Origin of the sequence: Dendronalium sp. ChiSLP03b, assembly GCF_034531165.2 — a bacterium.
In the GTDB taxonomy this organism is placed as follows: Bacteria; Cyanobacteriota; Cyanobacteriia; order Cyanobacteriales; family Nostocaceae; genus Dendronalium; species Dendronalium minutum.
In genome coordinates, this window is the sequence record NZ_JAVRBR020000039.1 from 1 (window position 1) to 47911 (window position 47911).

The 47911-nt window shown below is 42.1% G+C and carries 45 protein-coding genes, 1 pseudogene and 1 riboswitch; of the genes and pseudogenes, 31 read left to right on the forward strand and 15 right to left on the reverse strand.

The genetic code is table 11. The annotated features are described in order from the left end of the window. Positions 1–289, forward strand: a pseudogene (locus RMY31_RS09185) (photosystem II q(b) protein); the annotation flags it as partial. Between the two features lie 221 nt (positions 290–510). On the opposite strand, the gene aroH reads toward RMY31_RS09185, so the two are convergent. From aroH to RMY31_RS09200, 3 genes are all read right to left on the reverse strand, one after another. Beyond that, entirely contained in the window at positions 511–948 is a 438-nt protein-coding gene (aroH, locus tag RMY31_RS09190; protein WP_409877811.1) for a chorismate mutase, read from the reverse strand. A gap of 275 nt (positions 949–1223) precedes the next feature. Further along, positions 1224–2045, reverse strand: coding sequence for a signal peptide peptidase SppA (sppA, locus tag RMY31_RS09195; RefSeq protein WP_322660545.1), 822 nt, complete (start codon positions 2043–2045; stop codon positions 1224–1226). 651 nt (positions 2046–2696) lie between these two features. Further along, the gene (locus tag RMY31_RS09200) at positions 2697–2993 is read right to left on the reverse strand and encodes a hypothetical protein (protein ID WP_322660543.1); all 297 of its coding nucleotides are present in this window, start codon (positions 2991–2993) and stop codon (positions 2697–2699) included. Positions 2994–3463: 470 nt separating this feature from the next. Here RMY31_RS09200 and RMY31_RS09205 point away from each other — a divergent pair, with 470 nt between their 5' ends. The 5 genes from RMY31_RS09205 to RMY31_RS09225 all read left to right on the forward strand — a co-directional run bounded on the left by RMY31_RS09205 (position 3464) and on the right by RMY31_RS09225 (position 7486). Continuing rightward, positions 3464–4261 carry an MlaE family lipid ABC transporter permease subunit gene (locus RMY31_RS09205; protein WP_322660541.1) on the forward strand — a complete coding sequence of 266 codons (798 nt, stop codon included), beginning with the start codon at positions 3464–3466 and terminating at the stop codon, positions 4259–4261. 198 nt (positions 4262–4459) lie between these two features. Continuing rightward, positions 4460–4876 (forward strand): DUF3119 family protein, encoded by a 417-nt coding sequence (locus tag RMY31_RS09210; protein WP_322660539.1) that lies wholly within the window; start codon positions 4460–4462, stop codon positions 4874–4876. Positions 4877–4984: 108 nt separating this feature from the next. Next, entirely contained in the window at positions 4985–6238 is a 1254-nt protein-coding gene (locus RMY31_RS09215; protein WP_322660537.1) for a DUF3086 domain-containing protein, read from the forward strand. Positions 6239–6280: 42 nt separating this feature from the next. Beyond that, complete coding sequence (plsY, locus tag RMY31_RS09220) at positions 6281–6961, forward strand: glycerol-3-phosphate 1-O-acyltransferase PlsY (RefSeq protein WP_322660535.1); 681 nt, start codon at positions 6281–6283, stop codon at positions 6959–6961. A 57-nt stretch (positions 6962–7018) separates the two neighbouring features. Continuing rightward, positions 7019–7486, forward strand: coding sequence for a DUF4189 domain-containing protein (locus RMY31_RS09225; RefSeq protein ID WP_322660533.1), 468 nt, complete (start codon positions 7019–7021; stop codon positions 7484–7486). 149 nt (positions 7487–7635) lie between these two features. On the opposite strand, the gene RMY31_RS09230 is transcribed toward RMY31_RS09225, so the two are convergent. Both RMY31_RS09230 and RMY31_RS09235 read right to left on the reverse strand, forming a co-directional pair. Then, a complete protein-coding gene (locus RMY31_RS09230) occupies positions 7636–7926 on the reverse strand; it encodes a GUN4 domain-containing protein (protein WP_322660531.1) in 291 nt (96 codons plus the stop codon). Between the two features lie 124 nt (positions 7927–8050). Further along, positions 8051–8911, reverse strand: a complete 861-nt coding sequence (locus tag RMY31_RS09235) for a metallophosphoesterase (RefSeq protein WP_322660529.1) — start codon at positions 8909–8911, stop codon at positions 8051–8053. Positions 8912–9068: 157 nt separating this feature from the next. Between RMY31_RS09235 and der the strand changes: the two genes are divergently transcribed. From der to RMY31_RS09275, 8 genes are all read left to right on the forward strand, one after another. Beyond that, the gene (gene der, locus RMY31_RS09240) at positions 9069–10433 is read left to right on the forward strand and encodes a ribosome biogenesis GTPase Der (RefSeq protein WP_322660528.1); all 1365 of its coding nucleotides are present in this window, start codon (positions 9069–9071) and stop codon (positions 10431–10433) included. 205 nt (positions 10434–10638) lie between these two features. Continuing rightward, positions 10639–11565 (forward strand): energy-coupling factor transporter transmembrane protein EcfT, encoded by a 927-nt coding sequence (locus RMY31_RS09245; protein ID WP_322660526.1) that lies wholly within the window; start codon positions 10639–10641, stop codon positions 11563–11565. Between the two features lie 100 nt (positions 11566–11665). Then, positions 11666–11941, forward strand: a complete 276-nt coding sequence (locus RMY31_RS09250; RefSeq protein WP_322660524.1) for a hypothetical protein — start codon at positions 11666–11668, stop codon at positions 11939–11941. Between the two features lie 287 nt (positions 11942–12228). Continuing rightward, the gene (gene pipX, locus RMY31_RS09255) at positions 12229–12507 is read left to right on the forward strand and encodes a transcriptional coactivator PipX (protein WP_096556082.1); all 279 of its coding nucleotides are present in this window, start codon (positions 12229–12231) and stop codon (positions 12505–12507) included. Continuing rightward, positions 12504–13172, forward strand: a complete 669-nt coding sequence (locus tag RMY31_RS09260) for a YggS family pyridoxal phosphate-dependent enzyme (protein ID WP_322660522.1) — start codon at positions 12504–12506, stop codon at positions 13170–13172. The genes pipX and RMY31_RS09260 overlap by 4 nt, the downstream gene beginning before the upstream one ends. Before the next feature lie 364 nt (positions 13173–13536). After that, positions 13537–14136, forward strand: coding sequence for a cell division protein SepF (locus RMY31_RS09265; RefSeq protein WP_322660520.1), 600 nt, complete (start codon positions 13537–13539; stop codon positions 14134–14136). A gap of 143 nt (positions 14137–14279) precedes the next feature. Beyond that, the gene (gene proC / locus RMY31_RS09270; RefSeq protein ID WP_322660518.1) at positions 14280–15092 is read left to right on the forward strand and encodes a pyrroline-5-carboxylate reductase; all 813 of its coding nucleotides are present in this window, start codon (positions 14280–14282) and stop codon (positions 15090–15092) included. Positions 15093–15228: 136 nt separating this feature from the next. Further along, positions 15229–17910, forward strand: a complete 2682-nt coding sequence (locus RMY31_RS09275) for an RNA helicase (RefSeq protein WP_322660515.1) — start codon at positions 15229–15231, stop codon at positions 17908–17910. Positions 17911–18119: 209 nt separating this feature from the next. Here the strand turns inward: RMY31_RS09275 and RMY31_RS09280 are convergent, their stop codons facing one another. Together RMY31_RS09280 and RMY31_RS09285 are read right to left on the reverse strand one after the other, a co-directional pair. Then, positions 18120–18500, reverse strand: a complete 381-nt coding sequence (locus RMY31_RS09280) for a hypothetical protein (RefSeq protein ID WP_322660514.1) — start codon at positions 18498–18500, stop codon at positions 18120–18122. A gap of 516 nt (positions 18501–19016) precedes the next feature. After that, complete coding sequence (locus RMY31_RS09285; protein ID WP_322660512.1) at positions 19017–19694, reverse strand: tetratricopeptide repeat protein; 678 nt, start codon at positions 19692–19694, stop codon at positions 19017–19019. A gap of 339 nt (positions 19695–20033) precedes the next feature. Here RMY31_RS09285 and RMY31_RS09290 point away from each other — a divergent pair, with 339 nt between their 5' ends. After that, entirely contained in the window at positions 20034–20738 is a 705-nt protein-coding gene (locus RMY31_RS09290; protein ID WP_322660510.1) for a hypothetical protein, read from the forward strand. Positions 20739–20800: 62 nt separating this feature from the next. Beyond that, positions 20801–21127 carry a hypothetical protein gene (locus RMY31_RS09295; protein WP_322660508.1) on the forward strand — a complete coding sequence of 109 codons (327 nt, stop codon included), beginning with the start codon at positions 20801–20803 and terminating at the stop codon, positions 21125–21127. 51 nt (positions 21128–21178) lie between these two features. Here the strand turns inward: RMY31_RS09295 and RMY31_RS09300 are convergent, their stop codons facing one another. After that, positions 21179–23860, reverse strand: coding sequence for an amino acid adenylation domain-containing protein (locus RMY31_RS09300; RefSeq protein WP_322660506.1), 2682 nt, complete (start codon positions 23858–23860; stop codon positions 21179–21181). Positions 23861–23873: 13 nt separating this feature from the next. Next, entirely contained in the window at positions 23874–24551 is a 678-nt protein-coding gene (locus RMY31_RS09305) for a DUF6875 domain-containing protein (protein ID WP_322660502.1), read from the reverse strand. A gap of 1096 nt (positions 24552–25647) precedes the next feature. Here RMY31_RS09305 and RMY31_RS09310 point away from each other — a divergent pair. The 5 genes from RMY31_RS09310 (at position 25648) to RMY31_RS09330 (ending at position 31789) form a co-directional block, all read left to right on the forward strand. Then, entirely contained in the window at positions 25648–27267 is a 1620-nt protein-coding gene (locus RMY31_RS09310; RefSeq protein WP_322660500.1) for a serine/threonine-protein kinase, read from the forward strand. Between the two features lie 475 nt (positions 27268–27742). Continuing rightward, entirely contained in the window at positions 27743–28525 is a 783-nt protein-coding gene (locus tag RMY31_RS09315) for an FHA domain-containing protein (RefSeq protein WP_322660498.1), read from the forward strand. Between the two features lie 228 nt (positions 28526–28753). Continuing rightward, complete coding sequence (locus tag RMY31_RS09320; protein WP_322660497.1) at positions 28754–30298, forward strand: FAD-binding oxidoreductase; 1545 nt, start codon at positions 28754–28756, stop codon at positions 30296–30298. A gap of 22 nt (positions 30299–30320) precedes the next feature. Next, complete coding sequence (locus RMY31_RS09325) at positions 30321–31028, forward strand: actin-binding WH2 domain-containing protein (RefSeq protein ID WP_322660495.1); 708 nt, start codon at positions 30321–30323, stop codon at positions 31026–31028. Between the two features lie 53 nt (positions 31029–31081). Next, a complete protein-coding gene (locus RMY31_RS09330; RefSeq protein WP_322660493.1) occupies positions 31082–31789 on the forward strand; it encodes an actin-binding WH2 domain-containing protein in 708 nt (235 codons plus the stop codon). A 64-nt stretch (positions 31790–31853) separates the two neighbouring features. Here RMY31_RS09330 and RMY31_RS09335 read toward each other — a convergent pair whose 3' ends face one another. Both RMY31_RS09335 and RMY31_RS09340 read right to left on the reverse strand, forming a co-directional pair. Beyond that, positions 31854–32207, reverse strand: a complete 354-nt coding sequence (locus RMY31_RS09335; RefSeq protein WP_322660492.1) for a Rieske (2Fe-2S) protein — start codon at positions 32205–32207, stop codon at positions 31854–31856. Positions 32208–32460: 253 nt separating this feature from the next. Next, positions 32461–33063 carry a Uma2 family endonuclease gene (locus RMY31_RS09340; protein WP_322660490.1) on the reverse strand — a complete coding sequence of 201 codons (603 nt, stop codon included), beginning with the start codon at positions 33061–33063 and terminating at the stop codon, positions 32461–32463. Between the two features lie 22 nt (positions 33064–33085). Here RMY31_RS09340 and RMY31_RS09345 point away from each other — a divergent pair, with 22 nt between their 5' ends. The 3 genes from RMY31_RS09345 to RMY31_RS09355 all read left to right on the forward strand — a co-directional run bounded on the left by RMY31_RS09345 (position 33086) and on the right by RMY31_RS09355 (position 36939). Continuing rightward, positions 33086–33208, forward strand: coding sequence for a hypothetical protein (locus RMY31_RS09345; protein ID WP_322660489.1), 123 nt, complete (start codon positions 33086–33088; stop codon positions 33206–33208). A gap of 177 nt (positions 33209–33385) precedes the next feature. Beyond that, positions 33386–35506 carry a caspase family protein gene (locus RMY31_RS09350; RefSeq protein WP_322660487.1) on the forward strand — a complete coding sequence of 707 codons (2121 nt, stop codon included), beginning with the start codon at positions 33386–33388 and terminating at the stop codon, positions 35504–35506. Between the two features lie 74 nt (positions 35507–35580). Continuing rightward, the gene (locus RMY31_RS09355) at positions 35581–36939 is read left to right on the forward strand and encodes a hypothetical protein (protein WP_322660485.1); all 1359 of its coding nucleotides are present in this window, start codon (positions 35581–35583) and stop codon (positions 36937–36939) included. Here the strand turns inward: RMY31_RS09355 and RMY31_RS09360 are convergent. Next, positions 36884–37144, reverse strand: a complete 261-nt coding sequence (locus tag RMY31_RS09360; protein WP_409877812.1) for a hypothetical protein — start codon at positions 37142–37144, stop codon at positions 36884–36886. The genes RMY31_RS09355 and RMY31_RS09360 overlap by 56 nt on opposite strands. Before the next feature lie 296 nt (positions 37145–37440). Here RMY31_RS09360 and RMY31_RS09365 point away from each other — a divergent pair, with 296 nt between their 5' ends. Together RMY31_RS09365 and holB are read left to right on the forward strand one after the other, a co-directional pair. Next, positions 37441–38106, forward strand: a complete 666-nt coding sequence (locus RMY31_RS09365) for a SnoaL-like polyketide cyclase (protein WP_322660481.1) — start codon at positions 37441–37443, stop codon at positions 38104–38106. A 22-nt stretch (positions 38107–38128) separates the two neighbouring features. Then, on the forward strand, positions 38129–39094 hold the full coding sequence (gene holB, locus RMY31_RS09370) for a DNA polymerase III subunit delta' (protein ID WP_322660479.1): 966 nt from the start codon (positions 38129–38131) through the stop codon (positions 39092–39094). On the opposite strand, the gene RMY31_RS09375 is transcribed toward holB, so the two are convergent. Beyond that, positions 39062–40975 (reverse strand): heavy metal translocating P-type ATPase, encoded by a 1914-nt coding sequence (locus RMY31_RS09375; RefSeq protein WP_322660553.1) that lies wholly within the window; start codon positions 40973–40975, stop codon positions 39062–39064. The genes holB and RMY31_RS09375 overlap by 33 nt on opposite strands. 150 nt (positions 40976–41125) lie before the next feature. On the opposite strand from RMY31_RS09375, the gene RMY31_RS09380 reads away from it, so the two are divergent. From RMY31_RS09380 to RMY31_RS09400, 5 genes are read left to right on the forward strand one after another with little or no spacing between them, the layout of a single operon-like run. After that, positions 41126–42244, forward strand: a complete 1119-nt coding sequence (locus tag RMY31_RS09380; RefSeq protein WP_322660476.1) for an AAA family ATPase — start codon at positions 41126–41128, stop codon at positions 42242–42244. After that, the gene (locus RMY31_RS09385; protein ID WP_322660474.1) at positions 42231–42782 is read left to right on the forward strand and encodes a hypothetical protein; all 552 of its coding nucleotides are present in this window, start codon (positions 42231–42233) and stop codon (positions 42780–42782) included. The genes RMY31_RS09380 and RMY31_RS09385 overlap by 14 nt, the downstream gene beginning before the upstream one ends. Before the next feature lie 3 nt (positions 42783–42785). Further along, complete coding sequence (locus RMY31_RS09390; RefSeq protein ID WP_322660472.1) at positions 42786–43898, forward strand: precorrin-8X methylmutase; 1113 nt, start codon at positions 42786–42788, stop codon at positions 43896–43898. Positions 43899–43950: 52 nt separating this feature from the next. Continuing rightward, entirely contained in the window at positions 43951–44898 is a 948-nt protein-coding gene (locus tag RMY31_RS09395; RefSeq protein ID WP_322660470.1) for a DNA adenine methylase, read from the forward strand. A 22-nt stretch (positions 44899–44920) separates the two neighbouring features. Next, positions 44921–45604, forward strand: a complete 684-nt coding sequence (locus tag RMY31_RS09400) for an HNH endonuclease (protein ID WP_409877813.1) — start codon at positions 44921–44923, stop codon at positions 45602–45604. Between the two features lie 122 nt (positions 45605–45726). Here RMY31_RS09400 and RMY31_RS09405 read toward each other — a convergent pair whose 3' ends face one another. After that, positions 45727–45924 carry a hypothetical protein gene (locus RMY31_RS09405; RefSeq protein WP_322660467.1) on the reverse strand — a complete coding sequence of 66 codons (198 nt, stop codon included), beginning with the start codon at positions 45922–45924 and terminating at the stop codon, positions 45727–45729. 28 nt (positions 45925–45952) lie between these two features. Beyond that, positions 45953–47230: a glycosyltransferase family 1 protein gene (locus RMY31_RS09410; RefSeq protein WP_322660465.1), complete on the reverse strand. Its 1278-nt coding sequence runs from the start codon at positions 47228–47230 to the stop codon at positions 45953–45955. 160 nt (positions 47231–47390) lie between these two features. Then, positions 47391–47620: riboswitch (cyclic di-AMP (ydaO/yuaA leader) on the reverse strand. Positions 47621–47911: the final 291 nt, after the last annotated feature.

Below are 47911 nucleotides of genomic sequence, written 5' to 3' on the forward strand. Positions count from 1 at the left end.
CAACAACAGCCGCAGTTTGCACTTCTTCTTGGCTGCTTGGCCTGTGATTGGTATCTGGTTCACCGCTTTGGGTGTCAGCACCATGGCGTTCAACTTGAACGGTTTCAACTTCAACCAGTCTGTGATTGATTCTCAGGGTCGTGTGATTAACACTTGGGCTGATATCATCAACCGCGCTAACCTGGGTATGGAAGTAATGCACGAGCGCAATGCTCACAACTTCCCTCTCGATTTGGCAGCAGGTGATGTTGCTCCTGTGGCTCTTACTGCTCCTGCGATTAACGCTTAATCATAATTCGTTTTAGCTGAAATCGAAAGCGCCCTCTTAGTGAGGGCGCTTTTTGCATGGGGAATTAGAAGGTGTAGGCTGAAAAATGCTTTGGTTTAATGCGATCGCACTTTCTATCCTAATTAAACGTGAGTTCTTATACTTTACGAGTTTCACGCTCAGTAAATATGCTTTTGCCAATAGCAATGTTACTACTGTAATAGCTTGTTTTGTAATGATTTTTACAGAAAATTGACGTGAGTATTTTCCACTTTGGACTTAACTGCTGGCTGTGATGCTTGTAAAGATTGGGGCAAACTCCAGTCTGGACGCAAATCGGCAGCGTTACGTAGATATATATGTTGTATTGGGGTGGAAGCTGGCAAGTAGGCGTGAATTAAAAATCGAATGCAACGTTGTAAACTGCCCTCGACGTGCATTTGCTGCACATCTAACATAGCCACATTATCCCAACCTGGACGCGCTCTAGCGATCGCAGCTGGAAAAATCGCATCCAAATCTCGTGTCACAGAGAAAGTCACACTAATCATCTCCTCTGGCTGGAGTTGATTTCGCCTTTCCAGTTCGTCTAGCAGTTCCGTCACCGCTTCTTGGATTGCTTCTTTGGTATTTTCTGAAACAGTTGTTGCTCCACGAATAGCCCGCATTTGCCACTCCACGACAAAATCCTCCTTAAATTATCAGTTGTCAGTTGTCAGTTGTCAGTTGTCAGTAGCTCTTCGGGTGGGAAAAGGGAAGAACTTTGTTTAGTTCCTTTTCCCTTTGCCCTAGCGAAGCCTTCCCCCGCCTTCCCTACTCACTGCCTCCCAACAACTGACTATTGACCGTTGACTAAGCTGATGTGCTTTTAAGTTGCATAACCTTAGCCTCAGAAAGACGCGGGGAAGAGGTGACGCGGGGATTCAATTTAAATGACGATTAGCTTACTGACTATTTACGGTCGATATAACCACAGTGGTAGACCACTGGTTGACATTTCAAATTCGAGCCAGTCAACACCTGCCGCAAGTCGCGATGAAATCTGACGACTCCCTGGCAGAACACGGCTCAACAAAGGTTTTCGTTCTTCTAGCGTATAACAAGGTGTTTTCTCAGGATCGAGGCCAACTAATTCTGCCGTCCAGCGACGCGCATCTTCTTCTGTTCCCAGGCGGTCTACAACACCCAATTCTAAAGCTTGCTGCCCGGTGAAAATCCGACCATCAGCGAAACTTTTCACAGTGTCTACTGCCAAAGAACGCCCCTCAGCTACTGTTTGCACAAATTGCTGATAACTAGTATCAATCAACTCTTGCAAAATGTTTTGTTCGGGTTCGGTCAGTTCTCGGTCGAAGGCCAAAATGTCTTTGTAAGGGCCAGACTTAATGACTTTAAAAGAAACACCGACTTTTTCCAGCAAGCGTTCTAAGTTATTACCACGCAGAATTACACCAATGCTACCCGTAATTGTACCGGGGTTAGCCATGATGTGTTCGGCTCCCATACCGATGTAGACACCACCAGAAGCTGAAATATTGCCAAAGCTGGCAACGATTTTGGTTTTTTCGCGTAAACGCTTGAGGGCACTGTAGATTTCTTGAGAATCTCCGACTGTGCCTCCAGGACTATCAATGCGTAGTAGTAAAGCTGGAAACTTTTTTTCTTCTACGGTTTTTAGAGCTTCTAACACGCGTTTGCGAGTAGAACTAGCGATCGCACCAGTAATTTCAATCCGGGCAATTTGTTTACGAAACTTGGACTTAAAAGGCCAAACCATGAGCAGCTAAAAAACCTCGTAATAAACTCAATATAAAATGCCCAGCGGTCAAACGTCCTATTTTTCTTTGTTCTGTTGAGAAAAATCAGTAAGCATTGTGCTATTCTGCATTTTAATGAAATTTTTAATTTTTGCGTGTATGTTTATTTGCTACTCTCATTCCAACCACTAATTGAACTCTTGAGGATTGGAAAGTAAACAAAATGCAAAAATATATGTCTATACAAAGGGTGTAGATGTATGCAGGTCAATTTACTACACATTAGTGGCCGGTTGCTAGTAGTCTGGCAACCCAAAATTGTCGGGTGAGGGCAGGCAGAGGGAGCAGGGGAGGCAGGGGAAGCAGGGGAAGTAGGGGGAGTGAAGAAGTAACTAACAATAATCCTGCCCAGCTTATTACCATACAAAGTTCCCTTGGCGTACTACTAGATATCGCTTAATGCATCTCACCTCAGGAGTTACAGCTTTTAATTCCGACTCCACTACGAGCGGCTATAGTCTTGAGCAACAGATATCTATGATTAATAAATACTTATATAATCGATACAATTATAGATAAATTAAAAAATGCTAATCTCTGCCTAGGTTATGGCTGGCAGTATTTTCAACTCACAATCGGGGCGCGAACACCTGACATTGTCTTCTGGTTGCCTATGAATCTATGCGTAAAATTTGACAGCGGTAGTAAGCGTAAGTATCAAACAATGCTCCAACGAAACTACAAGTCAAACTAATTACTAATAAACCGCGAAAGGCAGTTCCACTGCCAAAAATAGCGAGAAAATGCAATATGCGAGTAGCACTCGCCTCAGTTGCCCCTTGTAACCCAGGAAGATGACCCATCAAGGGTAAAAGGAACAATACGCCACCGACTAAGAACATGGGGACGGCAAAACTGAAAACAATCGTGAGCAGCAGGGAACGGAGAAAATTGGTAAACATGCTCATTGAGGGCAGGCTCCGCGAATAGATGAACAATAGCTAAAAAGCTAAACTTCATCTTCTACAATACGAGCGATCGCTCGGTCGCAACCAAGATGTCAAAAATCTTAAGTTTTCATTAAAATAAACCGTTACTTGTTACACAAGATGCATTTAGCTCTAACAAGTTCAAAATTCTATAAAAGCCTTGTCAAATCGGGCTTTGACCCAAAATTTCTTTGTTGCAATGCAGCAAAATATCATCTTAACGCACCTGTATTTTCTGAGAATAGCTTTAAACTAAGTTAATGTTTCACCCAGACTAAAGGCGTGGGAGAGATAAAAGAGTAGGGAGAGCAACCGAGGCCAAAGTAGCAGGGGAAGAAGAACCACTGACAACTAACCTCTTGTACAGACGCGATTAATCGCGTCTCTCCTAACTAATGACTAATAAATTCCGCTATTCTTAATGCAGTTACCGAGTTAGCTAAAGAACATTGAGCGAGACTACATCCAAATCCAGTTTAGGAGCATGGAGTCAGCGGCTGCTGGCAGCCATTTTCCTGGGTGGACAAGTGATAGTTCACCTACTGAAGGGCAAAATCAATTGGCGTAATACTTTAGATCAAATGGCAGCCGTTGGTCCAGATTCCCTGTTCATTGCCCTATTGACGGCTGTTTTTGTCGGTGCAGTATTTACCATTCAGGTAGCGCGAGAGTTTATCAACTTTGGTGCTGGAAATCTTGTCGGCGGAGTGCTAGCGGTAGCATTGACAAGAGAACTGTCTCCCGTGTTGACAGCGGTGGTTTTAGCGGGGCGAGTTGGATCTGCCTTTGCAGCAGAAATTGGTACCATGCGGGTAACCGAACAAATCGACGCTATGTTGATTTTAAGAACCGATCCAATTGACTATCTAGTTATTCCCCGCTTGCTTGCTTGCTGCTTAATGCTGCCCATCTTAACTCTTCTGTCTTTGGTGACAGGGATGGTGGGAGGATTGATAATTGCGACGAATATATATAGTATCTCTGACAGCGTATTTCTAGACTCAGCCCGTAACCTTGTGGGTGTCTGGGATATTGTTAGCGCCATGCTTAAGGCGTGTTGCTTTGGTTTGTTAATCGCCGTAATTGGTTGCAGTTGGGGTTTGACAACCACGGGAGGAGCCAAAGGCGTGGGACAATCGACTACAACTGCTGTTGTTACCGCCTTGCTGATTATATTTATTAGCAACTTCTTTCTTTCATGGTTAATGTTTCAAGGAACAGGCAGCGCACTTCTGCAAGGATTCTAGAAGGGGCGAGTGGTAAAGACAAAGGGGACGCGGGGAATAATTAATGCCTCCTGACTTAAAAGAGCAGAGGGAGCTGGGGAAGCTGGGGGAGAAAGACATTTTCATACCTTGGTAATGAAACTTGTTTCATCGGGACTGCCTTCTGCCTTCTGCTTTCTGCCTCCTAACTTATGACCCCTAACTCCTAAAATAGGAGAGATGTTTACTCACAAAGCAGGATTTGAAACTGTGACTAGTCCATTTGCGCCTAACTTAGCATCAACCGTAGAACTCAAACCTAGTTACAATATCCCTATAGTGTTGGTATTTGCTGCCATTCCATTACTGATTATTCAACCTTGGATAGGAGCAGCAATCTCATTATTTGGGTTATTTCTTTTGTTTCAAACTGTAACGTTGCGTTTGCAATTCACCGCCACAGACTTAGATATTTACAGAGGCGAAAAATTAATTCGCCGCTTTCCCTACCAGGAATGGCAAAACTGGCGTATTTTTGGGAATAGAGTCCCTATCTTGTTTTACTTCAAAGAAATCAAAAGTATTCATTTTTTACCGATTTTGTTTGACCCAAACACCCTGAAAACTTGCCTAGAACAACGTTGCCCGCGTATCTAATGCCCCAGTGCTAAGTAAATAGCACTTAGCATTTAGCACATTCTAGGCAAGTCAGTTGTATATTTCTGAAAGCTATTTATTTGCGTCATAGGAATTGCATTATTATTTATGAATCCCGAGGAATCTCAAACCCCAGAATTGAATGATGAGTGGTTGGAGCCAGTACAAGAACAAAACTCTACAGTTAAAAATCCAGAAAACTCATCTGTCGAGTCAGAAGTGCAAACTTCATCAGTTGAGCCACAACTAGATGACGCAAATTCCCAGCCACCCATATCCAATGCAGAAGAGCCAGATGCCGAGTTTGCTGTGCAGTTAGAAGCGGAAACTGCTGCACTGGGGTCAGAAATAGAATCAAAATCAGACGAGAATTCACTGTACGCACAAGCAGTAAACCGAGTAGCAGAGTTGCAACGCACTGAAGCAGCCCTCAAAGAAGAAATAGCCAACCTGCAAAATTCCTACAAAACTCTTCAGACACAACTGAGTGACACTCAAATTTCACTAGGCAGACTCGTACAAGAATCTTTAGTACAGTTAGAACAACGCAAACAGACGCTACAAATTTCTGTAGAACAGCTAGAACGCCGTCAAGAACGCATTCGTAACGAAATGCGAACCACTTTTGCGGGAACATCCCAAGACTTAGCAATTCGGGTACAAGGTTTTAAAGACTATCTCACAGGTAGCTTACAGGATTTGGCAGCAGCAGCAGAGCAGTTACAACTAGTTCCTCCTGCTGTAACAGAACGAGAAAAACCAGTTGTCAAACCAACCAAGCAAGCTGAACCAGAACCAGCAATACCACAATTTGCCCCACAGCAGTTTCAAGATACAACAAAGCAAGTTCGCCGCTTAATCGACCAATACCGCAATCAACCAGATTATTACGGCCCCGCGTGGCAACTACGCCGTACCTTTGAACCAGTCCACGCCGAACGCGTTGCTAATTGGTTTTTCAGCCAAGGCGGACGCGGCGCTTTGCGGACGATGGGTAGCCGCTTACAGAATATTCTGATTGGTTCAGCAGTAATTTCGATATTACACAAGCTGTATGGCGATCGCGTCCGTACATTGGTTTTAGCTAATACGCCAGAACGTTTAGGTGAATGGCGGCGTGGTTTGCAAGATTGTTTAGGAATAGGTCGTCCAGATTTTGGGCCAGATAGAGGTGTAGTATTATTTGAAGCACCAGAAGCTTTGGCACAAAAAGCAGACCGATTGGTAAAAGCAAATCAACTTCCTTTGATTCTCATTGACGATTCTGAAGAGCAAATCAGTTTAGCATTGCTGCAATTTCCCCTGTGGTTAGCCTTTGCCCCTGACCCCAAAACTGTGAGAAATTATGATAATGATTTTTGATTAGTCATCTGTCATCCGTTATCAGTTAACAGTCAACTATTTATGGCTATTTGGTTAACTTTGTGTGGGGCAATATTACTTGTAGCCTACCTGCTGGGTTCTTTTCCTACAGGCTACATTGCTGTAAAGCAGTTAAAAGGTATTGATATTCGAGAAATTGGTTCTGGCTCAACGGGAGCCACTAATGTGTTAAGAACCTTGGGGAAAGGGCCAGGAGCATTCGTTTTAGTACTTGATTGCTTGAAAGGAGTATTAGCGATCACCCTAGCTTACTGGTTATTTAACTTTGCTTCCAGTCAAAATTTAATCCCCCCAACGGTAGATGTGAAACTGTGGCAACCTTGGATAGTCACTTTAATCGGTTTAGCTGCTATTCTCGGACACAGTAAATCCATTTTTTTAGGCTTTACTGGTGGTAAATCTGTTGCTACCAGTTTAGGAATTTTGTTGGCAATGAGTTGGCAGGTAGGTTTGGCAACAGCCGGTGTGTTTGCTGTTGTAGTGGCGATATCGCGGATTGTATCTTTAAGTTCTATTGCAGGCGCGATCGCAGTTTCCATTTTCATGGTTATTTTCCATTTACCCTTACCCTATGTGCTATTTGGTGTTGTCGGTGGCTTGTATGTGATTTTGCGCCACCGCACTAATATTGAGCGGCTACTTGCAGGTACTGAACCAAAAATTGGCGATAAGTTACCAATAGAACCAGAACAAACTGCATAATATCCGAAATGCTTACATATGGAACTGTAGTTGATTACTAGAGTTCAATGAAAAATTATGTTGGCAAATAGACTACAAAAAACTTTCTTTGCAGCAGCTACAGCGTTATCAATTTTACCTGGGTTGCCACAAGTTGCCCAAGCTCAATCTAGCTCAGATGTGTTTGGAGCGATCGCCTATTCTCGCTCAACAAAAGTTTATGCTTCGGCAACTGGTTTGTCACGCCAAGAAGCTGAACGTGGCGCTCTTTATAATTGTCAACAACAATCTCGCGCCAAAGATTGTTCAGTTCCACTATGGTTTAAAAATGCTTGGGGAGCCTTAGCAGTTGGTTCCAATGGTGCTTATGGTACAGGCTGGGGGTATGATACCAATAACCCAAGAAAGGGTAGAGCGATCGCGGGACGTTATGCTCTACAAACCTGCAAAAATTACGGTGGTGTAAATTGTCGAGTAATTTTCACCAAAGAAGCTAGATACCAAGTAATTGACCACGGCTCAGTATTAGTTCCCGCCAACGAGTAAAGCGTATCTGCGTGACTTTCTTATAGTCAAGGCAACCATAGATAAAAACTGATTCTAGAATAATTTTTGGCGCTGCCAGAAGGCAATGTCAACGACGAGTTTGTGGATAGCTATATATTTAAAACTCATATCCCAACGTTAATAAGACTTTACCCTCTAAATTTGTCATTATTTCTAGACTCAGTTTTCCCAATTTTCCCTGCAATCTTGCTCGATCTATCAGTAGTTTCAAAAGTAAGCTTTAAGTAGACTTTCCAGTTATCTTTTACACGGCATCCAACTATATCTCCAAACTTACTAAAGGTTAACAAATCAATATCAGTATTACCAACGATAATTTTCCAAATCAGCTTTTGCACGCTAAAGCCGAAATTGTAACCGTAAATTTCGGTTATCCCGTGAAAAATAGGTGTGCGAGTTAACGTTAAACAGACAATCATCTTTCTTTTGGTAGTAAAGAGAGTCAGGAAATTTCCTCGCTCTCCTCTGGTGTGGCTTTGAATTGGAAGTTATTTCTTGAGATTAACTAAGAGTAACTTGCGATCGCCTATTTCTATTCTGCTATCAAGAATTAGGTGCAACCAAAGTAAACACCGTAATTTCAGGACGAGCAAACAATCGCAAATGTAGTCCTGTCATACCTAAGCCCCGATTAGTATACAAAAGCATGTTTCCTACTTGATATTTCCCCCAGTAATACTGTTCGCCCCAAGGCGGTAAAACCAGTGGCTTGAAAAAAGGTAAACGCATTTGTCCACCGTGAGAATGTCCCGATAGCTGCAAGTCAAACCGTTCTGTAACAGCACTGGTATTTGCAAAGTCTGGTTCGTGTGCTAATAAAATAGCTCCTCCTTCATTAGGTAACTGCTGCATTACTAAATCCAAACGGTCTTTACCCATCCCCACATCATCTACTCCAGCGATATACAACATTGCGCTGCCCCTTTGTAGCGTGTAAATATTATTAATAAGAAGGTATACACCGCTTTTTGCCAATACTTGGATAATTGCCTTGGTATCGTTATCGTGGTCGTGATTGCCTAATACAGCCACAGTCTGATCTTTGGCTGTAAGTTGAGCTAATGGAAACCCAAGAGAAGCAATTAATCTCGGTGAATGACGAGTGATTAAATCCCCTGTAATTGCTACTAAGTCTGGTTTTTGTTGGTTGACTAAACGGACAACACGCCCTAAACGTTGTGGAGTCATCCATCTATCCCGATGAATATCGCTAATTTGTACAATGCGATAGCCATTAAATTCCGATGAAAGATGCGGTAGGGTCAGTTGTAAAGAATTAACCTCAATCCAATTTGGTTCAATTAACTTGGCGTATATTAGAGTACAACAGCCTAACAGAAAGCACCATCCTAAAAATCGCCTAGCTAACTTCCTGGCTTTGACAAGCCACTTACGATTTCTCAAGGCACAATCTCCTTCGACGTGACCGCCAGATTTTCCGTTATGCTATTTCTTTAAATTTGACGGACAATCATCTTTGGGGTTGAGAAATTAAATAAAGAATTAAAGTAGTTAAAATAGAGAGACGTGATATACTACGTCTCTTACTTACCCTGGTTTTATGGGACTGCCAATTGTTGCAATTATCGGACGGCCTAATGTAGGCAAATCCACCCTGGTTAATCGTCTCGCCGGGGAACAAACGGCGATTGTCCACGATGAACCTGGTGTAACACGCGATCGCACTTACATGCCAGCTTACTGGAGCGATCGCGAGTTTTTAGTAGTAGATACTGGTGGCTTAGTATTTAACGATGATACCGAATTCCTGCCACTGATTCGCCAACAGGCATTAACAGCCCTTACAGAAGCTAGTGCCGCGATTTTTGTAGTAGACGGTCAAACAGGACCCTCATCAGCTGATGAAGAAATCGCTGAATGGTTGCGCCAACAACCTGTACCCGTCTTACTAGCTGTGAATAAATGTGAATCTCCAGAACAAGGTTTAATTCAAGCAGCTGAATTTTGGGAATTAGGATTAGGCGAACCTTTCCCTATCTCCGCAATTCATGGTAGTGGTACGGGAGAAATCCTCGACGAGTTAATTAATCACATTCCTACCGTTGATGAAGTACCGGAAACTAATGAAATCAAAGTCGCAATTATCGGGCGGCCAAATGTTGGTAAATCAAGTTTATTAAACGCTTTCGTAGGCGAGGAAAGGGCGATTGTCAGCCCGATTTCCGGCACAACTCGCGATGCTATTGATACCATCGTGGAGCGAGATGGGCAAACCTACCGTTTAATTGACACTGCCGGGATTCGCAAAAAGAAACATATAGAATACGGCACAGAATTCTTTAGTATTAACCGTGCCTTCAAAGCAATTCGTCGCGCCGATGTGGTTTTATTAGTTTTAGATGCCCTTGATGGAGTCACCGAGCAAGACCAAAAATTAGCTGGGCGGATTATCGAAGAAGGTCGAGCTTGCATCATCGTCGTCAATAAGTGGGATGCTGTCGAAAAAGACTCTTACACGATCTACGACTATGAAAAAAATCTGCAAGCACGGCTAAATTTTACCGACTGGGCAGAAACCATCTTTGTTAGTGCCTTAACAGGACAACGGGTAGAAAAGATTTTAGAATTTGTCAACATAGCAGCTGAGTCACATAAACGCCGCGTCACTACATCAGTAATTAACGAAGTCCTAACAGATGCTGTTAGCTGGCATTCACCGCCAGCCTCACGTGGCGGTCGTCAGGGCAAAATTTATTATGGTACGCAAGTAAGTACGCAACCGCCAACCATCGCTCTATTTGTTAACGAAGCAAAACGCTTCAACGACAACTACCGCCGTTACATTGAAAGACAATTCCGGCAACAATTAGGATTCAAGGGCACTCCCATTCGTTTACTATGGCGCAGTAAAAAAGTCCGAGATATGGAAAGTGGTAGCGTCAATAGAGCAACTCGCGTTAAATAGTGCTGAGTACAGACGCGATTATACTCTTACGAGCGTCTACGCGTCTGTACAAGAGTAAGGAGAAGAAAGTGTGCTAAGCGTTATATTGCAGGGCAACATAATCAAGAGTTAGAAGTGAGAACACAATTTAAATTTGGTAATTGACAAAACTCTGACTCCTTCCTCACTCTCTCCTCCCTAACTTTCTACAACTCAGCACTTAGAAATGGATTTACTGCGATCGCTACCGCTAGGACTATATTTAGAACAACCGCAAACTTGGCTACATAAACTCGATGCACGAGTCAAGATTGCCTGGTTGATGAGCTTTTTGACAAGCTACAGTTTTGCCAATAACCAATGGCGCATACTACTAGTAGTACTGTTAATTCTATTTACCTTAGTTGCCAGAATTCCTCGACGAGTTTGGCAACAGCAAATGGGGTGGCTGTTGACACTCACTTTTTTGGTCTTGATTATTGGAGCAGTTAGTCCTGATGGACTGGGTATAGATTATCAGCCACGTCTACCAGCTAACGAACAAGTCTTAAGCCAGCCATCCAATACAAATAATTCTCAAGTTGTCCAAAAGGAAACAGATAGTAACAAAGGCTACAGCTACATTCTGTTTCACAAAGGGCCAGTCAAAGTAACTCGCCGTTCTTTAGATTTGGCGGTGCGCCTGAGTACGATTTTGTTCACCGTGATCTACAGCACTAATCTGTATTTGCTTACAACCGCACCAGAAGAAATCACTTCTGCCATAGAAAGCTTAATGCAGCCCCTGCAACGGCTGAAAATACCTGTAACCGAAATTACTCTAACTTTAACTTTATCCTTGCGGTTTATTCCCCTAGTTTTAGAAGAAGTGCAAAATTTAGTTCGTTCTGTGATGACAAGGGCAATAAATTGGAAAAAGCTAGGATTAAAAGGAGCAGTCAAAGTTTGGATGATAATCGCAGAGCGACTATTAGAGAATCTGCTATTACGGGCAGAACAAATGGCTAGTGCCATGATGGTTCGCGGTTTTACCAGTCCCAACGAACACCAAGTCAAGTGGCATGAATTACGATTAAAATCTTGGGATTGGCTAGCGATCGCAACTTTAACTATATTTTGGGGAGTGCGGGTAGTTTTCGGAAATCAATCTTGATTGGGGACTGGAGATTGGGGATTGGGGAATAAACACTGACTCTTGCCTATTGCCTTCTGAAAACTCACTATCAGCTATTTTGCTCCGCAAAGCGATAATTATGGCAACATGGAGAGAAGTTAGAGTAAACAGAAGTATGAGAGTCGGCTTTTGGCCTAGTAAATTTTCAAGAGTATATGCCGTTGTCACTGGAAGCCTCAGACAAGAGGATGGAGGCTTTTCCAGGTCACAAATGACAACTGGGTATAAATTACCAAAGCTGAATTCCGATATCTATCGCCAAGCTTCAACTCTAGCCTACCCTTTGGAACCCTCAAACGACGAACGGTTTCTGCTTCGCACTACGCGTCTACTTTGTGCAGTTTCGGTTGCCTAGCTAGCCCTTAAAGCAGGTGACTCTACTGCTTGGCTAAAGAACCCTTTTCTGAAAGAAAAAGCTGGGCAACACGCGAATTATCGCTTCTATTATCGTGTTTTCCTTCCCTACTATTAGCTTCATCTGCCCATTAGGAACTAGATCGAGGTTTTCATCGCCGCTACTGGCCGGCAAAAATTGTTGATCGCACAACTTTGCACAAATATTCTGGCGAAAGGGAGTTATTATCGTCTGAATGTGTGCATTTAACTGCGAAAAGAGATATATACTCCTACCTTGACCACTCAATGAATCCAGAAAACTCAGAGACTTACATAAATCATCCAACTTGGGGTTTGCTTTATCGGATCTGCATGGTTGACGAGAACCAGGATCTGTTTACTACTCTGTATGCCCAACGTTTGTTTTTTTTGGTCGCAAATGATGTCAAAGGTATTAAATTTCAGCCTATAGGACGTACAGAAGCGAGAATGTTGTTGGAAAATCGTTTGCGTACCCTGCGTCGCAGTGGTCAATCTCAGGAGTACGATCAGCTTCAGAGTGTTTTCCAACGCACCTTCCAATGACCAGTTCGATTAGCGAACGTATTGCTAAAATACGCGCCTCCCTGCCGCCTTCAGTACGGTTGATTGCTGTCAGTAAGCAAGTCCCGGCTGAAGTCATTCGTTCTGCTTATGCTGCCGGAATTCGTGATTTCGGTGAAAACCGTATCCAAGAAGCTGCCAGTAAACAAGCCGAGTTGCACGACTTATCGGATATTACCTGGCACTTCATTGGACATTTGCAAAGTAATAAAGCCAAAAAGGCCCTTGAACTATTTCAATGGATTCATTCTGTAGATAATTTGAAGCTGGCACAGCGCTTAAATCAATTAGCACAAGAGTTAGGAGTCCATCCCCAAGTTTGCCTACAAGTGAAAATTCTCCCAGACCCCAACAAGTCAGGTTGGAGTGTGTCAGAACTATTAGGTGATTTACCCGCACTCGATCAGTGTAAAACTTTACAAATTCAAGGTTTGATGACAATTCCGCCTTTAGGATTAAAAGCCACTGAAATATTAAGTGTATTCAAGAGTACATACAACTTGGCTCAAGAAATCCAGTCACAAAATTGTCCTGACATTAAAATGCAGCAGTTGTCAATGGGTATGTCGGGTGACTACCAACTGGCAGTGCAAGCTGGCGCAACGATGGTAAGATTGGGGACTATATTGTTTGGCGATCGCACTTAGCGTACAAGCCCCTTGATGTTGGTTTTGATATTAATCAAACTCTGATTGCATACGGAGGAGCTTGCGAGAATACTAGTGCTTTATATGACTTTTTAATTAGTATTAACAAAAGTGAATACTAATTAAAAAAGCACTAAAGTAGCCTTTTTTTCGGACAATCATTAGGATATAATCTTGACTCATTATTGTATCTAAGTTAATGTACAGGCGTTCCCTAAAGCGTTAGTGCATTATTCATAGCTGTAATAGAGGCTACAAACAGCGATAAAATTACTAAGTTGTCTGCCCTTTGTAGCGATCTGAAGTTGGTTAAATCAACTAATAACCACATCAATAAAGGTAACTTTTACCAGGAGCGTAAACAATGAACAATATATTTTCCAAACTTCGAGACTTTGTAGGTCTAAACGAACAAGTGGAATATGAGTACTATGAGGAAGAACCAGATACAGATAACTACCAAAATTTGTATCAACAAGAAAATCCCCAGCCAGCACCAGCAGAGGCTACTGCTCAGAATCGACGTTGGCGCGAACCCGTGACTACAATGGGTGAAGATGTAGCAGTTGGAACAAAGTCTACAATGGGGAATGTAATCGGTATGCCAGGAGCAATTAACGGGATTTCAGAAGTATTAGTACTAGAACCACGTACATTTGAAGAAATGCCTCAGGCAATTCAAGCATTGCGCGAGCGCAAGTCAGTGGTATTAAATTTAACTATAATGGATCCCGATCAAGCACAAAGGGCAGTAGATTTTGTTGCAGGTGGAACTTACGCACTAGATGGACATCAAGAGCGCATTGGAGAAAGCATCTTTTTGTTTACGCCCAGTTGCGTGCAAGTTAGTACCCAAGGTGGAGTTATTCATGAAGTACCACAACCACCAGCTCGTCCCTCACGTCCTGCCGCAAGTACTCCAACCCAAAACTGGGGTAATGACGCTAATCGGATGGCACAATAAGGTTAAATTAGTCATTAGTCCATAGTCAAGAAGAGCCAATGCGTTGGGCGGCTTTGCCGACTTGTAGCAATTGGCGTTCCAAAGTCCACAGTCTTCGACTATTGGCTATTGGCTATTGACTATTGACTAGTGATTATTAGCTCATGACTATTAGATTTGGTTTAATTGGTGGTGGGGTAATGGGAGAAGCATTATTATCCCGCTTACTCGTGCATGGAATTTATCAACCTTCAGAAGTTATAGTCAGCGAACCTTTATTAGCACGCCAGGGTTTTTTACAGCAGCAATATGATGTGACTGTAACCGCAGATAATAGCTCAGTTTTCGCTCTAGCAAGTGAAGTAGTATTTTTAGCAGTAAAACCGCAGGTGTTTAGTGCCATGGCTCAAGAATTAGCAGGTATTCTGGAGGCAGCATACTCACCTTTAGTAATTTCTATTTTGGCGGGAGTGTCTTTAAATCAGCTAGAAGGAGCATTTCCGCAATTACCAGTTATCAGAGCTATGCCCAATACCCCAGCAACTGTAGGGGCAGGAATTACTGCCATGTGTTTAGGTGCATACACCAACACCAAGCACCAGCAAATAGCGCAGCAAATCTTTTCGGCGGTGGGGGAAGTCGTAGAAGTTTCAGAAACTCTGATGGATGCAGTGACAGGACTGTCTGGTAGTGGTCCCGCTTATGTAGCCTTGATGGTAGAAGCACTCGCCGATGGGGGAGTAGCAGCAGGTTTACCGAGGGGAATTGCCAATCAGCTAGCCTTGCAAACTGTACTAGGAACAGCAAGACTGTTAGAGGAAAGTAAAATCCACCCAGCAGAATTAAAAGATCGCGTTACGAGTCCCGGCGGTACGACAATTGCTGGCGTTGCCCAACTAGAACGAGCAGGATTTCGTTCAGCTTTAATAGAAGCAGTGAGAGCAGCTGCACAGCGTTCTCAAGAACTGGGAAAATGAAGTATTGGCGACTGGCGACTGGGGACTGGGGAATGGGGAAGAATTTCCTAATCCCCAATCCCCAATCCCCATTCTTAACGAAGTTGACAAAAGACTCGTTAATATAGTAAACAGTCTGGTTGCATAATGTGATTGAGTGAATTATCCCGCGCCGTCTCCAGAACTTGACTTAGGGTTGATATTTCCCTTTGATCTGGATCAATTCCAGAAAGATGCGATCGCGTCCCTGAACGCAGGACGCTCTGTTGTTGTATGTGCGCCCACTGGTTCGGGCAAAACATTAGTCGGAGAATACGCTATTTATCGCGCTCTATCGCGAGGGAAACGTGTATTTTACACCACCCCCCTCAAGGCACTGTCGAATCAAAAATTACGCGATTTTCGAGAAAAATTCGGTGTTGACCAAGTGGGACTGTTAACTGGAGATGCCTCCATTAACAGAGATGCACCAATTCTGGTGATGACCACAGAAATTTTTCGGAATATGCTCTATGGCACACCCATCGGGCAAGTCGGTATTTCATTGGTAGACGTAGAAGCAGTGGTACTGGATGAGTGCCACTATATGAACGATCGCCAACGGGGGACAGTTTGGGAAGAATCAATCATCTATTGCCCCCGTGAAGTGCAACTCGTAGCCCTTTCGGCAACAGTTGCCAACAGCGATCAACTCACCGACTGGCTAAATCGCGTTCACGGCCCAACTGACCTGATTTACTCTGATTTTCGCCCAGTACCCTTGGAATTTCACTATTGCAATCCCAAAGGGCTGTTTCCTCTACTGAATGATAGCAAAACTAAAATTAACCCCCGCCTAGCAAACCGGGGGAAAAGGAGACAAGGAGACAGAGGCAAAAATGGTAGACCAGAAGCTCCTGGCCTAAGTTATACCCTAAGCCAGCTACAGCAACGGGATATGCTACCAGCGATTTACTTTATCTTCAGCCGTCGGGGATGTGATAAAGCAGTGGCGGAGGTAGGTGATTTATGGCTGGTAAATAATGACGAATCTCAGATTTTGCGGCGACAAATTGATGACTTTTTAACTCGCAATCCCGAAGCCGGGCGTTCTGGACAAATTGCCCCCCTCTACCGAGGAATTGCTGCCCACCATGCCGGGATTTTACCTGCATGGAAAGTGCTTGTAGAAGAACTGTTTCAGCAAGGGCTGATAAAAGTAGTGTTCGCCACCGAAACACTAGCCGCCGGGATTAATATGCCTGCTCGCACAACAGTAATATCCACCCTTTCCAAGCGTACCGACACCGGACATCGCCTGTTAAACGCTTCCGAATTCCTGCAAATGGCAGGGCGGGCAGGTCGCCGGGGCATGGATAAACAAGGTCATGTGGTGACAGTACAAACCCCATTTGAAGGAGCAAAAGAAGCAGCGTATTTGGCTACGTCTCAACCAGACCCCTTAGTGAGTCAGTTTACGCCCAGCTACGGCATGGTGTTGAACTTACTGCAAACTCACACTTTGGATGAAGCCAAAGAACTTATAGAACGCAGCTTTGGGCAGTACATGGCAACCTTGCATTTAAGACCGGATTACGATGATATTGCCGCAATCAAAGCCGAATTAACCCAACTGCAAGAGCAAATCGCCGCCGTTGATGAAAATGAATTGCTGGTTTATGAAAAATTGCGGCAACGCTTGAAAGTAGAACGCCAGTTGTTGAAAACCTTGCAAGAGCAAGCCCAGGAAGATAAACAAGAACAATTGGTGATGATGTTGAGCTTTGCAGTGGCGGGAACGCTGTTGAGCCTTAAGGGTAAAAACATTACAGCACCTTCACCTGTACCAGCAGTGTTAGTAGGAAAAACAACAGACTCTGGTCAAGCGCCTTATTTAGTATGTTTGGGAAGCGATAACCGTTGGTATGTGGTAACTAGTACAGATGTTACCGATTTGTATGCCGAACTGCCGCGAGTGGAAGTGCCGCCAGAGATATTACCACCGCCAGAAATGCCCCTCAAACCAGGGCAGTCACGCCGTGGTAATGAAGAAACATTTGCGATCGCTCAACGCATCCCTAATCCCGGAGAATCTCTGTATATGCCGCCAGAAGTGGCAGAACAACTCAGTCGAACTGCCGCCGTCCAAGAGCAATTAGAGGCTAATTCTCTATATCAATCAGGTAATGCCGCAGCGATTTATAAACGCAGGGCACGCTGTGTCGAACTAGAAGCCGAACTCGAAGAGTTAGAAGTTCAAGTAGGGCAACAGTCACGACGTTATTGGGAAGAGTTTCTCAACCTCATCACAATTTTGCAACACTTTAGCTGCCTAGATAACCTAGTGCCAACAGAATTAGGACAAGTTGCGGCGGCAATCCGCGGAGAGAATGAATTATGGCTGGGTTTAGCACTTGCTAGTAGTGAATTAGACCACTCAGAACCGCACCATTTAGCAGCAGTCATTGCTGCTTTAGTGACAGAAACACCACGCCCCGACACTAGAGTGAACTTTGAACTCTCCTCCGAAATAGATCGAGCTTGGTCTAGATTACAACCAATTCGCCGTTCAGTATTAAAGGTACAATACCGACATGGTGTAGCCTTGCCTGTAGGTTTGGAAAATCGCTATATCAACTTAATTGCCCTTGTGGAACAGTGGGCGTTAGGAACAGAGTGGACAGAACTATGCGAAAATACCACCTTAGATGAAGGTGATGTGGTGAGAATCTTACGCCGAACTTTAGATTTATTATCCCAGATACCCCACGTGCCCAATTTGCCAGATTCCTTGCAGCGTAATGCCTATCGGGCTATGCAATTAATTGATAGGTTCCCAGTCAATGAGGTGGTTGAATAAACTTGATGGGGGCAGGCTTGATTTATAAAGCTAATTGTCCCTTCATGCGATCGCGCTATTATTAATTCGTAATTCATAGTTAAGAAAGTTAGATTTGTTTGGGTTTCTTAACTATGAATCTTTTATGAGATTGATTTTAGAGAATCGGGCTAAAACAAATATGCTCAAAATTAGAAGTTACAGTGACAATGGTTAAGTACTAGCAAATATTAGTACACCAAGTTGCCAGTACCGCGCAGCTGACGCAAAGAATTTATACAATATGGACAGTCGCAGGCAAATAACTTAATTGCCATATCGCTTTCTTCATCGGTAAAATTTAGCTCTGCAACATTGCTATCAGATGGTTGCGCTGAAATGACCATCGATTTAGCTGGAAGGGGAGCGTTTGCACTTCTCTGTGAATCTTTAATACATACAAAATTCATGTTGCCATGAGGATTACTGATACAGGTACGACCATCGTTTGTGTGTATTAATCGCTGAGTGATAGTACCAGCATGGGCTGGATGTACTACTCCTAGTGTAGAGAGCAGAGAGGTAAAAATTGCAGAACTGGAAATCAAATTTAGAATTAGTTTTTTGTTCATTAGTTTCCCAATTAAACAGGTCTGAATGCTAAGGCTATCCGATTAACTATTACAGGTCAAGTTATGTTTTGTCAGGAATATCAAGATTTATGAGTTATTTTGGATAAATTACGCTTAATTTGCTCAAAAACAGAGTTTAAGCTCCTTTTATCTAGCTTTGCTAAATAAAAAAGTTTCCATTGTTAGACCTCAGTTAGAGAAAATGAAATCCACATGAAATTACTTAAAAAGTATAATCCTTTTGTTATCTATTTCCAGACTTAAATATACAGAATAACACGGTAGTAAAAATTAAGTTATTATGTTATCGTTAACAGCCGCTTGTATTAGCAGAACAGCCACTAAAGCTGATGGGCAAAACGCTGCGTCAATTATATGCAACTAACTGGGAAACTGACTCCCTATCAGAATGGCCACAAAGATGTGTTAGCTTTTCTCAATTAATGCAATAAGCTGAACTATTAGCTTGAGAATTCGATTCCAAAACGGCTCTTAATTACTACCCTCTTCTAGTAGTTACTGCTGAATCTGCTGAATAATAGCTTGTGTTTGTTGATAGCCTTGGGTATTCCCTTGCTGGCTAAACAGTGTTGCAGCTTGCTGAAGATCCGTAACAGCACTCTTGCTATTTCCTAAAGCATATTGAGCAAGTCCGCGATTGCCGTAGGCATCAGCTAGATTAGGATTCAAGCTGATTGCCCGATCAAAGTCTTGAAGTGCTGCCTGGGGATTTCTCTGTTTAAAATAAGCAAGCCCTCGATTGTAGTAACTATCTACAAATTTCGGCTCAATTTTGATTGTCTGGTTAAAGTCGGCGATCGCTTTAGGGATATTTCCCAGTTCTGCATGAACAGTTCCTCTACTGTTGTATGCGTCTGCATGGTTGGGATTGAGTTGCAGTGCTTGGTTAAAATCTGCGATCGCTGCTTGAAAATCTCCTATTTGAGATTTAGCCAAACCTCGCAGACAAAAACCCTCGTAAAACTGGGGATTAAGCTGCACTACTTGGTTAAAATCTGCGATCGCTCCTTTGAAGTTACCTTGCTCCAGCTTTTGCTTACCCTGGTTATAGTATTCTGTAAAATTCATTTGGTTGATACCTGTTCGTGGTGCTTCTGCATAAACAACGGCAGGTATTCCACCCAGGACACTCGTTACTCCCAAAATGGCGATTGTTTCCTTGATATGGTTCATAATTGACACCTTGACACTTGCAGCATGGTGGGACTTGTCCCCATTGTAATAGCAACTTGCATACAGCCAGTCAGAATATAGTTTGCGATCGCAACCAAGTATTTAAACTTGCGATCGCAATAATGAATAATTTCAATTCTGCTTTATTGGCCATAATACAATTCCAAAAAACTCTGTATCTTGAGCATCTCTGCATGAAATTTCCAAATAATTATTTAACCAAAATATAATTTGGAAATCAGGAATTAGTAAATGGAAAATTGTAGAAGTTGAAATCAAAGAGTAAATAATTGTTCATTTAACATTTATCACTCATATTCCACCATCAATACCCTTGTTATGAAACCACCCATCAAAAGCATTACTATAGCTACGTTAGCTTTACTACTTGGCCATTCAGCCACCTCAGCAGTTGCATTAACCCAACAAATCCATCACCCACTTACCATCGCTAAATCGCAACCGTTGACAGATACCTTAATCGTTCCTGGCGAACGAGTCGGCCCGGTGACACGTACAACCACCAAGCAAGATTTAGTCAAGCTGTTTGGTGCATCCCACCTTGTTGATAAAACCATTTCAGGCGCTGAAGGAATAGGTAGTTTTGCCGCTACGCAAGTAAACCTCAATCAGGGGCGATGTCTAACGACAAGCCGCTGTGCGTCTACGCTTTTGGTAGTCTGGAGCGATAAGACTCGTACAAAACCCCTAGATGTGCGTAACCTGGGTTCAGCTTGGAAAACACGTGAAGGTATTGGTGTCGGTACACCATTGAGCGAGTTACGCCAGAAATTAGGCAATTTTAAACTCTTTGGGTTGGCTTGGGACTACGGCGGCACTATTTTGTTGGATAGTAGCCGGTTATCGAAGTATCAAGGCAAACTTATCTTACGTGTAGATACCGCTGCCAATGCTGCCGATAAATATCCTCATGATTACCAAGCAGTATCAGGCGATCGCACTTTTTCTGCCAGCAATCCCCACTGGAAACCTTTGGGAGTTAGGCTTGCGGAAATAATCGTTGTACTGAATCCAGGTCAGTAATGATAAGCTGCTAAACATCTACCCCACCTTGAGTAAAGATTATTCACTCAAAAAGTAGTTGAATGTCCTCCGAGCAGCACCTACAGCATAAACGCCAAGCATTACAAAAACATTATGACCTGCAAGCCCAGAAGCTAAAAAGGTTACGTCACGATTACGCGATCGCGGCAGATACTCTTGTTCGTTTCCAACTAGAAAAACAAATTGAACAGACTGAAGCGGAACTTCATCAATTGGATCGACAGCTTCATGAGTTGGAACTATCTGTTTCTATTGGAAGGCTGTATCGTGCTTTATTAAAATTGGGCTATCGCAAACAGGCGCAGGCATTCCGAAAGTTTATTCAGACTCACTCAATAGCAGCTTTTTTAATCTATAGTTCCTACTAATTATGCATTGGATTTTGATTAGCCTGTAGTGCTGCTAAATTGGGGCGGTCGTTATTGGCGAGATGATGTCAAGCCCCGGTCGATGGAAACCTGCAATTTTTCAGCCAACAACCGGACGTTAGGCTCTTTTAAAATACCAAAGTGATCGCCAGGAATCTCATGGCTCTCCAATTTTCCCGCTACTAACTTAGTCCAGCCCAGTTCCGGCTCAACCCGAACCGACTTCTCGCTAGCTATGAAGAGAGTAATACGACCTAAGTAAACTTGCGGTACATAGTGTTTGGCATACTTTACTACAGTTTTGTAATATGCAGCTTGCCTAACTAAGTGTTCAAGGGTTTTAATTTTGAAAAACTTATGCTTGAGAGCGAACTTACCATAAGTTTTGCTCAACTTCTCCATAACATTTTCTACAAGGTACTTGGGGCCAGTTCGTAAAAGCTGATTTAAGTGAAATAAAAGTCTCTCGGAGCTTGGTATTGCTTTTGTTGTACCTGGTAGAAAAGTATCTAGCAAAACTAGCAAAGCAACTTTTTGACCTTGTGAGATTAATTGCTGAGCCATTTCAAATGCGATGACTCCTCCAAAAGAATGACCGCCCAACAGATAAGGGCCTTCAGGCTGGAGAGTTCTTATTTCTTTGATGTAGTTAAATGCTAGTTCCTCTAATCGATTCAGCTTAACTGGCTTTCCCTGCTCGTCGTCTGACAAGAGTCCATAAACAGGTTGCTCTGAATCTAAATAAGTAATTAAAGGTTGATATACGCCAATACCTTGACATAAAAATAAAGGAGGCTTGGAACCACGGGGTTGAAGTGGTACTAAGTATGACCAAGAGTTCATCAATTCTGATTGGCGAAGAATTACAGCTAGTTGCTCAATAGTTGGATTTTGAAGAAGGGTACTTACGGGCAGATTTTTTTTAAAGACTTTCTCAACCTGAGCAAGTACGCGCACAGCTACCAAAGAGTGTCCGCCTAAACTAAAGAAGTTATCTCTGATGCCAATAGGGTTTACACCTAAAATCTTTTGCCAAATTTTTACTAGTTGCAGTTCCATTTCATCGCGAGGAGCTACAAAAGTTTCTTCTAGTTCTTGTCTGATTTGAGCCGGTTCTGGTAAAGCACGTCGGTCTACCTTGCCATTAGGAGTCATTGGCAAGGCTTCCAAGATGACAAAAGTTGAAGGCATCATATAATCTGGCAGTCTCTGTTTGAGAAAACGACGTACTTCATCAGTTTTGGCTGCCCGATCGCGATCGACAACAATATAAGCTACTAAGTACTTATCTCCAAGAACATCCTCTTTGGCTATGACCACAGACTGCTGCACAGCAGGGTGTTGAGCTAGTACTGCTTCAATTTCGCCCAACTCGATACGGAAGCTACGAATTTTTACTTGCGAATCAAGGCGACCAACGTACTCAATGTTGCCATCACCAAGGTAACGAGCTAAGTCACCAGTCTTATACAATCGCGCTCCTGGCTCTTGGCTAAAAGGGTTAGGAATAAATTTCTCTCTGGTCAAGTCAGGACGTTTGAAGTAGCCGCGGGCCAGTCCAGCACCACCAATATGCAGTTCACCTAAGTCACCAACTCCCACAGGCTGCAAATCTTCATCCAAAATATAAATCTGTGTATTGGCAATGGGGCGACCAATAGGGGCAATCAGATAATTGCTGTCGTGCTGGCATTTCCAGAAAGTCGCATCAATGGAAGCTTCTGTCGGGCCGTAGCAATTATGTAGAACATTGTTCAAGTTCAATTTGCTAAAAAAATCCTCAATGAGTTTGACAGGTAAAGCTTCACCACCACAGGTAATGTGCCTGAGAGTTTGACAATTCTCAATTCCCTTTTGCTCTAGTAATACACGCAGCATGGAAGGTACTAAAGCAATGACGGTAATTTGCTGCTCGGCAATCAGATTAACAAGATAAGTAGGGTCTTGATGTCCACCAGGACGAGCTAAAACCAATTGCGCTCCGAAGCACAACGGCCAGAATATCTGCCACACTGAAGGATCGAAGCTCAGAGAAATAGTCTGTAAAACTTTGTCTGCTTCAGTCAATTCAAAAGTTGTTTGCCGCCATTGAAGTTGGTTGTAAATTCCCCGATGGGGAATCATTACACCCTTGGGCTGTCCTGTAGAACCAGAAGTGTAGATTATGTAAATTAGGTTATCGGATGTTACCTCACAGACCAAATTTGCTGGACTATTTTGGGCTAGCACTTCCCACTCTGAGTCCAAACAAACTATTTGCGCTTTATGAGCGGGTAAGCTGTTTAGCAAGCTTGCTGTGGTTAGAATCACAGGTGTCTGAGTCTCTTGCAAAACAAAGGCTAAACGTTCTGAGGGATATGTGGGATCTAAAGGTACATAAGCGCCTCCAGCTTTAAGAATTGCCAGCAATCCCACTATCATCTCTAAAGAGCGCTCTAAATAAATGCCAACAAGTACCTCAGACCCAACACCTAAGCTGCATAGATGATGCGCTAGCTGATTTGCTCGTTGGTTAAGCTGCCGATAGGTTAGTTGCGTGTTTTCAAATACCACAGCCACAGTATCAGGCGATCGCTCTACCTGAAGCTCAAACATCCGATGAATGCATAGATTCTGGCAATGAACTGTTTGGGCGATATTCGATTCCTGGAGAACTCGATCGCCGATCGGATGAGTTAACGTGTCTAAATGAATACTTTGTTTATATTCTGACTTCACAGCATTTATATTCATTTTGTATATATGATTACTTTATGATTAAATTTTCTTCTTTAAGTTGTTCTTGAGCTAATGCTAATGCTTGATAAGCATTGTTTAATTTTGTTTTATCTACAATCTTGTGAGCGAAATGCTTTAAATAAGCTTCGAGATACCTAATACGTAAGTAGGGTTCGTCATCCTGACTCTGAAGAAAAGGCAGGTCAGATTCAACCATAAAACGAATAGCTAGTAATGGAATAGGGCTACGAAGCGGACGAAAGTTTGGGTTATGCAGACCAGAACTTTGAGTATGCTTGTGAAATTCACCTATCATTAATCCTGACTCAACAAACAATGGTTTCAGTTTTCTTTGAACTGCATCAATTAATTCAAAAGTTTCGTTTTTATGGATATCAGGGAAGATAAGTAAAAAAGCTTTATTGATTAATAATTCTTCATTTTCTGCATCTATCTTTAGGAATATTTTTCGATAGCTTCTAACAATTTCTTCTAATTGCTGTAAATCTAAATTGTTCGCACGAATAACCGCCGTGCGAATGCTGTTTGTTTTGAGAGCATGATTCACATAAGGGCAAACTGGCCCAGTTCTACCTAAATCAGGGTGATGTCTTCCTAAAAAACTTTTAACCCACTCCATGATTTCAATTAAGTAGGGAAGGTCTTGCTGGATTTGTTTGATTTCAATAGGTGTATAGAGTTGCATTATTTTGAAACAAACGCACTAACTGTGTAATTTTCCATTTAAAAATATTCATAGACTCACAAGGAGCATATGAATAACCATCACCAAGTCAATCAAAATATCTTGGCGATTATCTATCTTTGGGTTGATATAGTTTATAAGAGGTAAAATGCTCTGCTATTCTTAATGGAAAAGAATTTTTTGCTAATTTTGGCATGTTTCGGACTACAGCGTTTGACTTTTTGCATTATCAACCCGCTATTATATTTACCAAAAAAATTGTAAAGCTGATATTGAAATACTGATTTGCATTATGAAGTTTTAGTATAGATTTAACATAACTTCATAATGTAATTAAAAATCTAAATATAATTACTTATTTGAATAAAGTATAAATAGAACAATAGAATTTACATTTTGACAAACAATTAATTAAGAAGTCTACACTTTACTCCGATGTCAGTGTCAGTAGTTTGTTGTGGCAAACTCTTTGTTTCAAAAACGACAGACTTATAATTGCAATCACGATGACTTTGGGTATTCTCCTAGTACAGCGGGCACGCAATATACCTACCTTTGGGTTGACGCTACGCTAACACCAGTTGCCTTGTTCGGGAAACCCTCTTTGAAGTTTGCCTGAAGGGAAACTAACGCCACTTTCGCGGCTGTCGGGAAACGCGACGGCACTTCCTACCCTGCGGGAACGCGCTTGAGCGAACAAGTCGGCAAAGCCGACGGCAGTTACTTCAACGGAGGGAACCTCCGCAACCTACTGCCTCCTCCTAGCAACTTATCTTTGCAGCGCTAGTTCACTATTCCAAATTCAGGACTTACGCAAAAACTTTGATTTTTGACTTCTGCACAGCAATGCTAGTTTCTTGGTTTTATCGAAGGAAGGTATTACAACCAGCCTGGATACTCGTAGGGAATTGAAGTATAATAAATTATCTTGTCTATAGATTAGTTTACGTATGAGTTTACGTAACTCTAGGTTTACTTTAGGAACTCTTCAAAGGATTTCCAGCAAAAATCACCTGGCAAGAGTTGATTGCAATCTCAATAATTGAGAGAGAGTGTAATGCTCCCCGTGATTATTCGTGCAGCGAGTTGACAGTGCATGAGCTACTGCTTAAATCCTACCTGTCCCAATCCAGAAAATGTGGCATATAGCCCGAGGTGTCAGTCTTGTGGCTCGCGATTACTGTTGCGCGATCGCTATCGGGTACTCGAACCATTAGGTCAGGGTGGCTTCGGAGCAACCTTCTTAGCTCAGGACGAAGCCTTACCAGGAGAACCTAGTTGCGTGATCAAGCAACTACGTCCCTCAGGAACCGCACCACATGTTTTACAAATGGCGCGAGAACTGTTTGAGCGAGAAGCTAAAACCCTAGGCAAGATTGGCAATCATCCGCAAGTACCAAGGTTACTTGACTATTTTGAAGAGCAAGAACAATTCTACTTAATTCAGGAATACATCAGTGGTGCTACCTTGCAGCAGGAGGTCAAGCTTAACGGTATCTTAACTGAAACCGGAGTCAAACAATTCCTGAGCGAGATTTTGCCATTACTCCAATATATCCACGAGCAAAAGGTGATTCACCGTGATATTAAGCCCGCCAATTTAATTCGCCGCACTCAAGATGCCAGAATGGTACTCATTGACTTTGGTGCCGTCAAAAACCAAGTCAGTCAAGCTGCCACAAACCAATCTGGACATACAGCACTCACTGCATATGCAATTGGGACTCCTGGGTTTGCACCACCAGAGCAAATGGCGATGCGTCCAGTCTATGCCAGTGATATCTACGCTTTGGGAGTGACATGTATTTATCTACTAACTAGCAAAACTCCTAAAGATTTGGATTACAATCCCACAACAGGCGAGATGATGTGGGAGCAATTGGTACATGTGAGCGACCACTTGACTAGTGTGCTGCGGAAAATGTTAGACGTGTCTGTCCGCAATCGCTACCAGTCTGCTACAGATGTACTTAGAGCATTAGAGATAGAACCATATCTAGAAAGTTTGTCCAAAGGCTTATTAGTTAAATCTGATACTAATTATAAAGAGCGAACACACAACCGCCACGAAGATTCTGCTGTTTTATGCAGCAACCCTTCTGCCCCTCCTACTGGTGTTGGAGTGGCACAGGTAGCAGCTGCAATTCGAGCTAGACGAGCCAAAACTGCGGAAGCATCTGGATTAGATGCAGGGGGAATGCGTCAGGGATCTGGAACGGCTAAATCAACATCTTTGCCTAATAGCAACAGTAATGGTTCACAAACTCAACTTTCTAAAGTAGAGCGCAAATTAGATACCCAAGGTTTACTCACAGCCTATCTCAAGGGAAGGCGGGATTTTGCCCTGCACAATTTAAATCTGCTAAACCTGCAAGGTGTTGACTTATCCGAGACAAATTTTCATTCTGCTCAATTGCAAAATACCAATCTCCAGGGAGCTAATCTGCACAATAGCGATTTTGGCAGAGCTAGTCTGACTCGAGCAAATCTCAAAGACGCTAATTTGAGCAAAGCTTACTTTAACCATGCTGATTTAGAAGGGGCAGATCTTAGAGGCGCAGACCTCAGCCATGCTTATCTCAGTAACGCCAATCTTCGCGGAGCTAATCTGTGTGGTGCTAATCTCAGTGGTGCTAAGATTTCTGATGAACAGATGGCACTAGCGAAAACCAATTGGATGACAGTACGCCCCAATGGGAAACGAGGCCTGTTGTGATTTAAGAGTTAAAATCTGGAATTGTAGATGAGGTCAATTCCAAATTTTAAATTTAGAAATCAAAGATTATTTGAATTGCCACATTGCCATCAGAATAACAGCTACTAAAAACTAGCAGTTAAATTTGTTGTGTTAACATTTTGGAATTGATGAGTTGTGGGGCTAGAGGGCTTTCCTAGTATCTTGCTATTTTGGCAATCAATTTATTCTAATCTTGCTTTAGAATTTATTACAAAATTCTTAATAATTGCCATCTGTTAAAAACTTAATACCATACTTTACAATAAACAACAAAGCATCATCATAATTATTTTATTTAGATGTTTCATTATATTTATGACTATCAGGAATATTAGAGGTGAACTTCTATGGATAAAATTTTCAATTTGAACGAACTACAGCCGCTCACTTGTCCATAATGATAGCGGCAACAAAAAAGGCAATTATCCTAATTATGGACTGGGATTAATTATTCATGATGACCGAAATCAGCAAGTCAAATCTGTGGCCTGTAAAAGATTTAGCTATGATGGCTGAGTCGCAAGATCGAGAATTAAAACGGCGATTAAATTTATATGAAGTATTTCTGAAGTTGTATGAGCATCATGGCACGCTTTTAGATGAAATACTTCAGCTAGAAAACCCACTCCAGCCGTCATTAGCTCTGGTGAAGGTACGTTATGCCCTGGGTGTAGTAGATGGTTCTGCTGTGTATGTGATGACTAATTTGGGCGATCGCACAGAAGCTTTACAACAACCGCAACAGATTTGGACAATAGGTCGAGATCGCAGCAGTGGAATCTACATTGGGGATCGATATCTGTCTCGTCGCCACGCTGCGATTCAATATATTGAGAATAAAGGCTTTTACTTAATTGACTTCAAAAGTACCAATGGCTCTTTTGTGAATGGTAAACGCACTCAGCAGCCGATCAAACTAAAAGATGGCGATCGCATCCGGCTAGGCAATATGACTTTTGATTTTTTCTCTAATGATTCTAGCCGCATCCTGCCGACTGTAGCTATGGAGTTACTGATGCAGCTTACGCCTCGATTAGGTGGTACAGAAGAAACACTTGGTATTGTTGGGAAGTTACAAAGACATTGGTCTGAAAACTTAGATAAAAATCTACATGTTTCTCAAGACCACAGTTGTATTCAAAACCTGGTTGATAGTAACGGTAACTTAAATGCCGAGCAACAATCAGAAATTTTAGACCGTTTTTTCAGCAGATCGACACCATCTAATCCTAGCTAGTAAATTTCAAGTCAAAGATTCATATCATGTCCAGTTAAAGACTGCTAGTTAAGACCACAGACAGACTCCAGAGGCAGAGGGGAGGTGGTTTTGGTCTTTTTGCATAGATTCGGGAATTCTAACTAATTAGCCTGACTTGATTTCAAAATAAAATCTGACTCCCGTCTTTTGACTCTTAATCAAGCAAAGATACGATCGATAGTAGTAACTCTGCTGGAATTAAATCCTATGTCGCTAACTGAAGAAATTCTTTCCCAATTACCGGGCGATGTTTTGGGAGGGTTGCGTCGAAGCGATCGCATCCTCACATCTATTAGAGAAAACACTGCACCAATACCAACAGTAGTAAAAGAAAGTCAACAGCCTTTAGAGTCCGTAGACTGGGATGTAATTATCTGCGGTGGCACTTTAGGCATTTTAATTGGTTGCGCCTTAGCAGTGAAGGGACTACGGGTGGCGTTGATGGAACGGGGTATTTTGCGTGGAAGAGAGCAAGAATGGAATATCTCCCGCAAGGAATTAGAAGTATTTTTGGAATTGGACTTACTAACAGAGGCGGAGTTGGAAACAGCGATCGCCACTAAGTATAATCCAGCGCGTGTCAGCTTTCACGGTGGTACAGAAGTTTGGGTAGAGGATGTTTTAAATATTGGCGTAGATCCAGTTTATCTACTAGCTACGTTGAAAACCAAATTTTTAGCTACTGGTGGAAAGTTGTTAGAAAACACACCCTTTACTGAGGCGGTGGTTCATCCAAATGGGGTGATGGTAAACCAATTCACAGCTAGGTTATTAATCGATGCAATGGGACATTTGTCTCCCATCACTCAACAAGCACGCCAAGGAAAAAAACCGGATGCCCTTTGCCTAGTTGTGGGGAGTTGTGCCCAAGGATTTCCGGAAAATAACTCAGGCGATTTGTTGTTATCATTTACATCTTTGCAGAATCAATGCCAGTACTTTTGGGAAGCTTTTCCGGCCAGAGACGGTAGAACCACCTACTTGTTTACCTACATGGATGCATATCCACAACGTCTAAGTTTAGAAGCTTTGTTTGAGGAATATCTGCGCCTCCTACCAGAATATCAGGGTGTGGAATTGAGCCAGCTAAAGTTTCAACGGGCGCTGTTTGGCTTCTTTCCCACTTACCGCCAAAGTCCGTTGAAAACACCTTGGAGTCGCATTCTGCCAGTGGGAGATAGCAGTGGTAGCCAATCTCCTCTGAGTTTCGGTGGTTTTGGTGCAATGGTGCGTCATCTGAAGCGTTTAACATTTGGCATCCACGAAGCACTGCAAACCGATCGATTATCTGCAAAGGCACTGGCACTACTGCAACCTTATCAGCCAAGTCTGACTGTGACTTGGTTGTTTCAAAAGGCGATGAGTGTTGGTGTGAATCAAAAGATTGCTTCAACTCAAATTAACCAATTACTATCTGCGGTATTTCAAGAAATGCAACAGTTGGGTACACCAGTACTCAAGCCATTTTTACAAGATGTGGTACAGTTTTCAGCGCTGACACAAACACTGTTGAAAACAGGTTTCTCCCATCCAGGATTAGTTGTCAAGATAATTCCGCAGGTAGGTTTGGGAAGTTTGCTCGATTGGATGGTGCATTACAGCAATTTAGGTGTATATACTGCCTTGTTTTGGTTCAGTCCAATGCTAGAAACGTGGATTAAGAGTCAGCCTAGCGAACAGCAATATTATTGGCATCGCTTATTTGACTCCTGGAAGTTTGGTTCTGGCTGTGATTATTCGGATGAAACTTGAATAATACCTGTGTGAGGATAACATGATCGAACGGAAATCAGTAGGAATCAAATACTTTGCAGTACTAATTGGCTTATTGCGCGATCGCGAAGGATTTCTCGAAGAAATCCGCCAAGGTGCGAGACTGCCCAATAAAATCATTTCTTTGCTGGTTTGTAGTTCTATCTTTATTGCTATTTATGGCGGAATCATTGGTGCATTTCATAGCTGGATGCAAGCTTTGTCTTCCGCCATTAAACTACCAGCCCTCTATTTAATTACACTGCTGATTTGTTTGCCGACATTGTACTTTGCTAATGTGATTTTCGGTTCAAAGCGCACTTTTGGTCAGCATTTTGCACTAGTACTAACTGCGGTTTCAGTCACCGCCGTACTTTTATTTAGCTTTGCACCAATTACATTATTTTTCTTAATTACCACCAATAATTATCAATTCTTGATTTTATTAAATGTGTTGATATTTGCGATTACAGGCTTTATTGGTGTTTCTGCTTTATATCAAGCAATGAATTTAGTTTTGGAACAAGAGAATGAAGGTAGCAAGACCCGGAAGAAAATTTTACAGTTTTGGCTATTCCTTTATGCTTTCGTGGGCAGTCAGCTAGGGTGGACTCTCAGACCCTTTTTCGGCACACCTGATTCTCCCTTTCAACTGTTTCGAGAAAGAGAAGGCAATTTTTATTTAAGTGTGATTCAATCTATTAGCTATCTCTTGGGATTTCACTCATAAATTATTAGTAAATAATCAAAATTTCAATAATATTGAAGACATATAAAATTGTTATGTTGGAAAAGCCATCTTACAGAATTCAACACTTTGGTGTTTTGATTAGTTTACTCCGCGATCGCCAGGGATTCTTAGAAGAAATCCGTCAGGGAGTGAAATTACAGAATAAAATCAATTCCCTGTTCGTTTCTAGTTCTATTTTCTTTGCCATCTATGGTGCAATTATTGGCGCATCTCACGGTTGGGCACAGTCATTATCTGGGGCTATTAAACTACCAGCATTTTATTTATTAACACTCATCATTTGTTTTCCGACTTTATTCTTCTTTAATGTTCTATTTGGTTCTCGGAGTAGTATCCAACAGCATTTTGTTGTATTGCTCACATCTGTATCAGTAATTAGCGTGCTTTTATTCAGTTTGGCACCAGTCACGCTATTTTTTCTAATCACTACCCCAGATTCCTATCAATTTTTTAAACTGTTGAATGTATTAATTTTTGGCATCACAGGTATCTTTGGTGTTAAATTTCTTTATGAAGGAATGCAGTTACTTTCTCAACAAGATGAAGTTGGCAAAAAAACCCGCACCACTATTTTAAGATCCTGGTTATTGCTTTATGCCTTTGTTGGTATGCAGCTGGGATGGTTTCTCAGACCGTTTTTTGGTGCCCCTGACTCAAAATTTGAGTTGTTTAGGGCAGTGAAGGGTAATTTTTATCTTGATATTGTAGCGGCAATTTCTGAAATATTGGGTTTGCGTTAAGTTGATATTAGACTTTAGATTTGGAATCTTTCAATCCAGAATCTAAAATCTAAAATTTGGTCAACTATTGCAATCCCACCCAAATACTTCCTTCTTCTAAACGAGTGGGAAAGACTGGTAGGGCTTTTTCTTTAGAAACCGCACCTAACACTTTTCCAATACCAGGGGGAAAGATACTCCATTCCTTAACGTTGCCAGTAGCTAGGTCAAAAGCACTGCGGTGAAAAGGACAGATAATTGCTCCATCATCGGTGACTTTGCCCTTCCGCATGGGTAGCCTCAGGTGGGGACAGGAATTCTCTACCGCGTAAATTTGGTTGTTGTGGTTAAGCAGTAAGATAGCGCGTTGTTCGACTTTCACTACTTTGCGCTCATTCAGTGGTAGTTCATCTTGGGGAAGAACTTTAATCCAGTTCATCAATACCTCGCTTGGTTTTTACAGGGCTGGTTGACAAAAGGCCTTGTAAACTTATACCAATTTTCTGTAACAATGAACTTGATAATAGTAGTAAAAATTTACTGTTGCTCTCAACCAAAAATCAGAAGTATAAAATGTATTTCTTCATGGCTGTTCACAAATAATTAACGAGTTACCAAAGCCTGGAAGAACTTGAAAAAGCCTAAAGACGCATCTGAAGATTTTGAATATCAGCGATCGCACCGAAATTTATTCACCAGATTTTTTCCATCCGCAAGACAAATCCTGGTAATTCTGGATTGCCGCTCACTGTTTCGGGATCGTCTAAGATTTCAACTTCTTGGTTGAGGCGATAAATGTAGACTTTTCGGTTTTTGCGATCGATTAACCAACCGAGTAATGCACCATTGGCAATGTATTCCCGCATTTTGTCTTGCAATCCACTGAGGGTATCGCTTTGAGAACGCAACTCGATTGCAAAGTCAGGACAAATCGGTGCAAATGAGGCTTTTTGTTTGTCAGTTAAGGCATTCCAGCGCTCTATTTTTATCCACGAAGCATCAGGCGAGCGAATTGCTCCATTGGGTAGGGTAAAGCCTGTACTGGAGTCAAAAGCCTCGCCTGTCCCATCTTGTTCTGCCCAGCTTCCCAGTTGTACAGCAATCTTGAAGTTGCGGTTACCCGTATCTGAAAAGGCCGGTGGCATAACGATTACCTCCCCACTAGCACTACGCTCGATTCTCAAATCGGGATTGGCTTGACAGAATTCATAGAACTGTTCAGTTGTCATCGATTTGATAGAAGGAAGATTGACCGTCAGCGGGACGCTTTGAGTTTGAATTAATAGCGTTGTCATTCTTTGTCGCTCATTTTGTGAAATGGAGCAAGCACAGGCAGGCTACCTTGAGTTTACACGCTTTAACTTTAGCTATGGAGGCGATCGCACCCTGTCGTTACTAAAACTACGTATTCTAGGAGAGCGATCGCCTATTCGTTGTTAAAATTCATACTAAAAGTTACGTTAGATTTTCTTAATCTAGAATTCGCATAAAATCCAGAATACTACTTGAATAGAGTGTATTACGCTATCTCAAAGTTTAGTTGTAACAGTATATTGTGCTGCAAACGATCTGGAATATCTGAGATTTATATAAAACTTCTAAGCTCGTGGAGTCCAAATGACTGAGAAAACTAATCAAGTACCGAATTTATATGCATTATTAATAGGCATTGATTGTTACATGCCTAATATCCTACCCGATGGCAGTTACTACAAAAGTCTTGGGGGGTGTGTACGAGATATCAATCATATAGAAGCTTTTCTCAAAAATACGCAAAAAGTTCCACAGACCAAGATTTTGAAGCTGACAGCTTCTGTTAATCCCGACAAGCCAGGCCAACAACAGCCTGTGGAACCTTCAGAAAAACTGCCGACTCGCAAAAATATAGTAGATAGTTTTAGAAAATTAGGCGAGATAGCTCCCGAAACAGCACAAATTTACATTCAATATTCCGGGCATGGCGGACGGGCAAAAACAGTATTTCCTGATATCAAAGGTGTTGGTGAAATCGATGAGGGACTAGTACCCACTGATATCGGTACTTCAGAAGGGCAGTATCTCCGCGATTTGGAACTGGCTCAACTTTTGAAAGAGTTGGTAGATAAAAAACTCACTGTCACTCTTGTGCTGGACTGCTGCCATTCAGGTGGTGCAACACGAGGAGATGCAGAAATCCGGGGAATGAATGTGGAGGATGACAAACCCCTACAAGCTACGTTTGAGCCTGTTGCTCCATTAGAAGTTTTGGCTGCAACTTGGCAATCTTTAGGCGGAGGAACTCGCGGACTCAAAGCAAGTGGAGTACCTGAGTCAAGAGATTATGTTCTGTTGGCAGCATGTCGGCAAAACGAATACGCCTATGAGTACGCTTTTAATCGGGAAACTAGAGAACGCAACGGAGCGCTTACCTACTGGTTGCTGGATACACTCAGACAGCAGAATCCTGGGCAAACCTACAAAGATTTGTACGATCGCATCCATGCTCAAATTCACAGTCAGTTTCCTTCGCAAACGCCGATGTTGTTGGGTGAAGGCGATCGCTTGATTTTTGGCACTGAGCGAGTCAAAACCGTATTTGCAGTACCTGTGATGAAGGTAGAGCAGACAGAAATAGGAGAAATGCGAGCTCTACTGGAAGTTGGGCAAGCCAATGGAGTCACTAAAGGGGCAGAGTTTGCCATTTATCCTCGCAGCACAACCGATTTGACCAAGAAGGATAATCGAGTTGCCATTGCTAGAATTATCCAACGCGGAGGCACAGACTCACTGTGTAAACTAGAAGCGATCGCCGGAAAAGAACTGAAAGTTGAACCCGGCGATCTGGCTGTTCAAATTGCGGTTGCAGCAAGTTTGGTGCGTAAAGTCTCCCTACTGACTCAAGAAGGCGAACAAAATCAGAAAGCACTCGCAGCACTCAAAGCAGCTATTCCTGGAAATGGCTGGGTGGAATTGGATGAGACAAGAACTGCTGGTGACAACGGTGAAGGAGTAGACTACTTTGTGGAAATTAATAACAATTGTGAGTTTGAAATCCGTGACAGTGGTGGTGCTATTTTCCAGAATATTAAACCGACTTTAAAGATTGACGATCCGACTGCTCCTGAAAAAATCGTCAAACGCTTAGTTCATCTGGCAAAATACCGAGCTGCCAAAACCATTGATAATGTAGATACAGACTCACCATTGTCAGGGAAGCTAGCTGTTGAATGGATGGGAACCTCTGATACTTACGATCGAGGAGATCCAATTCCTGCACTTTCTCAGTTGCAGAAGTTCAGCGATCGCACTCAGCCTACTGTAAAAATTGGAGATTATATCTTTTTATCTATCCGTAACAACTCCACCGAGACGCTCAATGTTGCCGTGTTGAATTTTGAATCTGACTGGTCAATTCAGCAGATTCATCCGCAAAAAACCACAGAGCTTTTCATTACACTTGAGCCTGGAAAGGAAGAGAAAATTCCCCTTCAACCTGCCCTAGAAGGAGAAGGAAATGAAGTCGAAAACACCGTTAAGGTTTTTGCAACCAAAGATCGGGCAAACTTTCGCTGGCTAGAGTTACCATCTCTAGATGAAGAAATTGTGCAAAAGGGATTTGGAAGGCGATCGCTTAATCCCCTCGAAACCCTGCTAGCAGCAATCGATGGAGAGCAACCAATAACACGTAAATTAACAGTTGCAGCATCTCCAAGTCGTGAGTGGACAACCAAGCAAGTGACGCTGACTATTACAAAATAGCGAAGTTGGGGTTTCCGCACACAATTTTTTCAGTAAAAAACAAGGAATTGCACTCTTTTTTTACAGCTTCACCTATGAAACAATGGCTTTCTGCAATCCTCTTACCTATTGTTCTCCTGCAAGCACCTGTGTTTGCCCAAACAAAGTCTCCATCTGCCGTAAATGAGCAAATACCTATAAAAGAAGTAATAACTCCAACACCAAAGCCCGATCCAGTGCCAAATTTAGTGCCATTGAAAGGAACAGAGCAAATGCGCCTTCAGTTAGTTAATTGTGAAGGATGGCTAGATTGCGCTTTAGCTCGGCTATTGTTACATCCCAGTGCATATATCGATCGACGCGAACTTTGGTTTGATAATTCTACTCAGGTTCCTGTTAGTATTCTCAACACAGCGGTAGTTGTAGAAGGTGACTTTACAGGGTATCAGCTTAATAAACAAGCTATTTCCCTTTCTGAAGATATCAAAATACCTGCCAATCAGATTATCAGCATCCCGCTCATCTTGAAGCGTTCTGTAATACCTCCCGATCGCTATAGTGGAGCAATTTATCTAACGTTGCAAAATCGCAGCGATCGCCTGTCACTCCCAATCAACCTCAGTGCGAGAAGCGGCCCTCTATTGCCACTGATTGTTCTGTTCTTTGGTGTGATTTTGGGCAGACTTTTTAAATATATGCAGGAGCGCGGTGAACCACAAGCAAAAGCACTGGAAGAAGTTTATCGTTTACAAACAGATATTGCAGGTGCAAAACTAGAAGACCAGAATAAACAATTGTTAGCAGATATGGTAAATGAAGTTCGCACGCTCGTAGTCCGCGAACAATTGGATACGGTATCAACTCAAGTGCAAACAATTCGCGATCGCCTCGAAACGTTAATCAAACTGCAAGCGTTAGAGGATCGGCTTAACCAGCAAGCAACTACTTTTCCTACAGATGTTGACGAATATACACTGAAGATTGGTAAAGTCCGACAGTATATTGCTCAAAAAGAAGATGCTAAAGCCAAAGAGCTATTAGAAAAAATTAGTTCAGATTTAGACAGCGTTGGTGCAAGAGCAGGTGGAAACTCTGGAATTGAACCCTACAAAAGATCCCTAGAAGAAATTGTCACAGCAACCAATCGCATCAACCAACCTACTAAAGAAAAGACTACACCAAGTCCTTTAGTAAAATTTCAACAGTTTTTGATTAATCTTTCTGGTGTGTCCGATCGGGTTCGTGCGGAAGCAACTTTCTGGGTAGTGCGTCCGCTTTTATCTCTGATTTTGCTTGTTGGCTTATCAGCTGCGGGTATCAGTTCTCTTTATATAGAAAATGGTACGACCTTTGGTGCTAGACCTTTTGCCGATTATCTAGGATTGATTCTGTGGGGACTCAGTGCTGATGTTGCCAGTCGCAGCTTGAGTAATCTTCCAGGAGCAAAGCAATAAAAGCAGCGATCGCTTGATATTGAACTAAGTCGGTAGGAATAATTAAATGTAAGATGTCATTGCGTTCGCGTAGCGTCTCGTAGAGAGGAGGAACGACGTAGGCAGAGCCTTCTCGCAGAGTAGCAATCGCAAAGACTGGGATTGCTTCGTTCCTCGCAATGACAGAACACACTATATTTATTTGCGCCGATCTACTTATCAGCATCTACTAATAAGTCTATACCAATACTGTTTAGCTTCCTTGTGCAGTTAATGGCTTGAAGGTGCGCTCGCTTGGCAGGAAATATTAAACCAACGATTAAATATATAGAAAAGAGGAACTAAGTAGAAAGGTGCTATCAAGTGAACCCGCACATGTGATATGTTATTTGCTGATCTACTTGGTAACAAAATCACAAGTATATCTTAGCAACCAATAGCCCAAAAATTGATGTACATATTTGTGGGATAGCAATTCCACAGATATATTTTGAGCAAATCATTAATCCAGTACAAACTTAAATGAGTACGGAAGAATCCACAAAGCAGCCTCTTTGGATACAAGATAGAGATACCGTTATCTCTAATGATGCTGATGTTCAGTGGCGATATCAAACACGTCCTGATTACTCTTACACCAACCAATATCTCAAAAAAGAAAGTAAGTATAATCATCCAGAAGGTTCACTCGAAGCGATAGTCCAAAATCTTGTCAGAACTTTTGAGATGGAGGCATCATATAAAACAAATCCCCAACAGTGGGTGTCGATTGTTGCTGAAAAATTTCGCATGACTACCAATGGCGGACTAGCCTACACTGCTGATGATGTAGCAGATGTGGGAACATACAACCTATTTCTAGGTGATACGGAGCATTATAAGTCAACAGCAGAAACCTTTGAATCATCGGCCAAAATCTTTCATGAAGCATTTCCCAATGGATTTCTATGGGAGTTAATAGAAGTTCTATCAGGCCCACCAAACGTAACATTCAAGTGGCGACATTGGGGAACTTTTAGCGGCCCATACAAAGAACATGCACCCACCGGAGAAACTGTAGAAGTGTTCGGAGTCAGTATTGCTCGCGTTAATGACGACTTGAAGATTTTGTCCTTGGAACATTTTTTTGATAACGGGTCGTTTTTAAACAAATTGGCAACAGGCTGTCCTTTCCACGCAAATCAATAATTAGTCAATCTACAATTGACTAATGACCTATGACCCATTTAAATCACTAGTTGGACAACAGCAAGCTATAGAATTACTTACTCAGGCTGTTAGACAAAACCGAGTTGCTCCTGCTTATCTATTTACTGGGCCGGATGGTGTAGGACGAAGTTTAGCGGCAAAGTGCTTTATAGAACTGCTATTTTCTAGTTTTGTAGAGACGCGAATAATTACATCTTTACAAAACCGTTTGCGTCAAGGTAACCACCCTGATGTTTTGTGGGTGCAACCAACGTACCAATACCAAGGACAACGACTGACAGCAGCGGAAGCAGCAGAAAAAAAACTGAAGCGGAAAGCACCGCCTGTAATTCGACTAGAGCAAATTCGCGAAATTACTGAATTTCTTAGCCGTCCCCCTTTGGAAGCACCGAGAAATGTGGTAGTGCTAGAGGAAGCCGAAACAATGGCAGAAGCCGCAGCCAATGCTTTACTGAAAACCTTGGAAGAACCAGGACAAGCAACGCTGATTTTGATTGTCCCTTCGCCTGAGTCTGTGTTGCCAACTTTAGTGTCACGCTGTCAACGCATTCCTTTTTATCGCTTAGATGTACCGTCTCTAACTCAAGTTCTCACCCAAACTGGGCATCAGGAAATTTTGCAGCATCCAGCAGTGTTGAATATAGCAGCTGGCAGTCCTGGAAGTGCGATCGCAGCTTACGAGCAATTACAAGCAATTTCTCCTCAGTTACTCCAAGATTTAACAAAAGCACCTGTATCCTACCGCAATGCTTTGGAGTTAGCTAAGCAAATTGATAAGGATTTAGATACAGAAGCACAACTGTGGTTAGTCGATTATCTTCAGCAGTCATATTGGCAACAGTGGCATCAACCCAGTATTATCAACCAGCTAGAACAAGTTCGTAAATCTCTACTTTGTTACGCCCAACCACGTCTTGTTTGGGAATGCACTTTATTATCTATTCGTCAACAATCTCAGTCCACTTAGGATAACTAATACTGTAGAACCTTCATGCCCAATTACGCCGATGGGTAAGTTGATATTGCCTAAAAAGTTACCAACTAAGAGTAAAATAATAAATCCCAAGGCTACGGCTATATTCTGTTTAACTATACTTTGCGATCGCCTACCCAATGCGATCGCGGCGGCAATTTTCTCTAATTTGTCTGCCATTAGTACTATATCTGCGGTTTCCAAAGCCACATCACTGCCTACTACTCCCATGGCAATGCCTACAGATGCTTGAGCTAAGGCAGGTGCATCGTTGATGCCATCTCCTACCATTGCCACTGTTTGATACTGCTTCTGCAAACTACGAATGACATTAAGCTTATCTTCGGGTAAAAGTTCTGCATAAACTCGACTAATCCCAAGTGACTGGGCGACGGTATCAGCAGTGCGTTGATTGTCACCTGTAATCATCACAATTTCTTCAATTCCCAGCTTTCGCAAGCGGGTAATAGTCGCTACTGCATCTATTCGGTTCGTATCTGCAATTGCGATCGCACCCATCACCTGTTTGGCTTGTGCCACCCAAATAACAGTTTTACCTTCCTGTTCCAGGGATTGAGCCAAGTCCCACAATTCTTCTGGTAACTGGTTAATATACTGCTGTACAAAAGTTGTGTTCCCCACAATGACTTGTTGGTCGTTGACCATCCCAATAATTCCCTGTCCGGGTATGGCTTGCACTTCTACTCCGCGCACCCAGTCTAAATCTCCAGCCGCCTGCACGATCGCCTTACCAATGGGATGTTCTGAAGAAGATTCTAAAGCTGCTGCTGCTTTCAACACATCTGCTTGCGAGTATTCACTAGTAGCAATTACCTGGGATATTTGTAGCTGTCCTGTGGTCAGAGTACCAGTTTTATCAAAGGCGATCGCTCGGACTTTGCCAATTTTCTCTAACTGTGCCCCATTTTTAAACAAAATCCCCTGTCTTGCACCATTGGCAATTCCCGACAGCAGTGTGGGCATAATTGCCGCCATTAACGCACAAGGAGAAGCTACCACTAAAAAAGTTAAGGCGCGATAAATTGTTGTTTCCCAATCCCAACCCCAAATAAACGGCGGCAAAGTTGCCAGCAATATTCCAGCAATCACAATTACTTTTGCATATCCCCGTTCAAAGCGATCAATGAATTGTTGAGAAGGCGGTGCTTCTGTTTGTGCTTGTTCCACCAAACGAATCACACGCTGAATCAAACTACTTTCTGCTGGTTTGTGTACCTGAAGTTTCAGCGCCCCATAACCGTTGAGTGTACCTGCAAATACTTCGTCACCTACCGTCTTTTCTACAGGTAAGGATTCACCTGTAATCGCGGCTTGATTGAGAGTGCTGTAACCCGACACAATAATGCAATCTGTAGGAATTAGCTCTCCGGGTTTAACAACTATCTCATCCCCTACCCTAAGTTGCGAAATGGGAATTACTTCTTCTCCTTCCTGATGCAAAACCCTGGCTGTATCTGGTGTCAAACTCATCAAACTGCGAATACTGCGCTCAGTTCGTCGCATAGCATAGCCTTCCAGCGCACCACTGATAGCAAAGATGAGTATCAAAATTGCCCCATCAATAATTAGATGATATTCCCTGCGCCATAAACCTAAGCTAGCAGCGCCAACAGCTGCCACAATCATCAGTAAATCTACATCTAGTTCCTTTTCTTTGATTAGGGTAGTCAGTCCCTCACGGGCACTTTCGTAGCCACCAATGACATAAGCAGCAGGTAACAGCAGTAATGCCAATTCCAAACAGTTAAGATGCAAAGCGAACCATCCGAGAAATAGCAATAACCCACAAAGCAGGGCTGCTAAGGTATCTGCATGTTCTTTGGTGAACTGCGTAAAACGCTGTGGGTAAAGCATGAGAGTTGAATTAACTAGGATATCTCTCACGCTAAACCTTGACATTAATGTTAATGTCAAGAGTATGGGAGTGAGGAATGAGAACTTACATATTGTTAGTAAGTTGCAATTTTTGTAATCTATGGCACTACATTGAAAGGATAAAAGTTGATGCTAAAGCGAATTTATATTGATAACTTTCGTGACTTGGAAAATTTTGAACTTAATTTTGACTCAATTAACTTGTTTCTCGGTGGTAATGGTTCAGGGAAATCAACTGTTTTTGAATCTTTAAGAAAAATTCAAGAATTTTTAACTATGTATTGTGATGCAGGAGAAGTTTTTCATTCTTCTGACTGCACACGCTGGCAAACTTCACGACTTCAACGTTTTGAATTAGAGATTTCTGGAAATGGTGGCAATTATAAATATGAACTTGCTATTGAGCATCATATTCAACATAATTGTCATGTTAAATATGAGCGTCTCTATTTTAATAATAATCTTTTATTAAAAATTGATAACGGCAAGTGTAAATTGGCTAGAGATGATAATTCATATTTATCTGAATTTCCATTTTCTTCCTCTCATTCCGCAATACTGTTTTTACTAGAAAGTGCCAGTGCAAAGCAGAAGTGGTTCCAGGAACGAATGGAAAGATTAATTATTGTACAAGCTATTCCTAGCTTCATAGAAAATGGTAGTCGAAAAGAAGAAGTACAACTAGACTATAAAATGGAAAATTTTGTTTCTTGGTATCGCTATATTATTCACAGGAAAGATAAAACATCTGAATTAAATAATATTTTTAAAACATTATTTAATAATTTTGTAGATTTTAAATTTGAATACTTAAATGAAGAATTTCTGATTTTAAAATTACAATTTTTAGCATCCGAAGATAAGACAAAAATTATTGATTATCGTTTAAGTGAATTATCTGATGGACAAAAAGCGCTGTTTGCTCTTTATAGTTTGATGTATTTTACTCAATCTGAAGACTATACATTATGTATAGATGAACCGGAAAATTTTTTAGCACTTTCAGAAATTCAGCCTTGGCTAATTCAACTATATGATTTTTGTAGTGAAGGGAAACTACAAGCTTTACTAATTTCTCACCATCCTGAATTAATTAATTATCTTTTAGCATCACCTATAGGTTATTGGTTTGAGCGTCAAAGTAATGCTCCGGTGCGGGTTAAAAAAATTAGTAATGAAGTGGCAAAGAATACTGGATTACCCATTTCAGAACTGATTGCACGGGGATGGCTGTATGAGCCAGCGTAGAGTACAGATTGTGATTCTGTGTGAGGATAGGCAAAAAGAGGTTTTTGCGCGTTATTTTTTGAAAAAGCGAGGCTTTAATGGAACAATTAGACCTTTGCCTTGTCCAGATGGAAGCCAATCCGCAGAACAGTATGTGCGATTGCATTATCCAAAGGAAGTGAAAGCATACCGCAGTAAGGCAATGTACTTATCTATTGGGCTGGTTGTAGTCATTGATGCAAATAAAAAAACAGTGCAGGAAAGGCTGAAGCAATTAGATGATGCACTAATAGAAGATTCACAACAAGTTCGTCAGCCTGATGAAGCTATAGCAATATTCGTACCCAAAAGAAATATTGAAACTTGGATACATTATTTACAGGGAGAGACTGTTGACGAAGAAACAGAATATGCAAAATTCTCCAAAAATGAGGCAGCTTGTAAGCCTTATGTGGAAAACTTAGTAAACCAGTGTTACCAGGGTTTGGATAATAATGCACCCCCATCTCTTCAGGTAGCTTGTGGAGAATTAGAAAGAATTTTGCCGTTGTTGGAGTAAATTATGAATGCTGGTTGCTTAACTATCAAAGAACTTACCAATGCAGTTGGAGGTAGTCTAACTCCTCGTATGGTGCGACATTACCATCAATTAGGACTACTACCGCAACCAGTGCGATCGCCCAGCAACTATCGCCTTTACACGCAAAAAGATGTCATCCGGCTGCAACGGATTGTGGCATTAAAGCAGCAAGGGTTCCAACTCAACCACATCCGCCACATTTTAGAGGTGGAACCAGAAGCAGACGCTACAACCCTGACGGCACAACTTCAGCAGCAATATCGCGCAGTTATGCAGCAAATTTCTCAACTACGGCAAACTGCATCGGCACTCGAAGGATTATTGGGACGCGATCGCCATTGTCAAATTATGCAGGCTGAAGTGCTGGCACAACTCAAGTTATTGGAAGTAGAAACCCAAGCTGGATTGGGGGGACTAGAAAAACTGTGGAGTGGTTTAGATGCACAAGTCCATACACATTCAGAAGCTTTTCAAGAATCGTTACAACACTTGTTACCCGATTTATCTGAACGTTCGGAAATCGAACAACACCTGATTTCTCAGTTGGTTTTGGCTTGCGGTGATGTCAGCTTAGTGTCCTTTGTTAGATTGAGTCGAGATGCGATCGCAGCTAGTCGAGAAGCGCTCAAGTCAGGCTGTGATATTTTTGTAGATATCCCAACAGTTGCCGCTGCTTTAGACCAAACAAGATTAGTTCACTTGGGCTGTCGAGTTACAACGTTGATCGATAATCCCCACGTCACTACTGCCACAGAAGCAGAACAGGAATTTTGGCAACGTCAAGAATGGCAGGAAAAATTACAGCAAGTCACAAAAGGTTCTGTGTTAGTGGTTGGTTATGCTCCCTCGGTACTGTTAGAAGCTTGTACAGCCATTAACAAACAAAAAATTCAGCCTGCGTTAGCGATCGCTATGCCCATTGGCTTTAGCCATGCTCCCGCAGCTAAACGGCGACTAATGCAACAAAATATACCTTACATCACAATTGAAGGCACATTAGGAGGTGGTTTGTTAGCCGCTACTTCCCTGAATGCCCTAGTTGAATCGTTGATTGAAAAGCCAGATTGTCATTGTTATTTGAAAGACAACATATAACCGTTTTAATTCTCATGATAAACTAAGCTAGATCATTTGTTCTCTAGTTGAGATGGCTAGTCTTCCACATCCTATTCAATATCAAGGCAGCAAAAGAAATCTCGCTTCGGATATTCTGAGATTTTTACCCAACAATGTAGAAAGACTGGTAGAGCCATTTTCAGGAACTGCTGCAATCAGTATTGCAGCCTGTGATAAAGGAATTTCTCAAAAATTTTGGATTAATGATCTGAACAAGCCACTGGTTGAATTACTAAAGTTAATTGTAGAAAAACCAGATGAAATTGCAGATGCATATGCAGATATATGGAACCAGCAGCATGATAATTCTGTAGAACACTACTATAAAATCAGAGAAAAATTTAATAGAACTAACGATCCAAAGCTTTTCTTGTACTTGTTGGCTCGATGTGTAAAAGGAGCTGTTCGGTATAACTCTGAAGGATTTTTTAATCAAAGTCCTGATAAGAGGCGAAAGGGAACCCAACCTGCGAAAATGAGGAAAAATATAGAAGGAGTTTCTAAGCTTTTAAAGGATAAATGTAAATTTACATCCTTAGATTATAGGGAACTTTTAACTGAAGTTTATATTAACGATTTTGTCTATCTAGACCCCCCTTATCAAGGGGTATGTGGTGATAGAGATTCAAGATATTATGCTGGGATAAATTTTGATGATTTCGTTTTAGTGCTTAGAGAGTTGAGGCGAAAAGGAGTAGCGTTTGCAATTAGTTATGATGGCAGACGAGGAAACAAAATTTTTGGTAATGAATTACCTCAAGAATTAGGGCTTAAGAAACTTGAAATTGAGGTTGGGCGATCATCTCAAGCAACACTTTTAGGTAGAGAAGAAGTAACTGTGGAGTCTCTGTATTTATCTTCCAATTTAGCAAATAGCTATGCCTCAGATTTAGAAAGTTATATTAGCAAAGCACATAAACAGCTTACTTGTCTGGAACGGTATGGACAATTCTCCACAGCACCCTCTCTTACCCAATGATTTTGTAAAACTTTGCCAATCAGTGACAGCCAAAAGACCAAAAGCTGTCATCGACCATATTTTGCAATATGGCTTTGTGACAACAGAGGAATTGAAGCAGAGATATGGCTACAATCATCCTCCCAGAGCAGCTAGAGATGTCAGAGAACACGGCATTCCTCTCGAAACCTTTCGTGTAACAGGTACTGACGGGAGAAGAATAGCAGCCTATAGATTTGGGGACATCAGCAAGGCAAAATTTTCTAGATTGTCTGGCAGGACAGGTTTGTCAAAGCAAATAAAAGACGAACTTATCAACAGATATGGTTGTAAGTGTTTTATCTACTTAGAGAAAGTTGATAAACGTGAATTACAGATAGACCACCGCGTACCTTTTGAGGTTGACGGAGAACCAGAATTGAATCCAGAAAACTTCACGCTACTTTGTAGTTCTGCCAACCGAGCGAAATCTTGGTCGTGTGAGCATTGCGAAAATTGGAAAACTATAAAAAATAAGTCTATATGCTTATCTTGTTACTGGGCATACCCAGAGAATTACACTCATATCGCAATGCAGCAAGTCAGAAGAATAGACCTTTTATGGCAAGGAGATGAGGTTGAGATTTATGAAAGATTGAAACAACAAGCTGATAGGTTAGACAAAGAAATTTCTGAGTTAATTAAAAAAATCATTGAACGAGAAATCAGGCGGAACGGCGACGGCTAACACTGTATTGGCGTGGACAGACGAAAGCCGTTAGCCATTAGAAAAATTGCGAAGGTAACTTGTTACTATTCGACTTAGTTGTTCTCCTGACTGCCTAAGCAATAGCGAACTGTCATAGTAGCTTATACTGTCTGTGTCGGCATCCAGGTAGTGTACACATCCTCCATAAATCCCTTGTAGCGACGAGTTCCCTTTTTCTTACTGACTTTGACTTTCAGGGTAGTGAGATAAATTCCATCCATGACCTGATGTCCATAACCGAAAACTTGACCAATCTGCCCTGTTTTTTGATGTAGAGCATAATCTCCGATTTTAAGCATGATTTTGACTCCCTAGTATTTGTAGAAGTTAAGCTGCAATCTGAGGTTGGTTGTGAGGTTTAGCTGTAGTTTGAGCCAGCAGATTAGTATAGAGCTGAGTTAATCGAGAGGCTACACTATACCAACTGAAGGCAATTTCTACCCGTTGCCGACCAGCCTCAGCTAATTGGTCGCGCCAAGCTGGATTGGTAAGGATGCGGTCTATAGCAGCAGCAAAAGCTACTTCATCTTTAGGAGGTGCAAGTAAACCTGTGACTTCTGGTACTACAGTAAACTGCAACCCACCCACATCACTAGCCACGACTGGAGTCTTACTAGCCATAGCCTCAATAGCAACTAAACCAAAAGGTTCGTAATGACTGGGTACAACGCACACATCAGCAGCAGCGTAGTAGAAAGGAAGAATAGTATCATCTAAGTGACCCGGAAAGATGGTGCAATCTTTTAGTCCTAGTTCTGCCACAATGCTGGCGATGCGATCGCGTTCAATGCCATCACTCTGACCTGGACGGCTACCACCTCCAATCACTAGTTGCAGGTTAGCTTTACTCCTCAAACTAGACTTAGCAACAGCTCTTACTAAAGTTTCAATCCCCTTACGACGGTCAAAGCGACCAACGTAGAGAACCATTTTGGCATCGGGTGCAATTCCTAAATGTTGGCGTGCAGCAGCTCGTTGGATTTCCCCAAATTTATCAATATCAGTACCACAGGGAATCATTTCAATCTGCCCCTTGCGAGAAACAAGTATCCGCATATGCTTCTGCTCTTGCGGACTGGTTGCTACTACTCGGTCTATAGTCTCCAAACAAGCTTTTTCTACAGCTAATCGCTGGGTAGCAATTACAGGAACATCACTAATACTTCTGTATTTTACGGCTCCTAGAGAATGGTAAGTATGTACTTGAATTAGTGGTTGCTGCTTTTTTAATTCCATCCCCACCCAAGAGGACAACCAATAGTTGGTATGAACTAGGGAATAGCAGTATCCTTGACGTTTTTGGAATCGCTGGAACTCTGCAACGAACTTAGGTAAATAGTCAAACAAGTTATCTCGTCCGATGAATTCAGCTGGCCCAGCTTTTAACCGAATAGTACGACAGTTGGGGCTATGGTGAACAATGGCAGCTTGCTCAGGACTACTGCGGCGAGTGAACATATCTACTTGCCAACCTTGCTGGGCTAGTGCGTAACCCACCTGACGCACATAAACATTTTGTCCCCCAGCTTCTTCTTGGCCGATTTCCACAGCAGGGTCGCCATCAACAGAAATCAGAGCAATGCGATGTTTTTGATTCTGGAACATAGTAGTGCTTTACCTCAAGGCAACTAATCCTGCCTCAGATGCCAGAAATCAAGGCATGATAACCCTCTCCTCGCGTCTAAGAGCAGGTAAATGCAGCGTAAAGTTACCAGCCAAGGACACTGACGAGAACAAGGCATTACTTGTATGAATGCTGCTCGTGCAGTCTCCTCTCAATGCCTACGAAGTTAGCTGACGGGCTAGGACTGAGAGATGTCCTTCTCTTGAAGTGCTGAGTTGTGAGTGCTTAGTTAAATATTTATTAACTCTTCACTATTCACTCTTAACTCCTCACTGTCTGTGAGATACGCCCCAGAGTTGGTTCCTCCGCTCCTTGCTTGCCTTGATACACAAAGGTTTTAAGTCAAACAATGGATTAGGCAGACTGTATTTAGATTTATTTAAACATTACCCTGCAATCACGAATAGGTCAAGAGTGCAAACAAAAAAAGTGTGATCTGGATCACTTCAATCTGTTGCTAATGCTGCATCAAAGCGACTTTTCAACAAGGTAAGACACTGCAATTGCATTAGGCATCAGCGATTAACCCTCTTTTATCATTTTCGGGAGAGAATAATCTAGAATCCTTACAGCATAGGATTTTTACCAAAAATCTTGATTTCAGCCATTGTGTTAGAAAATAAACGCTCAAATGCTCGCTCTATCTACAGTTGAAAAATTGG

What these genes read in the sequence shown, in the direction of transcription:
- sppA (WP_322660545.1), bottom strand. Translation starts at nt 2,045, where the DNA reads ATGGTTTGGCCTTTTAAGTCCAAGTTTCGTAAACAAATTGCCCGGATT.
- RMY31_RS09200 (WP_322660543.1), bottom strand. Translation starts at nt 2,993, where the DNA reads ATGAGCATGTTTACCAATTTTCTCCGTTCCCTGCTGCTCACGATTGTT.
- RMY31_RS09210 (WP_322660539.1), top strand. Translation starts at nt 4,460, where the DNA reads ATGTTTACTCACAAAGCAGGATTTGAAACTGTGACTAGTCCATTTGCG.
- RMY31_RS09215 (WP_322660537.1), top strand. Translation starts at nt 4,985, where the DNA reads ATGAATCCCGAGGAATCTCAAACCCCAGAATTGAATGATGAGTGGTTG.
- plsY (WP_322660535.1), top strand. Translation starts at nt 6,281, where the DNA reads ATGGCTATTTGGTTAACTTTGTGTGGGGCAATATTACTTGTAGCCTAC.
- RMY31_RS09225 (WP_322660533.1), top strand. Translation starts at nt 7,019, where the DNA reads ATGTTGGCAAATAGACTACAAAAAACTTTCTTTGCAGCAGCTACAGCG.
- RMY31_RS09230 (WP_322660531.1), bottom strand. Translation starts at nt 7,926, where the DNA reads ATGATTGTCTGTTTAACGTTAACTCGCACACCTATTTTTCACGGGATA.
- der (WP_322660528.1), top strand. Translation starts at nt 9,069, where the DNA reads ATGGGACTGCCAATTGTTGCAATTATCGGACGGCCTAATGTAGGCAAA.
- RMY31_RS09245 (WP_322660526.1), top strand. Translation starts at nt 10,639, where the DNA reads ATGGATTTACTGCGATCGCTACCGCTAGGACTATATTTAGAACAACCG.
- RMY31_RS09250 (WP_322660524.1), top strand. Translation starts at nt 11,666, where the DNA reads ATGGCAACATGGAGAGAAGTTAGAGTAAACAGAAGTATGAGAGTCGGC.
- pipX (WP_096556082.1), top strand. Translation starts at nt 12,229, where the DNA reads ATGAATCCAGAAAACTCAGAGACTTACATAAATCATCCAACTTGGGGT.
- RMY31_RS09260 (WP_322660522.1), top strand. Translation starts at nt 12,504, where the DNA reads ATGACCAGTTCGATTAGCGAACGTATTGCTAAAATACGCGCCTCCCTG.
- RMY31_RS09265 (WP_322660520.1), top strand. Translation starts at nt 13,537, where the DNA reads ATGAACAATATATTTTCCAAACTTCGAGACTTTGTAGGTCTAAACGAA.
- proC (WP_322660518.1), top strand. Translation starts at nt 14,280, where the DNA reads ATGACTATTAGATTTGGTTTAATTGGTGGTGGGGTAATGGGAGAAGCA.
- RMY31_RS09280 (WP_322660514.1), bottom strand. Translation starts at nt 18,500, where the DNA reads ATGAACAAAAAACTAATTCTAAATTTGATTTCCAGTTCTGCAATTTTT.
- RMY31_RS09285 (WP_322660512.1), bottom strand. Translation starts at nt 19,694, where the DNA reads ATGAACCATATCAAGGAAACAATCGCCATTTTGGGAGTAACGAGTGTC.
- RMY31_RS09290 (WP_322660510.1), top strand. Translation starts at nt 20,034, where the DNA reads ATGAAACCACCCATCAAAAGCATTACTATAGCTACGTTAGCTTTACTA.
- RMY31_RS09295 (WP_322660508.1), top strand. Translation starts at nt 20,801, where the DNA reads ATGTCCTCCGAGCAGCACCTACAGCATAAACGCCAAGCATTACAAAAA.
- RMY31_RS09300 (WP_322660506.1), bottom strand. Translation starts at nt 23,860, where the DNA reads ATGAATATAAATGCTGTGAAGTCAGAATATAAACAAAGTATTCATTTA.
- RMY31_RS09305 (WP_322660502.1), bottom strand. Translation starts at nt 24,551, where the DNA reads ATGCAACTCTATACACCTATTGAAATCAAACAAATCCAGCAAGACCTT.
- RMY31_RS09310 (WP_322660500.1), top strand. Translation starts at nt 25,648, where the DNA reads ATGAGCTACTGCTTAAATCCTACCTGTCCCAATCCAGAAAATGTGGCA.
- RMY31_RS09315 (WP_322660498.1), top strand. Translation starts at nt 27,743, where the DNA reads ATGATGACCGAAATCAGCAAGTCAAATCTGTGGCCTGTAAAAGATTTA.
- RMY31_RS09320 (WP_322660497.1), top strand. Translation starts at nt 28,754, where the DNA reads ATGTCGCTAACTGAAGAAATTCTTTCCCAATTACCGGGCGATGTTTTG.
- RMY31_RS09325 (WP_322660495.1), top strand. Translation starts at nt 30,321, where the DNA reads ATGATCGAACGGAAATCAGTAGGAATCAAATACTTTGCAGTACTAATT.
- RMY31_RS09330 (WP_322660493.1), top strand. Translation starts at nt 31,082, where the DNA reads ATGTTGGAAAAGCCATCTTACAGAATTCAACACTTTGGTGTTTTGATT.
- RMY31_RS09335 (WP_322660492.1), bottom strand. Translation starts at nt 32,207, where the DNA reads ATGAACTGGATTAAAGTTCTTCCCCAAGATGAACTACCACTGAATGAG.
- RMY31_RS09340 (WP_322660490.1), bottom strand. Translation starts at nt 33,063, where the DNA reads ATGACAACGCTATTAATTCAAACTCAAAGCGTCCCGCTGACGGTCAAT.
- RMY31_RS09345 (WP_322660489.1), top strand. Translation starts at nt 33,086, where the DNA reads ATGGAGCAAGCACAGGCAGGCTACCTTGAGTTTACACGCTTTAACTTT.
- RMY31_RS09350 (WP_322660487.1), top strand. Translation starts at nt 33,386, where the DNA reads ATGACTGAGAAAACTAATCAAGTACCGAATTTATATGCATTATTAATA.
- RMY31_RS09355 (WP_322660485.1), top strand. Translation starts at nt 35,581, where the DNA reads ATGAAACAATGGCTTTCTGCAATCCTCTTACCTATTGTTCTCCTGCAA.
- RMY31_RS09360 (WP_409877812.1), bottom strand. Translation starts at nt 37,144, where the DNA reads ATGCTGATAAGTAGATCGGCGCAAATAAATATAGTGTGTTCTGTCATT.
- RMY31_RS09365 (WP_322660481.1), top strand. Translation starts at nt 37,441, where the DNA reads ATGAGTACGGAAGAATCCACAAAGCAGCCTCTTTGGATACAAGATAGA.
- holB (WP_322660479.1), top strand. Translation starts at nt 38,129, where the DNA reads ATGACCTATGACCCATTTAAATCACTAGTTGGACAACAGCAAGCTATA.
- RMY31_RS09375 (WP_322660553.1), bottom strand. Translation starts at nt 40,975, where the DNA reads ATGCTTTACCCACAGCGTTTTACGCAGTTCACCAAAGAACATGCAGAT.
- RMY31_RS09380 (WP_322660476.1), top strand. Translation starts at nt 41,126, where the DNA reads ATGCTAAAGCGAATTTATATTGATAACTTTCGTGACTTGGAAAATTTT.
- RMY31_RS09385 (WP_322660474.1), top strand. Translation starts at nt 42,231, where the DNA reads ATGAGCCAGCGTAGAGTACAGATTGTGATTCTGTGTGAGGATAGGCAA.
- RMY31_RS09390 (WP_322660472.1), top strand. Translation starts at nt 42,786, where the DNA reads ATGAATGCTGGTTGCTTAACTATCAAAGAACTTACCAATGCAGTTGGA.
- RMY31_RS09395 (WP_322660470.1), top strand. Translation starts at nt 43,951, where the DNA reads ATGGCTAGTCTTCCACATCCTATTCAATATCAAGGCAGCAAAAGAAAT.
- RMY31_RS09405 (WP_322660467.1), bottom strand. Translation starts at nt 45,924, where the DNA reads ATGCTTAAAATCGGAGATTATGCTCTACATCAAAAAACAGGGCAGATT.
- RMY31_RS09410 (WP_322660465.1), bottom strand. Translation starts at nt 47,230, where the DNA reads ATGTTCCAGAATCAAAAACATCGCATTGCTCTGATTTCTGTTGATGGC.